Origin of the sequence: Candidatus Njordibacter sp. Uisw_002 (assembly GCF_047730155.1) — a bacterium.
Taxonomy (GTDB): Bacteria; Pseudomonadota; Gammaproteobacteria; order Pseudomonadales; family Balneatricaceae; genus Njordibacter.
Map to the genome: position 1 here is coordinate 2,214,118 of NZ_CP159832.1, position 57,671 is coordinate 2,271,788.

57 protein-coding genes, 1 tRNA gene and 1 other RNA gene (2 of these 59 only partly in view) are annotated in these 57,671 nt (G+C 44.1%); 14 read left to right on the forward strand and 45 right to left on the reverse strand.

Annotation, left to right across the window (positions count from 1 at the left end):
- The 14 genes from ABXT42_RS10620 to rlmE all read right to left on the reverse strand — a co-directional run.
- Positions 1-244 carry the 5' portion of a DUF1330 domain-containing protein gene (locus tag ABXT42_RS10620; protein WP_443628114.1) on the reverse strand. The gene continues 56 nt to the left of window position 1, outside the view, so the window shows 244 of its 300 coding nt (coding positions 1-244); it begins with the start codon at positions 242-244; its stop codon lies beyond the left edge, outside the window.
- Between the two features lie 367 nt (positions 245-611).
- On the reverse strand, positions 612-1,427 hold the full coding sequence (locus ABXT42_RS10625) for a Brp/Blh family beta-carotene 15,15'-dioxygenase (RefSeq protein WP_443628115.1): 816 nt from the start codon (positions 1,425-1,427) through the stop codon (positions 612-614).
- Positions 1,420-2,541 (reverse strand): lycopene cyclase family protein, encoded by a 1,122-nt coding sequence (locus tag ABXT42_RS10630; protein WP_443628116.1) that lies wholly within the window; start codon positions 2,539-2,541, stop codon positions 1,420-1,422. Before ABXT42_RS10630 ends, ABXT42_RS10625 begins: the two co-directional genes overlap by 8 nt.
- Positions 2,525-3,439, reverse strand: a complete 915-nt coding sequence (locus ABXT42_RS10635; RefSeq protein WP_443628117.1) for a phytoene/squalene synthase family protein — start codon at positions 3,437-3,439, stop codon at positions 2,525-2,527. The genes ABXT42_RS10630 and ABXT42_RS10635 overlap by 17 nt, the downstream gene beginning before the upstream one ends.
- 3 nt (positions 3,440-3,442) lie before the next feature.
- Positions 3,443-4,942, reverse strand: a complete 1,500-nt coding sequence (gene crtI, locus ABXT42_RS10640; RefSeq protein WP_443628118.1) for a phytoene desaturase family protein — start codon at positions 4,940-4,942, stop codon at positions 3,443-3,445.
- The gene (locus ABXT42_RS10645; protein WP_443628119.1) at positions 4,939-5,901 is read right to left on the reverse strand and encodes a polyprenyl synthetase family protein; all 963 of its coding nucleotides are present in this window, start codon (positions 5,899-5,901) and stop codon (positions 4,939-4,941) included. The genes crtI and ABXT42_RS10645 overlap by 4 nt, the downstream gene beginning before the upstream one ends.
- Before the next feature lie 95 nt (positions 5,902-5,996).
- Positions 5,997-6,635: a bacteriorhodopsin gene (locus ABXT42_RS10650; protein ID WP_443628120.1), complete on the reverse strand. Its 639-nt coding sequence runs from the start codon at positions 6,633-6,635 to the stop codon at positions 5,997-5,999.
- Positions 6,636-7,833: 1,198 nt separating this feature from the next.
- Positions 7,834-7,919: transfer RNA gene (locus ABXT42_RS10655), tRNA-Leu, on the reverse strand.
- A gap of 8 nt (positions 7,920-7,927) precedes the next feature.
- Positions 7,928-8,275, reverse strand: a complete 348-nt coding sequence (gene secG / locus ABXT42_RS10660) for a preprotein translocase subunit SecG (RefSeq protein ID WP_443628121.1) — start codon at positions 8,273-8,275, stop codon at positions 7,928-7,930.
- A gap of 44 nt (positions 8,276-8,319) precedes the next feature.
- Positions 8,320-9,072 (reverse strand): triose-phosphate isomerase, encoded by a 753-nt coding sequence (tpiA, locus tag ABXT42_RS10665; RefSeq protein WP_443628122.1) that lies wholly within the window; start codon positions 9,070-9,072, stop codon positions 8,320-8,322.
- Between the two features lie 131 nt (positions 9,073-9,203).
- Positions 9,204-10,535, reverse strand: a complete 1,332-nt coding sequence (gene glmM, locus ABXT42_RS10670; RefSeq protein ID WP_443628123.1) for a phosphoglucosamine mutase — start codon at positions 10,533-10,535, stop codon at positions 9,204-9,206.
- A 65-nt stretch (positions 10,536-10,600) separates the two neighbouring features.
- Complete coding sequence (folP, locus tag ABXT42_RS10675; protein ID WP_443628124.1) at positions 10,601-11,455, reverse strand: dihydropteroate synthase; 855 nt, start codon at positions 11,453-11,455, stop codon at positions 10,601-10,603.
- Between the two features lies 1 nt (position 11,456).
- Positions 11,457-13,412, reverse strand: coding sequence for an ATP-dependent zinc metalloprotease FtsH (ftsH, locus tag ABXT42_RS10680; RefSeq protein WP_443629480.1), 1,956 nt, complete (start codon positions 13,410-13,412; stop codon positions 11,457-11,459).
- 67 nt (positions 13,413-13,479) lie between these two features.
- Positions 13,480-14,103, reverse strand: a complete 624-nt coding sequence (gene rlmE, locus ABXT42_RS10685) for a 23S rRNA (uridine(2552)-2'-O)-methyltransferase RlmE (protein ID WP_443628125.1) — start codon at positions 14,101-14,103, stop codon at positions 13,480-13,482.
- Between the two features lie 153 nt (positions 14,104-14,256).
- On the opposite strand from rlmE, the gene ABXT42_RS10690 reads away from it, so the two are divergent.
- Positions 14,257-14,559 (forward strand): YhbY family RNA-binding protein, encoded by a 303-nt coding sequence (locus ABXT42_RS10690; RefSeq protein ID WP_443628126.1) that lies wholly within the window; start codon positions 14,257-14,259, stop codon positions 14,557-14,559.
- Positions 14,560-14,641: 82 nt separating this feature from the next.
- On the opposite strand, the gene greA is transcribed toward ABXT42_RS10690, so the two are convergent.
- The 7 genes from greA to grpE form a co-directional block, all read right to left on the reverse strand.
- Entirely contained in the window at positions 14,642-15,121 is a 480-nt protein-coding gene (gene greA / locus ABXT42_RS10695) for a transcription elongation factor GreA (protein WP_443629481.1), read from the reverse strand.
- Between the two features lie 18 nt (positions 15,122-15,139).
- A complete protein-coding gene (gene carB / locus ABXT42_RS10700; protein WP_443628127.1) occupies positions 15,140-18,361 on the reverse strand; it encodes a carbamoyl-phosphate synthase large subunit in 3,222 nt (1,073 codons plus the stop codon).
- 28 nt (positions 18,362-18,389) lie between these two features.
- On the reverse strand, positions 18,390-19,523 hold the full coding sequence (gene carA, locus ABXT42_RS10705; protein WP_443628128.1) for a glutamine-hydrolyzing carbamoyl-phosphate synthase small subunit: 1,134 nt from the start codon (positions 19,521-19,523) through the stop codon (positions 18,390-18,392).
- Positions 19,524-19,744: 221 nt separating this feature from the next.
- Positions 19,745-20,551 carry a 4-hydroxy-tetrahydrodipicolinate reductase gene (dapB, locus tag ABXT42_RS10710; RefSeq protein ID WP_443628129.1) on the reverse strand — a complete coding sequence of 269 codons (807 nt, stop codon included), beginning with the start codon at positions 20,549-20,551 and terminating at the stop codon, positions 19,745-19,747.
- Positions 20,552-20,602: 51 nt separating this feature from the next.
- Positions 20,603-21,724 (reverse strand): molecular chaperone DnaJ, encoded by a 1,122-nt coding sequence (dnaJ, locus tag ABXT42_RS10715; RefSeq protein ID WP_443628130.1) that lies wholly within the window; start codon positions 21,722-21,724, stop codon positions 20,603-20,605.
- A gap of 115 nt (positions 21,725-21,839) precedes the next feature.
- Entirely contained in the window at positions 21,840-23,768 is a 1,929-nt protein-coding gene (gene dnaK / locus ABXT42_RS10720; RefSeq protein ID WP_443628132.1) for a molecular chaperone DnaK, read from the reverse strand.
- Positions 23,769-23,932: 164 nt separating this feature from the next.
- Positions 23,933-24,502 carry a nucleotide exchange factor GrpE gene (gene grpE, locus ABXT42_RS10725; protein WP_443628133.1) on the reverse strand — a complete coding sequence of 190 codons (570 nt, stop codon included), beginning with the start codon at positions 24,500-24,502 and terminating at the stop codon, positions 23,933-23,935.
- 207 nt (positions 24,503-24,709) lie between these two features.
- On the opposite strand from grpE, the gene recN reads away from it, so the two are divergent.
- On the forward strand, positions 24,710-26,392 hold the full coding sequence (recN, locus tag ABXT42_RS10730) for a DNA repair protein RecN (RefSeq protein WP_443628134.1): 1,683 nt from the start codon (positions 24,710-24,712) through the stop codon (positions 26,390-26,392).
- 39 nt (positions 26,393-26,431) lie between these two features.
- On the opposite strand, the gene fur is transcribed toward recN, so the two are convergent.
- Positions 26,432-26,842 (reverse strand): ferric iron uptake transcriptional regulator, encoded by a 411-nt coding sequence (gene fur, locus ABXT42_RS10735; protein ID WP_443628135.1) that lies wholly within the window; start codon positions 26,840-26,842, stop codon positions 26,432-26,434.
- A gap of 78 nt (positions 26,843-26,920) precedes the next feature.
- On the opposite strand from fur, the gene ABXT42_RS10740 reads away from it, so the two are divergent.
- Positions 26,921-27,244 (forward strand): outer membrane protein assembly factor BamE, encoded by a 324-nt coding sequence (locus ABXT42_RS10740; RefSeq protein ID WP_443628136.1) that lies wholly within the window; start codon positions 26,921-26,923, stop codon positions 27,242-27,244.
- A 34-nt stretch (positions 27,245-27,278) separates the two neighbouring features.
- Here ABXT42_RS10740 and ABXT42_RS10745 read toward each other — a convergent pair whose 3' ends face one another.
- The gene (locus ABXT42_RS10745) at positions 27,279-27,593 is read right to left on the reverse strand and encodes an RnfH family protein (protein ID WP_443628137.1); all 315 of its coding nucleotides are present in this window, start codon (positions 27,591-27,593) and stop codon (positions 27,279-27,281) included.
- Between the two features lie 7 nt (positions 27,594-27,600).
- Positions 27,601-28,029: a type II toxin-antitoxin system RatA family toxin gene (locus ABXT42_RS10750; RefSeq protein WP_443628138.1), complete on the reverse strand. Its 429-nt coding sequence runs from the start codon at positions 28,027-28,029 to the stop codon at positions 27,601-27,603.
- A 119-nt stretch (positions 28,030-28,148) separates the two neighbouring features.
- On the opposite strand from ABXT42_RS10750, the gene smpB reads away from it, so the two are divergent.
- The 3 genes from smpB to ABXT42_RS10765 all read left to right on the forward strand — a co-directional run bounded on the left by smpB (position 28,149) and on the right by ABXT42_RS10765 (position 29,560).
- The gene (gene smpB, locus ABXT42_RS10755; protein ID WP_443628139.1) at positions 28,149-28,628 is read left to right on the forward strand and encodes an SsrA-binding protein SmpB; all 480 of its coding nucleotides are present in this window, start codon (positions 28,149-28,151) and stop codon (positions 28,626-28,628) included.
- 135 nt (positions 28,629-28,763) lie between these two features.
- Positions 28,764-29,118, forward strand: a transfer-messenger RNA (tmRNA) gene (ssrA, locus tag ABXT42_RS10760).
- 142 nt (positions 29,119-29,260) lie between these two features.
- Positions 29,261-29,560, forward strand: a complete 300-nt coding sequence (locus ABXT42_RS10765) for an integrase arm-type DNA-binding domain-containing protein (RefSeq protein WP_443628140.1) — start codon at positions 29,261-29,263, stop codon at positions 29,558-29,560.
- 11 nt (positions 29,561-29,571) lie between these two features.
- Here ABXT42_RS10765 and ureG read toward each other — a convergent pair whose 3' ends face one another.
- The 14 genes from ureG to ABXT42_RS10835 form a co-directional block, all read right to left on the reverse strand.
- Complete coding sequence (gene ureG, locus ABXT42_RS10770; RefSeq protein ID WP_443629482.1) at positions 29,572-30,171, reverse strand: urease accessory protein UreG; 600 nt, start codon at positions 30,169-30,171, stop codon at positions 29,572-29,574.
- 17 nt (positions 30,172-30,188) lie between these two features.
- Positions 30,189-30,851, reverse strand: coding sequence for an urease accessory protein UreF (locus ABXT42_RS10775; protein WP_443628141.1), 663 nt, complete (start codon positions 30,849-30,851; stop codon positions 30,189-30,191).
- A 21-nt stretch (positions 30,852-30,872) separates the two neighbouring features.
- Complete coding sequence (gene ureE, locus ABXT42_RS10780) at positions 30,873-31,310, reverse strand: urease accessory protein UreE (RefSeq protein ID WP_443628142.1); 438 nt, start codon at positions 31,308-31,310, stop codon at positions 30,873-30,875.
- A gap of 8 nt (positions 31,311-31,318) precedes the next feature.
- Entirely contained in the window at positions 31,319-33,022 is a 1,704-nt protein-coding gene (ureC, locus tag ABXT42_RS10785) for an urease subunit alpha (protein ID WP_443628143.1), read from the reverse strand.
- A gap of 10 nt (positions 33,023-33,032) precedes the next feature.
- A complete protein-coding gene (locus tag ABXT42_RS10790; RefSeq protein ID WP_443628144.1) occupies positions 33,033-33,341 on the reverse strand; it encodes an urease subunit beta in 309 nt (102 codons plus the stop codon).
- A 10-nt stretch (positions 33,342-33,351) separates the two neighbouring features.
- Positions 33,352-33,654: an urease subunit gamma gene (gene ureA / locus ABXT42_RS10795; protein ID WP_443628145.1), complete on the reverse strand. Its 303-nt coding sequence runs from the start codon at positions 33,652-33,654 to the stop codon at positions 33,352-33,354.
- Positions 33,655-33,705: 51 nt separating this feature from the next.
- Complete coding sequence (locus ABXT42_RS10800; protein ID WP_443628146.1) at positions 33,706-34,539, reverse strand: urease accessory protein UreD; 834 nt, start codon at positions 34,537-34,539, stop codon at positions 33,706-33,708.
- Positions 34,540-34,548: 9 nt separating this feature from the next.
- Positions 34,549-35,244, reverse strand: a complete 696-nt coding sequence (gene urtE, locus ABXT42_RS10805; protein ID WP_443628147.1) for an urea ABC transporter ATP-binding subunit UrtE — start codon at positions 35,242-35,244, stop codon at positions 34,549-34,551.
- Between the two features lie 3 nt (positions 35,245-35,247).
- Entirely contained in the window at positions 35,248-36,096 is an 849-nt protein-coding gene (gene urtD, locus ABXT42_RS10810; protein ID WP_443628148.1) for an urea ABC transporter ATP-binding protein UrtD, read from the reverse strand.
- A complete protein-coding gene (gene urtC, locus ABXT42_RS10815) occupies positions 36,093-37,169 on the reverse strand; it encodes an urea ABC transporter permease subunit UrtC (RefSeq protein WP_443628149.1) in 1,077 nt (358 codons plus the stop codon). Before urtC ends, urtD begins: the two co-directional genes overlap by 4 nt.
- A 6-nt stretch (positions 37,170-37,175) precedes the next feature.
- The gene (urtB, locus tag ABXT42_RS10820) at positions 37,176-38,792 is read right to left on the reverse strand and encodes an urea ABC transporter permease subunit UrtB (RefSeq protein WP_443628150.1); all 1,617 of its coding nucleotides are present in this window, start codon (positions 38,790-38,792) and stop codon (positions 37,176-37,178) included.
- Positions 38,793-38,872: 80 nt separating this feature from the next.
- Positions 38,873-40,156, reverse strand: coding sequence for an urea ABC transporter substrate-binding protein (gene urtA, locus ABXT42_RS10825; RefSeq protein WP_443628151.1), 1,284 nt, complete (start codon positions 40,154-40,156; stop codon positions 38,873-38,875).
- A 630-nt stretch (positions 40,157-40,786) separates the two neighbouring features.
- Positions 40,787-41,245 carry a hypothetical protein gene (locus ABXT42_RS10830; protein WP_443628152.1) on the reverse strand — a complete coding sequence of 153 codons (459 nt, stop codon included), beginning with the start codon at positions 41,243-41,245 and terminating at the stop codon, positions 40,787-40,789.
- Positions 41,246-41,356: 111 nt separating this feature from the next.
- Positions 41,357-41,794 (reverse strand): Lrp/AsnC family transcriptional regulator, encoded by a 438-nt coding sequence (locus tag ABXT42_RS10835; RefSeq protein WP_443628154.1) that lies wholly within the window; start codon positions 41,792-41,794, stop codon positions 41,357-41,359.
- A gap of 198 nt (positions 41,795-41,992) precedes the next feature.
- On the opposite strand from ABXT42_RS10835, the gene ABXT42_RS10840 reads away from it, so the two are divergent.
- Entirely contained in the window at positions 41,993-42,265 is a 273-nt protein-coding gene (locus ABXT42_RS10840) for a hypothetical protein (protein WP_443628155.1), read from the forward strand.
- Positions 42,266-42,393: 128 nt separating this feature from the next.
- Here ABXT42_RS10840 and ABXT42_RS10845 read toward each other — a convergent pair whose 3' ends face one another.
- Complete coding sequence (locus ABXT42_RS10845; RefSeq protein WP_443628156.1) at positions 42,394-42,741, reverse strand: DoxX family protein; 348 nt, start codon at positions 42,739-42,741, stop codon at positions 42,394-42,396.
- Positions 42,742-42,791: 50 nt separating this feature from the next.
- Entirely contained in the window at positions 42,792-43,355 is a 564-nt protein-coding gene (locus ABXT42_RS10850) for an NADPH-dependent FMN reductase (protein WP_443628157.1), read from the reverse strand.
- A gap of 126 nt (positions 43,356-43,481) precedes the next feature.
- Here ABXT42_RS10850 and ABXT42_RS10855 point away from each other — a divergent pair, with 126 nt between their 5' ends.
- Both ABXT42_RS10855 and ABXT42_RS10860 read left to right on the forward strand, forming a co-directional pair.
- Entirely contained in the window at positions 43,482-44,354 is an 873-nt protein-coding gene (locus ABXT42_RS10855) for a LysR family transcriptional regulator (protein WP_443628158.1), read from the forward strand.
- A 242-nt stretch (positions 44,355-44,596) separates the two neighbouring features.
- The gene (locus ABXT42_RS10860) at positions 44,597-45,577 is read left to right on the forward strand and encodes a GlxA family transcriptional regulator (protein WP_443628159.1); all 981 of its coding nucleotides are present in this window, start codon (positions 44,597-44,599) and stop codon (positions 45,575-45,577) included.
- Positions 45,578-45,656: 79 nt separating this feature from the next.
- Here the strand turns inward: ABXT42_RS10860 and ABXT42_RS10865 are convergent, their stop codons facing one another.
- The 5 genes from ABXT42_RS10865 to ABXT42_RS10885 all read right to left on the reverse strand — a co-directional run bounded on the left by ABXT42_RS10865 (position 45,657) and on the right by ABXT42_RS10885 (position 50,751).
- Positions 45,657-46,046, reverse strand: coding sequence for a hypothetical protein (locus ABXT42_RS10865; protein ID WP_443628160.1), 390 nt, complete (start codon positions 46,044-46,046; stop codon positions 45,657-45,659).
- Between the two features lie 6 nt (positions 46,047-46,052).
- The gene (locus tag ABXT42_RS10870) at positions 46,053-47,390 is read right to left on the reverse strand and encodes an FMN-binding glutamate synthase family protein (RefSeq protein WP_443628161.1); all 1,338 of its coding nucleotides are present in this window, start codon (positions 47,388-47,390) and stop codon (positions 46,053-46,055) included.
- 20 nt (positions 47,391-47,410) lie between these two features.
- Entirely contained in the window at positions 47,411-48,256 is an 846-nt protein-coding gene (locus ABXT42_RS10875; RefSeq protein WP_443628162.1) for a hypothetical protein, read from the reverse strand.
- Positions 48,244-49,179, reverse strand: a complete 936-nt coding sequence (locus ABXT42_RS10880; protein WP_443628163.1) for a hypothetical protein — start codon at positions 49,177-49,179, stop codon at positions 48,244-48,246. Before ABXT42_RS10880 ends, ABXT42_RS10875 begins: the two co-directional genes overlap by 13 nt.
- A gap of 96 nt (positions 49,180-49,275) precedes the next feature.
- Positions 49,276-50,751 (reverse strand): glutamine synthetase family protein, encoded by a 1,476-nt coding sequence (locus ABXT42_RS10885; RefSeq protein WP_443628164.1) that lies wholly within the window; start codon positions 50,749-50,751, stop codon positions 49,276-49,278.
- Positions 50,752-51,093: 342 nt separating this feature from the next.
- Here ABXT42_RS10885 and ABXT42_RS10890 point away from each other — a divergent pair, with 342 nt between their 5' ends.
- The 5 genes from ABXT42_RS10890 to ABXT42_RS10910 form a co-directional block, all read left to right on the forward strand.
- Entirely contained in the window at positions 51,094-51,807 is a 714-nt protein-coding gene (locus ABXT42_RS10890) for a FadR/GntR family transcriptional regulator (protein WP_443628165.1), read from the forward strand.
- A gap of 196 nt (positions 51,808-52,003) precedes the next feature.
- On the forward strand, positions 52,004-54,259 hold the full coding sequence (locus ABXT42_RS10895; RefSeq protein WP_443628166.1) for a DUF1989 domain-containing protein: 2,256 nt from the start codon (positions 52,004-52,006) through the stop codon (positions 54,257-54,259).
- 100 nt (positions 54,260-54,359) lie between these two features.
- Positions 54,360-55,298: an ABC transporter substrate-binding protein gene (locus ABXT42_RS10900; RefSeq protein WP_443628167.1), complete on the forward strand. Its 939-nt coding sequence runs from the start codon at positions 54,360-54,362 to the stop codon at positions 55,296-55,298.
- Positions 55,299-55,437: 139 nt separating this feature from the next.
- Positions 55,438-56,514: a quaternary amine ABC transporter ATP-binding protein gene (locus ABXT42_RS10905; protein ID WP_443628168.1), complete on the forward strand. Its 1,077-nt coding sequence runs from the start codon at positions 55,438-55,440 to the stop codon at positions 56,512-56,514.
- Positions 56,511-57,671: the 5' portion of an ABC transporter permease gene (locus ABXT42_RS10910; protein ID WP_443628169.1), read on the forward strand. 900 nt of this gene lie beyond the right edge of the window; 1,161 of the gene's 2,061 nt are visible here — the first part of the coding sequence; its start codon is at positions 56,511-56,513; the stop codon falls past the right edge of the window. The genes ABXT42_RS10905 and ABXT42_RS10910 overlap by 4 nt, the downstream gene beginning before the upstream one ends.

Below are 57,671 nucleotides of genomic sequence, written 5' to 3' on the forward strand. Positions count from 1 at the left end.
TATGGCATTTGATCTCTTGATACTCTTTACTATCTACAGCTAATACTGCTTTTTCTAAACTTGGAAATTCAACAACAACATGGCGGTCAAAGTCACGACCCTCGTGATGGCTTGCAACACTAGTTTGAACGAGAAACTTACCCTCATACTTTTCAAAGACGCCAACGACTTTTGAACTATAGCGGGCCTTAAATTCTTGCCCATTAGTGACTTTAACAAACCCAATGAGATAGCCTTTAGGCATATTAACACCTCCTTTTTAAACAGCGGATTATTATATTGTGTTACGCGATCACTATTGCGCAGATAAATATGCTTGGTGAAGCGCCCGCTAGCCCTCTTACCACGCAGCTTAAAGCGCCTTGATTACTCATCCGCTTTAAGCCACATTAACACAAATTACAAATTACAAATAAAAAGCAACCGCAGTCTTATATATGTAACTACATTCTCAATCCTAACTAATTTATTTGCAAGCCTAGAGGGTAAAGCGGGTCTAAATTACTATAAGGGCTAAGTCTTAATTCGCCTTGGCTGTGCAAAAGCTAATTTTTAGCCGCCAATGTAGCCAATCTATTAGAAGTTTTGCACTTTGTATATGTAACTTAAAGTCATTTATTGAGCTTATTAGCTAGGTCAACCAGCAACATATGAGGCACCGTTAGTGCCGCAAGGCCGATAAATGTTATTTGCACTAGGGCTGTAGTGAGGGTGTTTGGAACAATGAAAAGGAATACCAAGACGCTAGCCCAAGCTAATACACTATAGACCATAGCTTCAATAAAACTTCTTCGGCGCTCTCTTTTTTTATTAATACTAAACCATACACGCAATAAGTGATTGCGACTGTGGTACAAACAAAAATACACAGCAAAACTGATCAGCGGTGGCAACCACCAAGCTAGTATTAACAGTAAGACGAGACTCAGCAGTGGTTTGCGCCATACTGGATATATAAAAGCATAACCTAAATAAGCGGTCACACACAGTAGCCAAGGTAACAAGAATAAAGATAAGGTATTGATAAGCATAGCCGCACCCGTATTGCCTACCAAAAGAGTAAACAATGACTGCACTGACGAGGCCTGAAAGTTAGGAATGGCAATAGATACCAAACCACCGTGGGATATCAGTGGTAGCCACCGTAAGAAAGACTTCTCCATGATTGATGGTCTAGTATTGGCGATATCACTGGCGCCAAAGTGTAATGCTGAGATGATGAGGAAACCTGACAAACCCAATAATGGCCATTGTAACCAGGCCCAAGCCACCAAAGCTGCCAGAAAAACATAGCTAAGATTAAACCCAATCCACGCCATCATGCCGTTAGGCCAGCCAATCCTGCGCGCTACTGCACCATCCAGACCCCCATGTGGCACACCAATAAATATTATTGCTCCAATAGCGGCTAGATCCCAACTAGTCATGACTAAATAATTGCCTTAAAGCTGATTTGATAAACGCCCACTTAGGCATTGCTAATATTACTCTAGCCCATGCCACTAGGCCTGCCTTGCCTAACATAAACTGGGAGAATTGATCGGCATTAAGGGCTTTCGCAGTAGCCATAAACAAGCTTACACCTTGATCGACTTGGGCACTCAGTGCACGATTAAATACCTTATCCAAAAACATCAAACCTTTAGAGAAGGGCCTTTCAACTTCCCGATCACCTTGAGTTATAGAAGCTGCTAGTAAACTCATCTGCGCTTGAATCGTACTAAAGGCATAACCAGAAGACAATCTTACTGCCCCACCCGCAGCGCCAATATTATTAACCTTGGAATTTTGTGGTTCAACAGTATCCATAGGAATAACACCATATTCTTCACTTAACTGAGATTCAACCTCAAGCTTGCGATCAGTAAGCCATTTTTTGATAGCATCACGATACCAGTCTTTATCTTCTAACTGAGCTGATATCATGGTTGATTCAATCAATAAGTGTCGATCTGAATAAGGGAGGACATAGATAAAGTGTAGCCCTCTAGACTGATCTACACGAAAATCCATTAAAGTGACTACGCTAGCATCGTCTATGGGTTCTTTGAGCATAACCTCCCACCCCATAAAATGCTGGCGCAAGCTATCAGATTTAGAGACCGGTGGCCTACTATCATAAATGGTTTGGGCACAGTAGTTTTGTCCATTGGCGCTAAATCGTGCACCACCTCCCTCAAAGAAGATATTCTTAACCGAGGCCCTTACCATCATGTCTGGCTTTTTGAGCATGGTTTCACAGTGCTGTAAGTACTTTGCTGCGCTGAGACTCGTATAACGATAGGCATGACTATGGTGAAAAACTTCACTGTCATAATCTATTAACCGCCATTGATCCCAACTACCTCGTATTGCAGGCCTTAGCTCGTTTAGCTGGGATGGATGTGCCCAAAGGGCCCAGCTGCAATCACGTTCAGCGACAGTTTTGGGTTCGAATATTTTCGTTGATACACCATCAATTTTGGTTGCCAAAGCCATACCAGCACTGCCTCCACCAATGATGGCAATGTCTATATCAATAATTTCATCTGGGCTGGACACCGGCTAACCCCTTTAAATGTTGGTGCAGTTGGGCATGGTGTGGTGGCACTTTTTTGGGCCACAGGTCCGCTATACTGCGAAAGCTAAGCCATAGTTTTTCACTACCTTTGACAATGACTCGACCATTCCACCATACCATTTTACGCCGCTTGAGTACCCAACCTATCTGTCGATATACGCGCAACGCAATAGCGATAGATAGCCTTGATCGAAACGGCAATAGACGTATGCCAAGCTGTGCACTGGCATAATAATGCTCTGACAAATCTAGCAACGCAGTGATGGCTTGCGCCACTTGTTGCTGGCAAGCCACATCAGCATCAGCAATCTGTTCTGGAGGAATATTGACCCAGCTTGCCGGTAAGTAACGTCGATTCATCTTGGCGTCTTCAAGCACATCACGGGAAATATTAGTGAGTTGCATGGCAATACCTAGGTCAATCGCAAAGCTATCAGCGCGGGGCTCATCGCAATTTAACACTCGACACATCATCAGACCCACGGTACCTGCAACTGCATGACAATATCTTAACAGCTCGGCTTCATTAGCTAGCGCCGTAGGTTTTTGATCGCTTAACATGCCGTCAAGCAGCTCTATGGCCGCACTAAGCGGTATATTATGGTCGTTAGCTAGGTTAATAAAAGCCTCAACTTCTAGCCCAGCAGCTATATCTTTTCCCTCTAAGCGCTCGCGAATATCTTTCAATGATTCCTGCCGATCAGGCAGGTCACCATCTGCTAAATCATCTACAAAGCGACAAAACAAATACAAACTAGCAGCTCGATCAGCTAGCTCAGCACCCAAAAACTTACTCGCCCAGTAAAATGATTTACCATGGTGGGCTAATACCTGTTGGGGCTGCATCAAATTGTCACGATTAGGTGATAAAGAGGTCATAGCTTAACCACCTGAACCTACTTCAACCCCAGTAAGTAATTCTTCAACCACTTTAGCAGAGCTAATAACTCCTGGTAATCCAGCCCCTGGATGGGTACCAGCTCCAACAAAGTAAAGATTATTTAGTGCTTGATCGCGATTATGAAAGCGAAACCAAGCAGATTGGGTAAGTCTTGGCTCTATAGAGAAACCAGCACCGTGCATGGAACGGTAGTCCTTTTCAAAATCTTCTGGGGTCATCCAAAAGACTTCTTCGATCACAGAAGACAAGTCTGGCAATATAGTCGCCTCTAGTGCATTGACTATGCGATCTCGCAGCACCTCAGCTTCAGTCTCCCAATTAACCTTGCCCTGTAAGTTTGGAACTGGGCAAAGCACATAAAAGGACTCACATCCAGGAGGTGCAAAACTCTTATCTGTAGCTGTAGGCCGATGAACATAAAGTGAAAAGTCTTCGCTCATGTGCTTGGCGTCAAAAATTTCTGCCAGTAACTCTTTAAATCTAGGCCCCATCCAAATACTATGATGGGCGATGTCTGGGTATAACTTTTTAGTACCAAAATAGAGTACGTAGAGGCCCATACTATAGTGCTTTTTTACCTTGGGAAGTCGTGACTTCTTCTTAGGCAACAAATGCTGATAACAGGTTTCAGGATCACCTCCAAACACCACAATATCAGCACCAACTATTTTGCCATTACTTAAGCGCACTCCAGTAGCTTGATTGTTATCCACAATAATTTCGTCCACATCAGCATTGAGTTCAATATTGATACCATGGCGGTCCATAAGTGCCGCCAACTCTTCCACCAGTTTGCCAGTACCTCCCATGCAGAAAAATACTCCCCAACGCCTTTCAAGATAATGGATGAGTGTGTAAATAGCGGTAGTTTTAAAGGGATTACCACCCACCAACAAAGGGTGAATCGAAAAAGCTTGGCGAATAAGGGGGTGTTTAAGATGGCTATTAACCATCTGTGAAACCGTTTTATAACATTTGAGGATCAATAGGGCTGGCACCTGTTTGGCCATATCCCAGATACGCGTGAAAGGCCTGTGGGCAAGCTGCTTAAAGCCAACATCATAAACTTTTTTAGACTTATCAAGTAGCTTCAAATAACCATCTGCATCATCGGGATTAAAACGTCTAATCTCAGCTAAGGTGTCTTCTATACTGGCACGATAATCAAATTGACTGCCATCAGCAAAGTGAAAACGATAAAAAGGATCCAACGGCACAAAATCCAGATGATCGCTGAGTGTTTCGTCGAACAGCTCAAATAGTTCATCAAACAAAAATGGCGCGGTAATCACAGTAGGGCCTGCATCATGACGATAACCCCCACGCTCAAACACCTGTGCACGACCCCCAAGGCTGCCTAAACGCTCCATTAATGTGGTGTCATACCCCAAGGCTTTAAGCCTTAACGCAGTTGCTATGCCTGCAAAACCTCCGCCAACAATGACCGCCTTTTTACCTAGTCCAATTTTTTTTACTGTCAAGCGATCTGCCCTTGATTTTTTATGTGCGTTTTCTGCTTCACATTAGCGACTAAGCTTTGGGCCACAGTGCGCAATTGAGTGGGAAGCAGGGTCACTAGATGCTCTGCTTCTAGGAGCCAACAATCTACTAACTCGCTGGCTTGTAAAATGGCACCACTAGAAGCGATACGACGCTGCCAATGGCCTAATTGATTATTATCATCGGTGTGATACCACTGCAAAAAATCTTCTCGCCCCACTTCAGTCTTGGCGAATAGGCTAATCACTAAGTTAGGCTTTCGCCCATCAAGGTCACTTGAACGATGGCTTGATGGAATAATGTCATCGATATCATTACAGCCTTGATATGCTAGGCCACATAAGCCTATCAGCTGGTCCAGCCCTATTATTTTGGGACCCATACCAGCGGCTATTGCTGCACCTTTGATTGGAGCCACCAGAAGTGGAGCAGTCTTACTTTTGGCAATTCGCTGCCATTGCTCTATGTCCGAACATTGACGCTGAGTAATATCTGAAATTTGACCACTACAAGTTTCCTGCATTGCCTGAGCTAATAAGGCCACTAAAACACCACTATGTTGGGCATTTCTAGCTCCTAGTTCAAAGGCCTTGGCAACCATCCAGTCACCCAAGCATAGGGCCATATCAGATCCAAAATGTTGGTGAATACTTTCTTGACCACGCCTATGAATACTGGCATCGCTGATATCATCATGAATAAGGGAAGCGTTGTGCAACAGCTCACATGCAGCTGCCCAATGTAAATTATCTAAAATATTTAAACCTAGGGCAGAACCACTGGCTAAAGCAAATTGAGCTCTAAACGCTTTCCCTGGATTTTTGAAGTGATACTCGGCAGCGGCTGCCAAGCTACTTTGACCTTGCGGCATTTCACGCTTGTACAGAAGGTTTAGTTCTGTGAGCAAAGTCTTTTTATGGGTAAGGTGTGTACGGGGCATAACTGGTACCCTTATCGCTGTTTAATTGCTATTTTATTAGGTTAAAAAGGAAGAGCCAGCACCGCTGGCTCTTCCTACAGCTTAAACAGATTGATTTACTTTGAGTCTGAATCTGCTACTGCAGCAGCCCAGATAATCACACCAAATCCGATCTTGTTTATAAAGTCAGCTAGGTTATAAACAATGTTCAGTGTTGCTGAATCAGCACCGCCGCCCATGTAACCGAAGAAGTAACCAATTGGGTAAATAGACCAACCAATAGTTACACAAATTAGCATCCACTTATAAGCCTTCTGAACGTTGGCATTTGAAAGACCAGCATTAATCTGACTAGCTTCGCCCTTGAAAATCTCCCAAACAATGAATGCCCAACCAGCCATTGCTAGAATGAAGGCTAAAGTAACGCCCATTAAGCCTGTTTCACCGGCAAAGCCGAAGACCAACATAGCAACAGAACCAAGTAGCAACTTCCAAAATACTCGAGTCGGTACTTTAGTTACTGCACCAAGAACTAAGTAGAATTCAACCATTAACAGTGGCACAGTCAATAGCCAGTCAATATATCGTAATTCTGTTGGAGAAGTTCCAGTAGCTACCCACACGTCACGCATGTAGAAGTAGTGAACTGCAGCAATCAACGTAACTAAGCCTGACACTGTCAACGATGTCTTCCACTTTCCATCAACACGATCACGCTCTATAAAGAAAAAAGCTGTAGCCGCAACAAGCGCCATGGAAATTAACCAAAAAGACATCCCAACCGGATCGGCGGAGGATAAGTTATAAGTCATTTGTAACCCCTAATTTTTATAACGTTATTATTAATGTCTGAATGCTCAGCCAAAGGTCAAGCGTTCGGACTGGCCCACAACTCACCCAAAGTTTTCAACTAAGAGGTTACGGGTAAATTAATTTATCCTTATTTGAATAGCACTGCAAACTAAGACTTTAGTATTAAACTAAACCTTGATTAAAATTGATCAATCTTAATCCTGACAAAAAATGTCACCGATAATGGGGATTATTCAGCACTAAATTTTTAGTATTTTTTGACTACACTTTATTATTGGTAGAATCTAACGTGCTTGGGCTTTGATTATGACCTAACTACTTAGATACATTAAATTGGATGTTTTACTGAGAATGAATGTTAGATAAATTGATTTTATGACCTGCTTTAAAATCTAGACTGTGTGTTCTTCTAATATTATATTTTTTGATCAAAACCCTGATTTCAGTGTACTCAAGGGCCCTTTATAGGGCATAAAAAAAATGATCTTAAGACTTAAATAGAATAACTTCGTTCTAGCGCAGCCCAAAAATCCATTTTTTAAAATAGGCCACCAACGATTGATTAGCTTTATATAAGAAGTTAAGCCTAACAACAATGGCACCATATCTTATTGAATAAAACAGCTTTCTAAACCTATCTTGAAAAGGGTCTACTTAAAATATTATTTAGAATTTATTTTTGGCTTTATTAGTTTATTTTTTAACAGCTTTACGAATTTGCTTACAAAAAATATACGTTTTTTTACAAAATAAATATTGTTTATTTACGATTTATTTACATAGGTAGAGTCCGATAAAACCTTTAGGTAATTCAACCAAGGTGGGATATCGCCTTACCAAAATTCATATTTCTAAGGCAGCAAATTAAAGACGGCGCTTTAACTAATAACCACTAAACTTAGATATTACCTACCAGCACACACAAAAAGCCTTGATGACAGAATCTGTGCGTAAAAATCACTACTTTGCCTGTAATATAGTGATGTACAAGGTCTCTAAAAACTTACTTAGAGTAATAACATACACCTAACGTGGTGTAAGTATACGAAGGATATTGTGTTACTGTCATGACTACTGCTCCTGTCTATTAAACAAAAGCTTATCTAAATCAGCAACTTATCTCCCTCACAGGACTTTTGTTGGTACCGGCGGCCGGAGTTGAACCGGCACGAGCAAAGCTCACCACCCCCTCAAGGTGGCGTGTCTACCAATTCCACCACGTCGGCATTACTTTTTACTGCGTTACAGGAACATCGCTATCTAGAGGCGTTAGAACTTCTTCAAATACTGGAAGAGTTTGCTCTACTGACTCAACAACGGGGATACCCACATCAGAAATACTGCTAGCTTGTTGCTTGGCATACATAGCCAATGCAAAACTGGTCACAAATAAACCAGCTGCTAAAATAGCTGTAGTACGACTCAGAAAGTTACCTGAGCCACTACTACCAAATACAGTTTGGGAAGCACCACCGCCACCAAAAGAAGCACCTGCATCGGCGCCTTTACCTTGCTGAATCATTATAAAGCCTATTAAGGCTACAGCTAACAATACATGTACGACTAAGATTGCAACTTCCATCAAATTTCTCGCTTTACACTAATTATGCTTAAATAAGCACTAATCTATTTCGCCGCCTGACCAATGGCCAAAAATGAATCGGCTTGTAATGATGCGCCACCTACTAGGCCGCCATCAATGTCTGCTTGAGTAAATAACTCTTCAGCACTGGTTGCAGTCACACTGCCTCCATATAAAATCTTCAAACCTACTGCATGCTCTGGAGCTACATCGGCTACATGAGCACGTATAGCCTGATGCACTTCTTGCGCTTGAGCTGGACTTGCTGTTAATCCAGTTCCAATCGCCCAAACTGGCTCATAAGCCACTACTGCATTGTCAAAACTATTAGCACCTGCTGCATCAATGACTGCCTGAATTTGACCAGTAACAACACTTATCGTCAAACCTTGCTCACGCTGCTTTAAGGTTTCACCCACACATAAAATAGGCGTAAGCTGCATAGCTTGAGTAGCAATAAACTTGGCCGCCACTTGCGCATCGTCTTCTGCATAAAGTGCGCGACGTTCAGAGTGGCCCACCAAAACGTAGCTAACACCAAACTCTTTAGCCATTGCTAGAGACACTTCCCCAGTATAAGCACCCTTGCTTGCCGCACAAATATTTTGTACGCCAATAGCGATACTTGTACCAGATAACTCTGCCTGAGCTTGAGCTAAGTATGGAAACGGAGGAAACACTACAAGTTGAGCATTTGTAACCGATACCGCACCCTGCTTTAGCTCACTTAATAAAGCTGTTACAGCTTCTTTACTGGCATTCATTTTCCAGTTGCCTGCAACTATCATTTTCGCCATCACTGTAACCTTTCGTCAAAAAAACCAAGGTATTCATTTTAAGCGCGCAATAATACTTAAATTAAGGCGCCTAAACAAGGGACTTGCCCTTATTACTGCATAAATAGCCGACAATACAAGTTTGATTGAGCTTACTTAATGAGCTCATTCACATCATGGGCCAGCTCTTGAGCGTATTGGTTAACTAGGTCAACATCTTCACCTTCTACCATTACACGCACTACAGGCTCTGTACCTGAAGACCGCAACAAAACACGTCCTCGGCTACCCATACGCTTTTCAATGGCATCAACTGCAGTATCTATAGCTGGAAAATCTACCAAATTAACTCGGTTAGCAAAGCGTAAATTAATCAATTTTTGTGGCATTTTTTGCATTTCGTTTTTTAATTCATGTAACGTTTTACCACTAGATTGCATAGCTTGAAGCACCTGCAAAGCAGCAACAATGCCATCACCAGTGGTGGTAAGGTCCCTACAAATTAGGTGCCCTGATGATTCACCACCTAACTTCCAACCTTTCTCTCTAAGCTGTTGCATGACATAGCGATCACCTACTTTAGCCCGCACAAAGTCGATACCTAAGTCTTTGAGTCCAAGCTCCATACCCAAATTACTCATTTGCGTACCTACCACACCACCTTCTAGCTGGCCGTTACGCTTCAGACTAGCAGCAATAATAAACATCAGCTCATCGCCATCTACTTCATCACCCGTGTGGTCTACCATGATGACACGATCTCCATCGCCATCTAAGGCGATACCTAAATCGGCCTCTTGTAAGCGCACTACTTTGCGCAACATGGCAATAGATGTAGACCCGCACTCTTGGTTAATATTCAAGCCATCTGGGTCTATGCCAATACTCGTAACGTCGGCACCTAACTCATGCAGTACATTGGGCGCAATGTGGTAGGTAGCACCATGAGCACAGTCAAGAACGATTTTCATACCCTTTAAACTAGTATGATGACTGACCGTACCTTTACAAAATTCAATATATCGTCCAGCAGCATCTGCAATCCGCTTAGCACGACCTAACTCCTCTGGTGCCACACACTCCATTACCTCTTGAAGCTTATCTTCAATAGCTGCCTCCACAGAATCTGCTAGCTTGGTGCCCTGTGCAGAAAAAAACTTAATACCATTATCTTTATAACCATTATGCGACGCACTGATCACTATGCCTGCTTCTGCATGAAAGGTACGAGTTAAATAAGCTACGGCAGGCGTTGGCATAGGGCCTAACAACCGCACATCTACACCGGCTGCAGATAAACCCGCTTGAAGAGCTGATTCGAACATATAGCCAGAAATTCGTGTGTCCTTACCAATCAAAACAGTGCTGCGGCCATGCTCTGAGAATACTTTTCCCATAGCCCAACCAAGCTTTAACATGAAATCGGGGGTAATGGGGTATTCTCCACAACAACCTCGTATGCCATCTGTTCCAAAATATTTCATGCTGAATTCCTATTTAAACTATCCATTGTTGAGGTTTGGGCTTGATTATAGATTTTGTCTAACCATTACTGGCTTACTGTTACATCACTGTTTATTATGGCATGAGTCATACGCAGCGCATCTACAGTAGGGGCAACATCATGTACCCGAACTATCCTAGCGCCACGCTCATAAGCCATCACAGCAGTCGCTAGACCACCATGCAGTCGCTGGTCTACCGGACGATTCAATACATTTCCAATCATACTTTTACGCGACATTCCTACTAATATTGGCAAGCCTTTGTTGGCTAATACACTTAGATGTTTAAGCAATTGTAGATTATGGACCAAGGTTTTACCAAAACCAAAACCAGGGTCAATAATGATACGTTCTGTGGGAATACCAACTAGGTTGCATTGCTCAATACGCTCATCAAAATAATGACCAATATCTGACACCACAGAATTATAGGAAGGATTAATTTGCATAGTTTTAGGGTCACCCTGCATGTGCATAAGGCACACAGGCAGCTTAGTGTCTGCCGCAGCTTGCAGGGCACCTTTGCGCCCTAGCGCACGCACATCATTGATTAGGCCTGCACCAGCTTCAGCAGCAAGGGTCATCACTTCAGGGGTGCTGGTGTCGATGGACACAACAATATCTAATGAAGCTTTAATCGCTTCAATAACGGGAATGACACGGTCTATTTCTGCTTGCACTGATACAGGATCTGCACCTGGTCGTGTGGACTCACCACCAATATCAAGAAAACTTGCACCCTGCGCCACCATGGCGCGGGCACGAACCATAGCTGCATCTAGACACAATGTCTGACTGGCAAAAAAATCTCCACCGTCAGAAAAAGAATCGGGAGTGACATTGATCACTCCCATAACGTGGGGCTGAGTTAAATCCAGCCGTTGATCAGCAAAAAGCATCTTAGCTTGGCGCTTCGTCAGCACCTGGCACGTCACTGCTGCCTGCGTCTAGATCTGCTTCAGAAACTGTCGATTGCTCTTCTGGGGCATCAGGACTAGAGCCTCCATCAGTTTTTGAACCATTATTGTCATTGTCATCCCAGCCAGCTGGAGGTGAAACTTCTTGACGAGCCAATAACTGATCTAGCTGACCAGAGTCTATAGTTTCATACTTCATCAATGCGTTAGCCATAGAGTCAAGAATATCTCTATTGTCATGTAAAATAGTATTGGCGCGCGCATAACAACTATCAATAATATCTTTTATTTCACCATCAATTATTGATGTGGTTTCATCTGAAAAGCCTTTAGCTCCTTGGCCTTGTGCACCACTAAACGGATCAGAATCTTCTGCTTCGTATAGTAGCGGACCTAATTTTTCTGACAAGCCCCACTTAGTCACCATATTACGTGCTAGTTGAGTGGCGCGTTGTATATCATTAGATGCACCTGTAGTGACACCGTCTTTACCTAAGGTCATTTCTTCAGCAATACGGCCACCATAAAGGCTGCATATTTGACTCAAGATACCTTGGCGGGACAAGCTATAACGATCTTCTTCAGGTAAAAACATGGTCACACCTAAAGCACGACCACGGGGAATAATAGTCACCTTATATACTGGATCATGATCTGGCACTAAGCGGCCAACAATAGCATGGCCTGCCTCATGATAAGCCGTGTTAAGCTTTTCTTTAGGCTGCATCACCATAGATTTACGCTCTGCACCCATCATAATTTTGTCTTTAGCTTTTTCTAGCTCGTCCATGCCTACAGTGCGTTTGTTTAAACGTGCAGTAAATAACGCCGCTTCATTCACAAGGTTAGCTAAGTCTGCACCTGAAAAACCCGGTGTGCCACGAGCAATAAGCTTAGCTTTTACATCATCACCCAAAGGTACTTTTTTGAGATGTACGTTAAGAATTTGTTCGCGACCCAGGATATCTGGCAAGGATACATGCACCTGACGGTCAAAACGACCAGGACGCAACAATGCAGAATCTAGTACATCTGGACGGTTAGTCGCTGCAATAACAATGATACCTTCGTTACCTTCAAAACCATCCATCTCTACTAACAACTGGTTTAGTGTTTGCTCTCGCTCATCATTGCCTCCACCCATGCCGGTGCCGCGCTGACGGCCTACAGCATCTATTTCATCGATAAAGATAATACATGGAGCCTGTTTTTTAGCTTGTTCGAACATATCACGCACACGTGATGCACCTACACCCACAAACATTTCAACAAAGTCAGAGCCTGAAATACTAAAGAAAGGCACCTTAGCTTCACCTGCAATAGCCTTAGCTAACAAGGTTTTACCTGTACCTGGAGCGCCAGACATGAGTATGCCACGAGGGATATGCCCACCTAAACGTTGGAATTTTCCAGGATCACGCAAAAACTCTACTAATTCTTCTACATCTTCTTTAGCTTCTTCTACGCCTGCAACATCTGCAAAGGTCGTCTTAATTTGATCTTCACTTATTAGTCTAGCCTTGCTCTTGCCAAACGACATAGGGCCACCCTTGCCGCCTGCACCGCCTTGCATCTGGCGCATAAAGAACATAAATACCACAATAATAATTAAAATTGGGGCACTAGCCACTAAGAGCTGCATCCAAATGCTCTGTTGCTCTGGCTGCTTGCCTACTATTTCAACTTCATGAGTCAATAAATCATCTACTAACTTAGGATCTGACAAAGCAGGGCGAACTACTTCGAAACTAGAGCCATCGCCAAAGTTACCCGTAATAATGATGCCATCGACTTCAATATTTCTAACTTGATCACGCTGAACTGACTGCACAAACTCTGAATAACTCACACGATTGGGCGCAGATTCTTGAGTAAAGTTGTTAAATACCGTCAACAGCACTGCTGCGATGATAAGCCATAAAACCAAATTTTTTGTCATGTTGTTCAAGTATAGACTCCTAATCCTCTGTGCGAGGGGGTTCGGTAGTAAGAAAAATAAACTAGGTTTATTGCCCTTTAAAGCCGGTTGCCAATTGATAAACTTCTCTAGATCGTCCACGAGAAGCATCGGGTTTACGTGATCGTACATTAGTAAAGCTTGTACGCGTGTCTTTTAATAAGTCATCAAACCCTTCGCCATGAAACACCTTAGTGACAAATGCGCCACCAGGTTTCAATACACTACGAGCCATATCCAAAGCCAGCTCAACCAAATACATAGAGCCTGGCTGATCAATCGCTGGGTTACCACTCATATTGGGGGCCATATCAGAAATTACAAGGTCTGCTTTTTCACCACCCAGCGCTGCTACAATCTGATCATAAACAGCTTGCTCGGTAAAATCACCTTGCACGAAGGTCACATCGGCAATGGAATCCATAGCTAATATATCTGAAGCGACCACTGTGCCTTCTTCGCCCACTAACTGCACCGCAACTTGTGTCCAACCTCCAGGGGCTGCACCTAAATCCACTACGGTCATTCCTGGGCGAATTAAGCGGTCTTTTTTACTTATTTCAAGCAGTTTATAGCTGGCCCGTGAACGGTATCCATCCTTTTGCGCCTGTTTAACATAGGGGTCGTCAAAGTGCTCTTTTAGCCAATTACTACTGGTTTTTGATCTAGCCAAGGGAATCTCTACTAATTGTACGAAAGTAAATGGGTAAATCTAGCTGCTAACAAGCGTAAACGCCAGACATGCGGTATAATGATTTTAAGTTTAACACAGCCATAGGGCCTATCCATAGACCTATGACGCCCAACAATTTATCTTTGGACAATCATGAATTTAGCTCAATCACAGAAAAAACAATTCCGCTCTATTGGCCATGACTTGCATCCGCTGGTTACTGTGGCTGCAAAGGGGCTTTCCGAAACAGTAATGACAGAAATTAATCGCGCTTTGTTTGATCACGAATTGATTAAGGTGAAATTTTCTGTTGGTGATCGAGAGGTTAAAAACACCCTCATTGCCGACATGTGCAAGCAGACAGGTGCCACACTAGTTCAGGCTGTTGGCAATGTAGCGCTTGTGTATTTGAACAACCCAAATGCAGACCCTAAAAAATCTAACATAGAAGGCTAGATTTTTACCTATATTTACAACACCTAAGTTAAACAAAGGTGTTGTAAATAGCTTGCTCCAGCCACTAGGGCAACTAAAGCAGTCAGGCGATATGCTCAACTTTAGCAATTTCGTAATGAATCACGCCGCCAGGTGTGGTTACCTTCACCTCATCGCCTTCGCTTTTTGCGATTAATGCTCGTGCAATAGGTGAACCGATAGAAATTTTCCCAGCTTTAATATCAGCTTCATCTTGGCCCACAATACAGTAGGTTTTTTCTTCATCATCATCTAAGTTAATGATGGTCACTGTGGCCCCAAAAATAACCTTACCCGTATATGGGATTTGGCTAACATCGATCACCTGCACCAATGAAAGCTTAGCTTCAACTTCCTGAATGCGGCCCTCACAAAAGCTTTGCTGTTCACGAGCCGCATGATATTCAGCATTCTCTTTTAAATCACCATGTTCTCGCGCTGTAGCGATGTCTTGAATAATTCGTGGGCGAGTCACACTTTTTAACTCTGTTAGCTCAGCACGTAGCATTTTTTCGCCACGCACTGTCATGGGGACTTTAGTAATCGCCATAATTCGTTTTCCTTACGCTGTTAACGTTGCGTGCATATCTTGCAAACGACGTACTTCTTGTTCTTCGCCAAATACCAATGCTTCTATGATGGCAAGGCCACCTGTTAAAGTCGTAGAGTAAGGCACTTTATGTTGTAAAGCAGAGCGACGAATCAGTGATGAATCATTAATAGCTTGGCGACCTTCAGTAGTGTTGACTACAAAGGTAATCTCATCGTTTTTGATTTTATCAACAATATTAGGGCGCCCTTCCATTACTTTATTGACTAACTCACACTCAAAGCCAGCTTCAGACAATGTTTTTTGTGTGCCACTAGTAGCAACCAAAGTAAAGCCAAGGTCTAACAAACCCGACGCCAATTTAAGGCTTGCTACCTTGTCTGCCTCACGCACGGACACAAACACCTTGCCAGTTATGGGCATGGCTTGGCCTGTACCAATGTGAGCCTTTGCAAAAGCTTCAGCGAAGCTTTGCCCTATACCCATGACCTCACCTGTTGATTTCATTTCCGGGCTCAGAATTGGGTCAACACCTGGGAACTTATCAAACGGAAACACTGCTTCTTTAACACTAAAATACCCTGGGATAATCTCTTGGGTAAAACCGATGTCTGCAAGACTTTTACCAGCCATTACCTGTGCGCCGATATCGGCCAAAGACACACCAATACATTTAGAAACAAAAGGCACAGTGCGAGATGCGCGAGGGTTCACTTCGATGACATAGATTTCGCCATCTTGCCATGCCAACTGGGTGTTCATTAGGCCAATAACGCCTAGCTCTAAAGCCATACGCTTCACTTGATCACGCATCGCATCTTGTACATCTTTGGGTAGGTCATAAGGCGGCAATGAACAAGCAGAGTCGCCAGAATGAATTCCAGCTTGCTCAATGTGCTGCATAATGGCACCAATTACTACCTGCTCACCGTCACACACAGCATCAATATCTACTTCTACAGCATTACTTAAAAAGCGATCTAATAATACTGGTGAGTCGTGAGATACCTGAACAGCTTCGTTCATATACCGCTTAAGCTCAGTTTCTTTGTGAACAATCTCCATAGCACGACCACCTAATACATAGGACGGGCGAACCACTAGAGGGTATCCGATTTTTTCTGCTGCACGCACGGCTTCTTCTTGAGTACGAACCGTGGCATTTTCTGGCTGTAATAAACCTAAACGCTGAATCATTTGTTGAAAGCGTTCACGGTCTTCAGCACGGTCTATCGCTTCTGGGCTAGTACCAAGTATAGGCACTCCAGCATTTTCAAGATCTACCGCAAGCTTAAGTGGTGTTTGGCCACCATACTGCACTATTACACCTTCAGGCTGTTCAAGATGTACGATCTCAAGCACATCTTCTAGCGTGACAGATTCAAAATACAAACGGTCAGATGTGTCGTAGTCTGTGGACACAGTTTCTGGGTTACAGTTCACCATGATGGTTTCATAACCTTGTCTGCGCATCGTTAAAGCTGCATGCACACAACAATAGTCAAACTCAATACCTTGACCAATACGGTTAGGGCCACCACCTAAAATCATGATTTTTTTACGATCACTAGGACGCGACTCACACTCTTCTTCATAGGTAGAGTACATATAGGCTGTATCAGTTGAAAACTCAGCTGCACAGGTGTCTACACGCTTGTATACAGGACGAATTCCTAACTTTTGACGATGCTGACGGAAACCCTTTTCAGTAAGACCTAACAATTTAGCCAACCGAATGTCAGAAAAGCCCTTACGCTTAAGGTTGTATACACGGCCATAATCAAGATCTGCAAGGCCCAATGTACCAAGGTTTGCTTCTTCTTTAATTAAGTCTTGTAGCTGTACTAAAAACCAAGGATCAATGCCAGAGTATGCATACACTTCTGGAATATCCATACCCATACGCAAAGCATCACCAACGTATTGAATACGATCAGCGCGAGGAATTTTTAACTCAGCAACGATTCTGCTACGGGCATCTTCTTGGGTAATATCAAGGATAGGATCCAAGCCATGAATACCTGTTTCTAAGCCGCGTAGCGCTTTTTGTAATGACTCTTGAAAGGTGCGGCCTATGGCCATCACTTCACCAACAGATTTCATTTGTGTTGTTAAACGGTCATCTGCCTGAGGGAATTTTTCAAAGGTAAAACGAGGTATTTTAGTAACGACATAATCAATCGAAGGCTCAAACGAGGCTGGTGTGGCGCCGCCTGTGATTTCGTTTTGTAGCTCGTCTAAGGTATAACCTACAGCCAGCTTAGCTGCCACTCGAGCAATAGGAAAACCGGTCGCTTTAGAAGCCAATGCTGATGAGCGAGACACACGAGGGTTCATTTCGATCACCACCATGCGACCATCTTCTGGATTCACACCAAACTGAACGTTAGATCCACCAGTTTCTACTCCGATTTCACGCAGCACTGCCAATGAGGCATTGCGCATAATCTGGTATTCTTTGTCGGTAAGAGTTTGAGCTGGAGCAACAGTGATGGAGTCACCTGTGTGCACACCCATGGCATCAAAGTTTTCAATGGCACAAATAATAATGCAGTTGTCATTGGTGTCGCGCACCACTTCCATTTCGTATTCTTTCCAGCCAATCAAAGATTCATCGATTAGCAGTTCACTTGTAGGTGAAAGATCTAGTCCACGAACACAAATCTCTTCAAACTCTTCACGGTTGTATGCGATACCGCCACCTGAACCACCCATCGTAAAGGACGGGCGAATGATGGCCGGAAAACCAATGCGGGTTTGCACATCAAACGCTTCTTCTAGAGTGTGGGCAATTTCTGCCCGAGGACATTCAAGGCCAATGTTTTTCATAGCCTTGTCAAAGCGATTACGGTCTTCTGCTTTATCTATAGTGTCTGCATCAGCACCGATCATTTCTACATTGTATTTTTCCAGCACTCCCATGCGGTTCAGGTCTAACGCGCAGTTAAGCGCAGTTTGGCCACCCATGGTAGGTAAAATGGCGCTAGGGCGCTCTTTTTCAATGATTTTTTCTACTGTTTCCCAGCGAATAGGCTCAATGTAGGTAGCGTCAGCCATAGATGGGTCGGTCATGATAGTGGCTGGATTTGAGTTCACCAAAATAACACGGTAGCCTTCTTCACGAAGGGCTTTACAAGCTTGCGCACCAGAATAGTCAAATTCACAAGCTTGACCAATAATGATAGGGCCGGCGCCAAGGATTAATATACTTTTAAGGTCGGAACGTTTAGGCATGTCAGTTATCCAATAATCTGTGGCAGTGTTATTTAGCTTTGCGAGCGGTCATGATGTCGATAAATCGATTAAACAAAGGTGCTACATCATGTGGACCGGGGCTTGCTTCTGGGTGACCTTGAAAACTAAAGGCCTGCTTATCGGTACGTTCAATACCTTGCAAAGAACCATCAAACAAAGATTTGTGTGTGGCTCGCAAGTTGCTTGGCATAGCGTCTTCTGACACTGCAAACCCGTGGTTTTGACTAGTTATCATAACCACCTTAGAGTCAAGATTTTGCACGGGGTGGTTAGCACCATGATGACCAAACTTCATTTTTTCTGTCTTAGCACCAGAAGCTAGTGCCAATAGTTGGTGACCTAAACAAATACCAAATACAGGAGTATCTGTTTCTAAAATCTCTTTAATGGCAGCAATGGCATAGTCACATGGCTCTGGATCACCTGGGCCATTAGACAAAAATACACCGTCTGGCTTCATGGCCAACACGTCTTTAGCAGGTGTTTGTGCAGGCACTACAGTTAAGTTGCAGCCGCGCTCCACCAACATCCGTAAAATGTTGCGCTTCACACCGTAATCGTAAGCGACTACTTTAAATTGACCATCCGTTTTTTCACGGTTACCTTCTACTAAGTCCCACGTGGATCCTGTCCAGTCATAGGCTTCTTTTACGGTCACTTCTTTAGCAAGATCCATGCCCTTTAGTCCGGCAAAACCCTTGGCTGCAGCTAAAGCTGCAGCTTCATCAATATTATCACCTGCCATGATACAGCCGCTTTGTGCGCCCTTTTCGCGTAAAATACGGGTAAGGCGACGCGTGTCTATGTCAGCAATAGCAACAACATTATTAGATATTAGATATTCATCAAGAGGCTGTGTATTACGCCAGTTACTTGCCATTAATGGCAAGTCTCTAATCACTAAGCCAGCAGCCCAAACAAACTCAGACTCTTCATCTTCGCTGTTGGTGCCTGTGTTGCCTATATGAGGGTAGGTAAGGGTAACAATTTGATGAGCGTAAGAAGGATCTGTGAGAATCTCTTGATAGCCTGTCATAGAGGTATTAAACACTACCTCGCCTGTGCTTTGGCCAGTGGCGCCAATAGCAACCCCTCTAAATATGCTGCCGTCTTCTAAAGCCAGAATGGCGGGAGTAGTCAATGGGGGCCTCCTCAGGTATGGTGCGTGATACATGCTAATGATTTTTTAACAGCTATATTAAAATGCTGGCTCTAGTCGCAAAAAAGCGAGGTGTGTTAGACACACCCCGCTTTTTATAAATGCTATGACTGGCAGCTAAGTTATTGCGCCTGTTAACTGGTGAAATTATACAGAACAATGACGGCATTTGTCTAGAAGATTCTAATACTCTAGCTTATAAACTAGTCTTTTAAAGCCAATACATCTTGCATATCATACAATCCACTTGGCTGCCCTTGCAGCCATGAGCACGCTCGCACGGCCCCTTTTGCAAACGTCATTCGACTGCTTGCTTTGTGGGTAATTTCAATACGCTCGCCTTCGCTAGCAAACAACACAGTGTGATCGCCCACAACATCACCAGCACGTATGGTTTCAAAACCTATCTCATTAGCCGAGCGAGGCCCAGTAATGCCTTCACGCCCATAAACGGCGCACTTTGCTAAATCACGACCCATGGCATCTGCAACCACCTCACCTAAGCGCAAAGCAGTGCCTGATGGCGCATCAACCTTATGGCGATGATGGGTTTCAATGATTTCAACATCATACCCATCTTGAAGCACGCTAGCTGCACGATGAAGAATATCCAACAATAGGTTGATGCCCACACTCATATTAGGTGAAAAGACTACAGGTGTGTGTTGTGCAAACTCATGCAGCGCCTGCTTATCTGTACTACTTAAGCCGGTAGTACCGATCACCATGGCTTTGTTTAGCCTGACACATTCTTGCAGATTGATAAGGGTGAGTTTGGGATTAGTGAAGTCGATGAGGACATCAAAGTCATCGCTCGCATCGGCTAAAGACGGCTTAACAAACACACCCAATTTACCCACACCAGCAAGCTCACCAGCATCTGCTCCCACTAAACTGCTATTAGGTGAAACAATTGCTGCACCTAGGCTTAGCCCTGAAGCTTGCGTCACTGCCTCAATAAGCACTTTGCCCATACGCCCAGCGGCGCCCATTACTGCTATTCGTGCCATGCCCACCTCTACAAATGCCATACGTTATGTTGTTGGCAATAACAAACTGCTTTAACCATCTTCAAAGAAGCTCTTAACTCCTTCAAACCAAGATGATTTTTTAGGAGAGTGTTTACCTTTGGTAGCTTCCATAGTGTCATGGAATTTGCGCAATAGGTCTTTTTGCTCTTTATTAAGATGTACTGGCGTTTCTACTGCCACACGACACATTAGATCGCCCTGACTACCGCCACGTACTTGCGTTACACCTTTGCCACGCAAGCGGAACATTTTGCCACTTTGCGCACCTTCTGGAATTTTTAACTTAACACGACCATCCAAGGTTGGCACTTCAATTTCGCCCCCCAGTGCCGCATCCGTAAAGCTAATAGGCACATCACAGTATAAATGCTTACCGTCTCGGGTAAATATTTTATGCTCACGCACAGATACTTGCACATAAAGGTCACCACTTGGGCCACCATTGACGCCAGCTTCACCTTCTCCAGTTAAGCGAATACGATCACCAGTGTCCACCCCAGCTGGAATCTTCACTGACAAGGTTTTGTATTCTTGCACTCGGCCTTCACCATGGCATGAACGACAAGGGTCACTAATAACCTTGCCATTACCATGACAACTAGGGCAAGTTTGCTGCACCGAAAAGAAACCTTGCTGCATGCGCACTTGGCCTTGGCCATGGCACGTACCACAGGTTTTACTGCTAGTGCCAGGCTTAGCGCCAGAGCCATCACACGGCTGACACTCTACCTGTGTAGGGATACGAATTTCTTCTGTAGCACCACGAACAGCCTGCTCCAGGCTCAATTCCATGGTGTACTTTAAATCTGACCCACGCTGAACACTAGAGCGACCACCGCCACCAGCTCCACCGAAAATATCGCCAAACATATCACCAAATACATCACCAAAACCAGCGCCACCAGCACCGCCACCGCGCGCATTGGGGTCTACGCCCGCATGACCATGTCGGTCGTATGCTGCTCTTTTTTGGTCGTCTGATAATATTTCGTAAGCTTCATTCACTTCTTGAAAGCTTGCATCGGCGGATTTATCCCCCGGATTACGGTCTGGGTGATACTTCATCGCCATACGGCGAAAAGCCTTTTTAATATCTTTTTTATCGGTGTCTTTGGCCACGCCAAGAACTTCATAAAAATCGCGTTTAGACATAGTTATTCCATTTAGCTCCTGTTTTTACCACTAGAAGCAGATACAAGAACGCAGGGCTATGCCCCGCGTTGTATAAATGCGCTAGTTTTAACTAGCACTAGCAAGCATATCGCGCTTACTTTTTATCTTCGTCTTTGTCTTCATCTTTAACTTCTTCAAACTCAGCATCAACAGCATCGTCTGCGCCCGTATCATCTGAAGCTTCAGCATCACCCTGCGCACCAGCTTCTTCTGCATACATCTTTTGTGCAATCACACCAGATGCTTCAGTTAGCGTAGCTGTGGCAGTTTCAATCGCTTCTTTGTCGTCGCCTTTAAGGGCTTCTTCAAGAGCTTCAATCGCTGTTTGCACTGTGGCTTTTTCTTCATCAGAAGCTTTATCACCAGCTTCTTCGATCATCTTCTTAGATGAGTGAACCATGCCATCGGCAGTGTTGCGAGCTTTAACCATTTCCTCAAACTTTTCGTCTTCAGCAGCGTTAATCTCTGCATCTTGTACCATTTGTTCGATTTCTTCGTCGCTCAAACCAGATGACGCTTTAATGATGATCGACTGCTCTTTACCCGTGCCTTTATCTTTAGCAGACACGTTCAAGATACCGTTGGAATCAATATCAAAGCTCACTTCAATTTGTGGCATGCCACGTGGTGCTGGTGGAATGTCGCTAAGATCAAAACGTCCTAAAGACTTATTTTGTGTCGCTTGCTTACGCTCGCCCTGACATACATGAATGGTCACAGCAGATTGATTGTCATCTGCGGTAGAGAACACCTGTGATTTCTTGGTTGGTATCGTTGTGTTTTTGTCGATCACCGAAGTCATCACACCACCCATAGTTTCAATACCAAGTGTTAATGGCGTAACGTCTAGCAACAATACGTCTGTTACGTCACCAGCCAATACACCACCTTGAATCGCTGCGCCAATGGCGACAGCTTCATCTGGGTTTACATCTTTACGCGGCTCTTTACCAAAGAAGTTAGTCACTTCACTTTGTACCAAAGGCATACGGCTTTGGCCACCTACCATGATCACTTCGTCAATTTCACTGCCTTCAAGGCCTGCGTCTTTAAGCGCTTGAATACATGGCTTCAAAGTTCTTGATACTAGATCTTCCACCAAAGACTCTAACTTAGCGCGAGAGATTTTTACGTTAAGGTGCTTAGGACCAGAAGCGTCTGCAGTAATGTAGGGTAGGTTTACATCTGTTTGGCTTGAGCTGGACAATTCAACCTTAGCTTTTTCTGCAGCTTCTTTTAAACGCTGCAGTGCTAGCGGGTCATTATGCAAATCGATGCCAGAATCTTTCTTAAACTCAGCCGCCAAAAACTCGATCAATCGCAGGTCGAAATCTTCACCACCTAGGAATGTGTCACCGTTAGTGGCCAGTACTTCAAACTGGGTTTCGCCATCTACATCAGCGATTTCGATGATAGAGATGTCAAATGTGCCGCCGCCCAAGTCATATACTGCAATAGTAGAATCACCACGGCTCTTATCAAGACCATAGGCCAGCGCTGCTGCGGTAGGCTCATTGATGATACGCTTCACTTCAAGACCAGCAATACGTCCAGCATCCTTAGTTGCCTGGCGCTGAGAGTCATTAAAGTAGGCTGGCACAGTAATAACTGCCTCTGTTACCTTTTCGCCTAGATAGTCTTCAGCTGTTTTTTTCATCTTCTTCAAGATTTCAGCAGCAATCTGTGGTGGTGCTTTGCTGTCGCCGTTTACATTAACCCAAGCATCACCATTGTCGGCTGCTTCAATTTTGTATGGCACCATTTTAATGTCTTTTTGTACAACATCGTCTTTAAATTTGCGACCGATCAAACGCTTAATAGCAAATAGGGTATTGATAGGGTTAGTTACCGCTTGGCGCTTAGCCGATTGGCCCACTAAAATTTCGCCATCAGCAGCAAAAGCAATAATAGACGGCGTGGTGCGATCACCCTCTGCATTCTCAATTACCTTAGCGCTGCCGCCATCTAAAACAGACACACACGAGTTAGTTGTGCCTAAGTCAATACCAATGATCTTTCCCATCATAAACTCCAATTCTTAATTCACCCTTATAGGGCTTTTGTTTCAATTCTGCTTCAGTAGCACTAGTGCCTTTAAGCCCTCTTTAAGCTCAAGGTTAACGCTAATTGCTTGCATTCTTATATAAGGCCTTATGTCACTCTTTCAAGGACAAAAGGTTAATTATTCTATTTAGAAACGACTACCATGGCCGGACGAACAAGACGTCCATTGAGGGTATATCCTTTTTGAAAAACCTCCATCACAGTATTAGGCTCTAAATCTGGGTTAGGCACTGCCGTCATGGCTTCATGTAACTCTGGATTAAACGGTTCACCATGGGGATCAAGCTGATCCACATTGAACTTCTTTAACCCATCTAGCAGCATTTTTTGGCTCATTTCCACGCCTTCAAGCAAGCTCTTCAAGCTAGCTCCTTCAGCACTTCCTGCTTCGATAGCACGGCCTAAGTTGTCTAATAAAGAAACCACTTCTGCCATCAATTTTTCTTGGCCAAACTTGTGTGCTTTAGCCACATCCTGCTCACTTCTGCGGCGAATATTTTGAGCATCAGCTTGAGCTCGCAATACGTCAACTTGTTGCTCATCTATTTTAGCTAAAGCGACTTCTAGCTGCGCCTGCACTGACTCAACCGTTATTTCTTCCAGCACCGACTCAGCCGCGGTTTCCACAGCGTCTTCTGGCGTATTAATATCCAGCTCAACTTCAGTTGCAGATGGCTGCTCTTGCTCACTCATAGACTTCTCCCTTACATAACTTTCGCAACCTTGACTATAAGGTCGCTTGACTGGAAATCTATATGGGGACATCACCGCGTGATTCAAGCAATTACTGCCCACTTTTATTAGGTTTTTAATAAAAATATAACACTACAGATAAAAAATACTGGACATGCAACCACTACTGGATATAATCACAGTATAATAATTCACTGGAGCAGCTCTATGTTGCAACAACTAATTGTTCACCATTACGCCTTGGTCGATTTTTTACACTTAGATTTCAGCCACAGAATGACGGCTATCAGTGGCGAAACAGGCGCTGGTAAATCCATACTTCTTGGTGCTTTGGGCTTAGCTCTAGGCGATAGGGCCGAGTCTGGCTGCGTAAGACAAGGCGCTGAACGGGCCGATATTCATGCTGTTTTTGACCTAAGCCACCTACCCCAAATAAAAGATTATTTATCTGCTAAACATTTAGCCACAGCGCAAGACCCAGATACCTGCATACTGCGTCGCATGGTTAACCAAGATGGCCGCTCCAGAGGCTATATAAATGGTAATCCAGTAAATATAACAGCCTTAAAAGAGCTAGGCCGCCAACTAATTAACATCCACGGCCAGCACGAACATCAGCATTTATTGGGCCGTGACAGCCATCAAACCCTTTTAGACGCCTTTGGAAATTACCCCACACATCAAGAAGCAGTAGCACATATCAGCCATGAATGGCTTGAGCTTGATCGACAAATTAAAGCGCTCACAGGTGGCCAGCAGCTATCTGAAGCAGAGCAACAGCTTTTGCAATATCAAGTAGATGAGCTAGAACAACTAAGCCTTTTACCTGATGAATTACTCGCCCTAGAGCAAGAGCACAAACAAAGAGCTAACGCAGACCAACTATTACAAGCCGTGCGTTGCGCCCTACCAGATAACCCTCTGGGCGAAGACCCGACAGCTTGCATACAGCGCTGGCAACAGCAGCTACAAAACTTTAGCCAACATAGCCCACACTTAAGTGCGGCAGTAGATATGCTAGCTAATGCGGCGATACAAATAGAGGAGAGCCAAATAGAGCTGCAAAGCTTCCTACAAGGTTTTGATGAAGACCCCGCACGTTTGCAAAACTTAGAGCATCGCCTAGATCAAATTTACAGCATGGCCAGAAAACATAAAATTCAAGCAGCGGACTTACCTGAACACTTAGACGCATTGCAACAACAACTGCAACAAAACCAAGATCAAGAAGGACAACTTGAATCCATCCATCAGCAACAACAAGAGCTTGCAGGCGCTTATGATATCGCCGCAGCCAAACTCACCAAAGCAAGGCAAGCGGCTGCTAAAAAACTTGAAAAAGCCGTGGGAGAGCAGCTTGTATTATTAGGCATGCCTAACTGTCGATTAGAACTAAGCATGCAAACTAAACCCGACACACGTTTACACGTTAATGGACGCGATGATACAGAAATTTTAATTAGCACTAACCCAGGCCAAAGCGCTAAACCTTTAGCTAAAATCGCATCCGGTGGTGAGCTATCTCGCATCAGCTTAGCCATACAGGTGGTTATCGCTACTACCAGCATTACACCAAGCTTGATATTTGACGAAGTGGATGTAGGAATTGGTGGCGCTACGGCTGAAATTGTAGGTCGCTTATTGTCTCAACTAGGGCAACATTGCCAATTGTTGTGTATTACCCACCTACCTCAGGTAGCTAGTCAAGCACAACACCATTTACAAGTGAGTAAATCTAGCCAAGGCCAAACAACACATACACAAGTAGCAGCACTGGATGATAATCAAAGAATTCAAGAGATAGCGCGAATGCTTGGTGGGGTTAAGCTAACACAACAAACCTTAGCTCACGCCAAAGAAATGCTAGGCACTGGGGCCTTATTGCATTAACTTAACAATAACTACACAGACGAATAAAGGCTAATAAAGTTAGCCTTTATTTACTCCATATAAATATACGGTGCGACTAGTAAGCTCATAGCCTAACTCAGCGGCAATTTCTTTTAGGCGTTCATTGAGTACTGGATCATTAAACTCTTTTATACGACCAGACTTAATACATACAATGTGGTCATGGCTACTTTCTGTTGCCAGCTCAAACACTGAATTACCACCCTCAAAGTGATGCCGCACTACCAAACCTGCGGCCTCAAACTGCGTAAGCACACGATAAACTGTGGCTAAACCCACATCCTCGCCTTGCTCCATGAGCAGCTTGTAGATGTCTTCCGCACTCCAATGATCGCCTTCAGTAGCTTGCTCAAGCATTTGGTAGATCTTCACACGTGGCAGGGTGACTTTTAACCCCGCTTTACGTAATTCTTGGCTTTCTGATGCCATAGTATTGCTTACACTCTTTAGACTGTTGGATGATTAAGGTATGATTCTGGCTACAGACTCAATACATAGATTTGGCTAATGCAACGTTATCTTATCACGTCTCTTTTTATCGCGCTTATTAGTGGGTGCTCTACTATCGGTAATAACATCGATTTTTTAAGCGTACACAAAATTGATGTACAGCAAGGAAATATCATTACCGATGATATGATAGAGCTACTTCGCCCAGGATTAACCGAAGATCAAGTGCAGTATGTAATGGGTACACCACTATTAATAGACACCTTCAACCCTAACCATTGGGACTATGTTTACCGATATCTCCAAGGTGATGGTCAGGTTGAAGAACGAAGAGTAAGGGTGGTTTTCAAACAAGGCAGAGTGAGCTCGATTGAGCAATAGTTCGAAACTACATCCATTGAACCTAGGCTTATAATTATACCTTAGCTTTAAGCGCTGCTTTTGCAGCGCGGTTGGCTCTGGCTACTTTAGGATCTATGGTAAGTGGACGGTATATTTCTACCCTTTGCCCCTGTGTTATTTTCTCTGCTTGGGGGTTTTTCACGGCTTTACCAAAAATACCCATAGGCGTGCCCGCAAGCTGCAAACCCTCAAAGTGATCAACAATACCTGACATCACTGCCGCATCATAAACTGTGGTACCTACAGGCACTTTTATTGCCACAATTTTTTGCTGATCTGGTAGCGCAAACGCTACCTCTACATTAACCATGTTTTGTGTATCAGTCACATTATTCTCATTTATAGACATTGTCAGCACGCTTACAAAAAGCGTCAACCATATTAGCAGCTATGGGGCTAAACAACCCACCTAAAGCCTTACCTTTAAGCCCAGTTACACCAAACTCTAGGGCCATTTCTACTTTACACGCATCATGTCGTAGCGGCGTAAATATCCAGCTACCTCTCAAGTAGTCAAAAGGGCCATCTTGCAGCTCTAATACTATTTTTTCATCCGCGGTTAAAGTGTTTTGAGTCACAAACTGGTAACTAAGGCCTGCTTTAGCTAAATGCAGTCGAGCCGTCATACTGGTTTTGGATGACTCAATTAAGTCTACCTTAGAGCAGCCATCCAAAAATTCTGGATAGCTTTCCACATCATTCACCAAAGCATACATACTAGCCGCAGAATGCATCACCAACGCAGAACGATTTATAGAAGCCACAGCCTTGTACTCTTGATAAAAGGCTATATTAAAGTTAAAAGAGCTACCAATAAAGCAATATCACTATTTATTAAGAAAATGTCACTGCAGCCGATACAGGCTTGAGGTAGAATGCGTCCATGGCAAAGAAATCAAAAACTCAAAAGAGCTCAACCGGCACCATTGCCCTGAATAAACGGGCAAAGTTTGAATATCATTTAGATCAGCGTATAGAAGCTGGCATGGTATTAACCGGATGGGAAATAAAAAGCATACGTGATGGTCGTGCAAACCTGACAGATTCCTACGTGGTAATAAAAGACCAAGAGGCTTTTCTTGTAGGCGCACATTTTTCACCGCTAATGACCGCCTGCACTCATGTGGTAGCAGAGCCTCGTCGTGAGCGTAAACTTTTGTTAAACAAAAAAGAAATATCACGCTTATTTGCAGCATCCTCTCAAACGGGCCAAACCATAGTAGCCACAGCCATGTATTGGAAAGGCCATCGTGTTAAATGTGAAATTTGCCTAGCCAAAGGCAAACAACAGCATGACAAACGCGCTACAGAAAAAGACCGCGACTGGAGCAAACAAAAACACAGGATATTAATGAAAGCCTAACCCGCTTTTATAACTCCGGCTATTGCCTGCGCGCTTACCATTGCCCATTCCTTTTCACGTCACAAAATTTGCACACTCCAAACACGCAATTAATCACACTATTAATTTAATGCTGTTATAATCATCCTCTCTAAAGGGGATGACTGGATTCGACGTTGGTTACAAACCCTGAGGTGCATGTCGAGAATGTAAGGTTTCTCGTAAATCCCACCTTGCAAAAGTTATAGTCGCAAACGACGAAAACTACGCACTAGCGGCTTAAATCCCGCTTACACTGATCACCGGATGCCTGTAAACGGTTGTGAAGTGGCTCGCAGAACAGGATCGTGTGGACTCCTCGCTCGTGGAGAAAACCCTAAAACTAATCGAGATCGCCTTATGCTCCCTGACACTTGGGCCGCGGTAGGTTAAAACAATAAAGTGATCTAAGCATGTAGAGCTGATGGCAGAGGACTGGCGGACGGGGGTTCGACTCCCCCCATCTCCACCACACAAAGGTTTTAGAAGGTTCTAAAACACTCTAAAAAGCCCGTTAATCCTAGTGATTGCGGGCTTTTTTATGCCCAACTGATTCTAACCAGTGTTATAACATCCAGTTGAGTTAGTAGTACACCCTATCTGACGGGGGAGGATTGCAACTAAGAGTTAAACCCAATGGCTCAAAGTTATGGTTACTGGATTATCAGCGCCCATATACAAAGAAGCGCACAAGCTTAAGCTTGGGTAGTTATCCCATAGTCACATTAGCTCTAGCTCGAAGCAAGAAAGATGAGGCGAAAAAGTTACTTTTTAACAACATTGACGCTATTAAGCCCATTGCTGCAAAAGGAAGCCTTGAAAAAGTCAAACGCCTATGCCATCGGTTAAACGAAATAATGCTATATGCTGTTAATGTGGGGCTAATCAATGCAAACCCCCACTGGAATGAGTAAAGCGCCCTAGGTCAAGTTAACATCCCATAATGACGAATGAATTCAATAATATCGCCCAAACCGTTTAGCGTTTTCAAGTTAGTGAAAACCCATGGCTTTTCCGGGCGCATGCGATTGGTATCAGCTTCCATGATGCCTAAGTCAGCGCCAACATAAGGGGCTAGGTCGGTTTTATTGATGACCAGTAAATCGGACTTAGTAATGCCTGGGCCACCTTTGCGAGGAATCTTTTCTCCTTCTCCTACGTCGATAACAAAGATGGTAAGGTCTGCTAACTCAGGGCTAAAAGTGGCACTTAAATTGTCGCCTCCACTTTCCACAAATACGATGTCTAAATTTTTGTGGCGCCGGGCAAGTGTATCAATGGCAGCCAAATTCATAGACGCATCCTCTCGAATGGCTGTATGTGGGCATCCCCCGGTCTCCACCCCAATAATGCGATCTTCACTTAAAGCCTCAGCCCGAGTTAAAATTTTAGCATCCTCTTGGGTATAAATATCATTGGTGACCACTGCTAAGTTATAGTCATCTCGCATGGCTTTACAGACAGCTTCAAGCAATGCAGTTTTGCCAGAACCTACGGGGCCACCAACCCCTATGCGTAAGGGCATTTTATATTCATTCACAATTAACTCCTAAATAAACGTGTATATTGAATTTCGTGATTGCTACTAGCAATGGCTAATGCTGGAGCGCTGCTGCCAGCATCTTCATAGGCAATTGCTGCAGCCGATTGAACTGCTTGTTCGAGTGCAGAGGACATCCCATGCAATATCTGCTGGCCTTGTGTCTGCCCTAAAGGGATTAATTTCACTCCTGTTATGACGGCATTTTCTAACCAACTCCAGACATAACCGCGGCATAAATCCTTAGTTTGAATATGCCATTGAGCCCCCGCTATGGCTAATCCCACCACCTGGCTACGCTGCGCGGCTGAGCGAATGATATCTGGCACAATAACCCCTAGATTAGGTAACAATCGCATTAATGCCTCGCCTCGCAATTGCTCTTCTTGCCTTAGTTCTTTAGTTTCTCTCCAAGCCATCAGAGTTCGACTAATATCCTGCAGTCGCTGCCAATCCTGCCTCTCTATAGCTGCACAAGCAGCATTTAGCATGGGTAATTCAAGCTGGGTTAGGCACTCAGTGAGTTGGGACCTCAACCAGCCATCAAAGCTTGCCTGATCATGAATCCAGCCCGATTCTACGGCCCACTCCAGTCCCTGAGAGTAGGCAAAAGCCCCCACGGGCAGTGACGGGCTAATGAGCTGAAACAATCTAAATGTTGGCACCACTATAAAGACACCTTAGCCTTAATGATCATTACTATGACCACCGTAGGCCCCCGTTTCTGGTTCAAATGGGAGTTCTTCAAGGGTCACCGCGCCCCCTAAACCCATCACCATTTTGTCCAGTACATGATCATGCTGGTAACTGACGAAATGGGGTTTGATTTCTATAGGTGTATGACGATTGCCTAAGTGATAACACACACGAGCCCGCAACAGATCATCATCAGTGCGCACCACAGACAGGGTTTCTGCGGCAGCCACAATTCTTACGCGGTCTCCATGTTCACTAGATAGTATGTCCCCATGCCTTAATGTAATGCCTCGAGGTAGGTCTAAACCCGCTTCTTGACCATCACTTAAAGTCACTCGTAACCGACTTTTTATCCGCTGCTCAATACTGAGGCTAAGTTGAAGATTGGGTATTGATTCACCTTCCACCTTGTTAATAAATTTGATCATGACTGGCCTCAGAATAAAAAATAACGTTGCGCCATAGGCAGTTCGCTAGCAGGTTCGCAAGTTAATGCAACTCCATCAGCCTGTACCACATAGGTCTGCGGGTCCACGTCAATGTCGGGCAGCCAATCGTTGTGAATCATGCTGGCTTTGGACAAATCACGACAGCCGCGAACATAACCAATTAACGAGCGCAATCCCAGTGTTTTTGCCAACCCGTTTTCAGCTGCCACGGTGGGCAAAAAAATCATGCTTGTGCTTTGGGATGCGGCGCCAAAACTACCAAACATAGGACGGTAGTGCACTGGCTGTGGAGTAGGGATTGAGGCATTGGGATCTCCCATAGGCGCCATTGCAATCATGCCACCCTTGATAATCAGGCTGGGCTTGGTGCCAAAAAAAGCGGGTTTCCATAGCACTAAATCTGCCAACTTTCCTACTTCAATAGACCCCACTTCGTGGGCAATGCCATGGGTTAGGGCTGGATTAATCGTATATTTAGCGATATACCGTTTAATCCGGTAGTTATCATTTTCGGCAGAATCTTCTGCTAATGGGCCTCTTTGCACCTTCATCTTGTGGGCTGTTTGCCAAGTGCGGGTAATTACCTCACCAACCCGACCCATGGCTTGAGAATCAGAGGAAATCATAGAAAAAGCCCCCAAATCGTGCAAGATATCTTCTGCGGCAATCGTCTCACGGCGAATGCGCGATTCGGCAAACGCCACATCTTCAGGAATACTAGGGTCCAAGTGATGACATACCATGAGCATATCCAAATGCTCATCCACAGTATTGACCGTATACGGACGAGTTGGATTAGTAGACGACGGTAGAACATTAATTAGCCCGGCCGCTTTAATAATATCTGGCGCATGGCCACCACCAGCACCTTCGGTGTGATAGGTATGAATGACCCGATCACCAATGGCCGCCAATGTGGATTCAACAAAGCCACCTTCGTTCAGTGTGTCTGTATGAATCGCCACCTGCACATCATATTCCTCAGCCACTGATAAGCAGTTATCAATAGCCGCAGGTGTGGAACCCCAATCCTCATGTAATTTTAAACCCATAGCACCCGCTTCAACCTGCTCCCGCAGGGGCTCTGGAAGGCTCGCATTACCCTTGCCAAGAAACCCAAGATTCATCGGCAACACATCAGCAGCTTCCAGCATACGCGCAATGTTCCATGGCCCTGGAGTGCAGGTGGTGGCCTTAGTGCCTGTTGCCGGCCCAGTGCCGCCACCTAGCATGGTAGTGACACCAGAGCATAGTGCTTCTTCTACTTGTTGTGGACAGATAAAATGGATATGGGCATCAACACCCCCCGCTGTTAACAATTGCCCCTCCCCTGCCACCACTTCTGTACCTGGCCCAATCTCAATACTCACCCCAGGTTGAATGTCTGGGTTACCCGCTTTACCTATGGCCTGAATACGCCCATCTTTAATCGCAATGTCAGCCTTGATGATGCCCCAATGGTCGATGACCAAGGCATTGGTAATGACTAAGTCTGGCACCTGAGCGCTGCAGGCCTGGCTCTGTCCCATGCCGTCACGAATAACCTTACCGCCACCAAACTTCACCTCTTCCCCATAATGCGTCAAGTCGTCTTCCACCTGAAGCCACAATTCTGTGTCTGCTAAACGCACCTTGTCACCCGTAGTTGGGCCGAACATCTCTGCGTAAGCACCGCGTGATATTGCTACCATCTTTCATTCCTCAATCTAATGCACCCATCACTTTACCCTGAAAGCCGTACACCTGACGCTTACCGGCTAAAGCCACTAATTCAACCCGCCTAGTTTGCCCTGGCTCAAAGCGCACGGCAGTGCCCGCTGCAATATTTAACCGAAAGCCACGACTGGCTTGGCGATCAAAATGGAGTTCTTCATTCACTTCAAAGAAATGATAATGAGAGCCAATTTGCACTGGGCGATCGCCTTTGTTGGCTACCTCAACCTCTATCGTTTCACGACCAGCATTTAATACAATACTGCCCTTAGCAACGCGATATTCACCTGGTATCATCTACTTTTCCTTAAACAATTGGCTCATGAACTGTGACTAGTTTGGTGCCATCGACAAAGGTAGCCTCTACTTGAACATCCTGAATCATTTCAGGGATGCCATCCATTACATCGTCTCGGGTCAGCAGGGTACTGCCATAATCCATTAACTCTGCCACACTGCGACCATCGCGAGCGCCTTCCAGAAGTGCAGCACTTATGTAAGCCACAGATTCTGGATAGTTAAGCTTTAGACCCCGGTTTTTGCGTCGCTCAGCCAACAAACCTGCCGTAAATAGCATTAATTTGTCTTTTTCGCGCGGTGTTAATTCCATACATTCACTCCTATAGCGCCTAAAAAGGCGCTAATCTATAAACTCTATATTTTAAGTTGCCCAAATACGGGGTGGCTCAGCTTGGCGTTCCATGATTACTGGTCGCAGCAAGCGCCATACTGCAACGAGCAGGAGCAGCATATCCTGACTCTGGTTTGCCAATACACGCACCACTAACAAACCATCAACACAGCTAGCTCCCGCCCAAATTTTGGGTGCATAACCAGCAAGCATGGTTTGCACCTGTCGAATTAATGATTCATCAGACACGGTTGCTACTAACATCGATTGCGCGCTAAATCCTCGCATACCCACAGGCGAATTCATCATTGATTCGCCCTGCGTCGCAAACCGATCTAACAACACGATCTCGCCATCGCGATAACATGCAAAATCACTATTGATAGTGCCCATAGCAAAGCCTTCACCATTGGCTGGTCGACCCAAACAGTTCATTTCCCAACCAATAAACTTAGCATTAGCTGTCAAATGGACTTCTGTTTTAATGGCCACATTGGTCGCAGGAAAGAAAATGCTTTCTAATGGCATCCACTCCAATGTTGCACCATCAGCAATGTGTAAGCTTTGCTCTACCAGGGCTTGCGGCCCTGCTGAACGATAAAACTTGGTGGCGCCGGGTGTTGTCAAAAGCACCTGACCTCCCACCTGCACATTAATGTTGATATTCAATTCATCACCCCCAACTACGCCACCGGGCGGGTGGAGTAAGTAGGTATGATTAACATTTCCTTCTGGGTAAAAAGCCCTCTGCACTGTTAATGGGCCCCGCCGTTGGGAAGCAATCAGGCGGGTCTTTCCAGCCCTAGGTGCAAAGTCTAAAGACAGGTCAGCTTGCCAATTGGTATTTTTAGCTACCACTTCCATAGATTATGCCTATACTGTTAGATATTGTTTGATGAGACTGTCATCTAAATCTTTGACACTACCCTGTGCAATAGCACAGCCACGATCAAGGATACAAAACTGATGACCCACCTTTCTAGCAAAGGGTAATTTCTGCTCAACCAACAACACAGTTAAACCCAACTGTTGATTCAACTGCACAATAATGTCACCTATTTCCTGCACAATATTAGGCTGAATCCCTTCTGTGGGTTCATCCAGTATTAGTAATTTAGGCCGCACTACCAAAGCCCTAGCAATGGCTAATTGCTGTTGCTGACCGCCACTCAAATCACCCCCACGGCGACCCAACATATCCTTAAGCACAGGAAATAAATCAAAAATATACTCAGCTATGCAGCGCTCCCCACGCGGTAATACTGGCAAACCAATTTGCAAATTCTCTTCCACGGTTAACAAAGGAAAGATCTGCCTACCTTGAGGCACATAACCAATACCCATTCTGGGACGTGACTCAGTATTGCTTAGAGTGATGTCTTCACCTTGAAACATAATAGAGCCTGAACTCAGGCCCAACTGACCCATGATGCATTTCAACAAGGTGGTTTTCCCCACCCCATTGCGCCCCATAAGCACTGTGCATTGCCCTGGCTCAACGTGGAGATCTAAGTTCCACAGGATATGACTTTGACCATAAAACTGATTAATTTTCTCTACCCTCAGCACTGACTATTCTCCTAAATAAACTTGTTTCACACGGTCATCATTCTGCACTTCAGTCATTGTCCCTTCCGCTAGAATCGAGCCTTGATGAAGGACACTTACCGTTTTAGCGCCATCAGATAGATTCCGCACAAATTCCATGTCATGTTCGACCACAATGACAGAGTGTTTGCCTGCAAGAGAGCGCAATAATTCGGCGGTTTTATCCATTTCTTGGTGGGTCATACCCGCAACGGGTTCGTCCACCAACAACAAACGCGGCCGTTGCATGAGTAAAGCGCCGATTTCAAGCCATTGCTTTTGACCATGAGAAAGTGTGCCTGCTAGTTTTCTCTCCTGATCTTTTAGGCCAATCAGCACTAATACCTCATCAATGTTAGCGCGTTGCTCTTGGGTCATTTTCGCGTGCAATAAACTCCAAAAATTACGCTTTTGTGCCATAGCCAACTCAAGATTATGCCAGACACTCAAATGTTCGAATACCGTGGGCTTTTGGAATTTTCGACCCACACCTGCTTGAGCTATAGCGGGCTCATCCAGCTGTAATAAATCAATGGATTGACCAAAATACACAACCCCAGAATCAGGTGCTGTTTTGCCCGTTATAATATCCATCATGGTTGTTTTACCAGCCCCATTAGGGCCAATAATGCACCTCAACTCACCATCTGTAATGTATAGGTTGAGGTCGTTGATGGCTTGAAAACCATCAAATGCAACTGATAGAGATTCCACATAGAGCAATATCGAATGATCAACATTCACAGTAGGGTTTTTGTCGGGAGCTAAAAAATCCAACCCTTTGAGAGCCATTGGATGCGGCTTCAGGTCAGTGCTACGATGTAATTTGTTCATTCAGTCCCCTTTCGTTTCAGTAACCCAGCCACGCCCTGGGGTAACACTAGGGTTACAAATACAAACAAGCCGCCCAAAACAAATAACCAGACCTCAGGTAATTCAACTGTTAAATAAGACTTGGCATAATTAATCATGATGGCACCCATGGCCGCACCATAAAGCGTTGCACGCCCCCCTACAGCCACCCATACCAAGACTTCTATTGAGTTAAGTGGCGAGAACTCATTGGGATTAATAATGCCCACCTGCGGCACATACAAGGCCCCAGCCACCCCTGCCAGCATGGCCGAAAAGACAAACACCCACAGCTTTATATTTTCTACTCGATAACCCATAAACCGAGTTCGTTCTTCCGCATCTCTTATAGCCACCACCAATTTACCCGCTCGACTATTGGTAATAAAACGACACAATAAATACCCTATAATTAAAGCGAAAGCACTGGCAATAAATAACGCCATTTTTGTTTGATCACTTTGTAGGCTATAACCTAAGATATCTTTAAAGTCAGTTAAGCCATTATTACCACCTAGTCCCATTTCATTGCGGTAGAAGGCCAGCATAAGGGCATAGGTCATGGCCTGGGTAATAATCGACAAATAAACCCCCGAAACGCGAGAGCGAAAGGCCAAATACCCAAACACAAAAGCCAACACCGATGGCACCAGCATGACCATCAAAATCGCCACCCAAAAGTGATCAAACCCCTGCCAAAACCAAGGTAATTCCTGCCAATCTAAAAACACCATAAAATCAGATAATTCGGCATTGGCATAAACCCCTCGGTCACCAATCTGGCGCATCAAATACATGCCCATGGCGTAAGCACCCAATGCAAAGAATGCAGCATGGCCTAAAGTGAGAATACCCAAATAGCCCCACACTAGATCAACTGATAAAGCCAGCAAAGCCAAAGTAAGATATTTGCCTAATAGGGTGACAGAATAGGTGGGGAAATACAGACTTGAACTGGTGGGAAGAGAATTAAGCACTGGTATCAGAACGATCGCCACCAGCAAACTGCCAATTAACCAACGGCCACCCGTATCATTATTTAATAAACGGATCATTTTTACCTATCCTTTGGCATCACGTCCCCGTTGTGGAAACAATCCACGAGGTCGTTTTTGTATAAATAAAATAATAAAAATCAAGACCAATACCTTGGACAATACTGCACCAGCCCAAGGCTCAAGAAATTTATTAGCCACGCCCAAACTTAAACCGGCCACTAGGGTGCCCCAAAGATTTCCTACCCCGCCAAACACCACCACCATAAAGGAGTCAATGATATAAGCTTGGCCCATATTAGGACCCACGTTGGTTAACTGGGATAAGGCCACGCCAGCAACCCCTGCGACACCAGATCCCAAACCAAATGTGAGCGCATCTATCCATTCAGACCTTACCCCCATGGACTTGGCCATATCACGGTTTTGTGAGACTGCTCTGACTTGCAAGCCGAGTCGTGTCCGTTTCATGACAGCCAACAAAAGTAAAAACATGGTTAGACAAAATACAATAATGTACATCCGACTTTGGGTTAACGACAGGAGAGGGTTAATGTCAATGACTCCAGTCATCCAAAGAGGGGTTTCCACACTGCGATTAAGTGGCGAGAAAATACTGCGCACGGCCTGTTGTAAAATCAGTGAAATACCAAATGTTGCCAAAAGCGTTTCCAGCGGTCGTCCATATAAAAAACGGATCACACTGCGCTCAATTAATATACCCACAAAACCTGACACTAAAAATGCAGCTGGCACAGCCACTAATAAAGATAGACCAATATGATTAGGCATCAGCTGTTGGACCAGATAAGTGGTATAGGCGCCAATCATGATTAGCTCCCCATGAGCCATGTTAATGACCCCCATCACACCAAAAGTAATCGCTAAGCCAATACCCGCTAACACCAGGACCGAGCCTAGGCTCAGACCAAAGTACATGGTTTCAAGACTGCCATAAAAATCTACTTTTTTGTTGATTTGCTCAACATATTTGCCGACCATTGGTATTAAGGGCGATTGGGGATAAGTCAGCGCAAACCCATTGAGTGCATTAAGGCTGGCGGGGTGCAAACTTTCCCCTAGAAGCCTAATTGAATGCCTTTGCTGATCCTCATTACTGGAATGCAAGGTTGCTACAGCAAGCACTAAGTCAAGTGCTGCCAACACCGAGGCATCTGTTTCTCGTAGCCGTAACCGGGCGATGGTCACCATCAGTTCAGGGGTCGTATCGCCAATGATCGCTTCTGCTGCGGCTAGACGATCCTGAGGCTTTGCAGCTGATAACTGCGTCTCAGTCACGCGTTGGCGAAAAACGCTGCGCAGCCGATTATTAATAGAAACTCGCTTAACGTCTCGCTTTTTTTTGAGCGTGATTAAACCCCCGTCATGAATACGCTGAGCAATGGCTCCGCTGCTTGCATCTTCAACCTGATATAAACGTTTATCTTGCTTAAGATAGTACAACTGACTGTCCAACATTAATTGCATTAAATGCACAGCTTGGGCCTGATCTGCTTCGTACCAAGACGCCATAACCTGCGCTTTTTGATCGAACTTGGCCTTAATTAAAGCCTGCTCATGCTCAACTATTTCAAAAGTTCCAGCTTGGCTTAGGTTGGCTAAAACTAACAGCAAGCAACCCATCCCCCACGAAAGGCAATTCACAAGCCACTGATTGATCATACTTTTATCCTTACATAAAAATAGAGAGCCATGTGCGCTCTCTATGTCACTTGAAAATCAGGATTTAAATAGTCTGATGATTAGTAGTTTTGGCCAGAACACTTGGCTGTTTTAACGTTGTAGGCCCCACAAGACAAAGGTGAACGCCAGTCTGAAATTAGGTCTTTAGAACCCTCTAAGTAATCTGACCAAGCATCACCAACCACTAAACCACTGGTTGAAGAGACGACTTCGAATTGACCATCATCTTGAATCTCACCGATTAACACTGGCTTAGAAATGTGATGGTTAGGCATCATGGACGATAAGCCCCCAGTCAAGTTAGGAACAGATACGCCAATGATTGCATCTTGTACGGCTTGCGAATCTGTAGTTCCAGCCTTTTCAACGGCTTTAACCCACATGTTAAAACCAATATAGTGCGCTTCCATGGGATCATTAGTGACGCGGTCCTCATCCTTAATAAAGGCATGCCAGCTTTCAATAAATGATTCATTAGCTTCGCTATCAACACTCATAAAGTAGTTCCAAGCGGCTAGGTGACCGACCAGTGGAGCCGTATCGATACCAGAAAGTTCTTCTTCGCCGACCGAGAATGCAATTACTGGAATGTCTGCAGAGCTGATACCTTGTGCTCCTAACTCTTTATAGAAAGGCACATTAGCATCGCCATTAATAGTGGAAACGACACCCGTCTTCTTACCTTTTGACCCAAACTTAGAAATATCAGAAACGATAGACTGCCAATCAGAATGACCAAAAGGTGTGTAGTTAACCATGATGTCTTCTGGTGCTACGCCCTTGGCTTTTAAATACGCTTCTAATATTTTGTTAGTGGTTCGTGGATACACATAGTCAGTGCCAGCTAACACCCAACGCTCTATACCCAAGTCATTAATTAAGTAATCTACCGCTGGAATAGCTTGCTGATTCGGTGCTGCACCCGTATAAAACACATTTTTAGATGATTCTTCTCCTTCATATTGCACAGGATAAAAGAATACGCTGTTTAACTCTTCAATAACTGGCAAAACAGACTTTCTAGATACCGATGTCCAAGACCCAAAAATAGCGGCCACCTTGTCTTTTTCAATCAACTCACGCGCTTTCTCGGCATACAGTGGCCAGTTAGAGGCTGGATCAACCACCACAGGTTCTAGTTGCATGCCCAATAAACCACCCTTTTTATTCTGCTCATCAATCAGCATCAGCATGGTGTCTTTGAGTGTGGTTTCACTGATGGCCATCGTACCCGACAAGGAGTGCAACACACCTACTTTAATGGTGTCAGCAGCCAGCGCAATATTTGATATTGCCACTGCTCCTGTAAAAGCTGCATATTTCCAAAAACTATTTCTAAGCATTAGTTCTTCCTTATGTTTAATTGCGTTATTGATTGGTTCAAATAACTAGCACCAAATGATTTGGCTAATTAGTTAAAAGCAACCTTCATGCCAATTATTTAAAAACATAATGGTTTTTTGTTTTCTTTATATATTTCATATGGTTAGAGTTTTTATTAATAGCTTTAACAGGTTGTAAATTGCTACAGTGCACCTTAGTGAACCCAGCAGAACACCGGTTGCACCATGAATTACCACAGCAAAATAGTCATTTGAGAATGATAATTAAAGCAATTTTTTAATTATTCGAGAAACTATAATGGCGTCTAAGAGGGGTTTACACTTAAAAATGGCGCAAGTCCTTCAGCGCTGTAAAGCAGATAATGTATGTTCCCCTTACCCAATCTATTCAGTGCCCAGTAAGAGAACTCAGGCGGCAATGGACTAAGGCAACCATAGAACATAGATGACGCAAACTTATGTGAGCAAAGCACCTAAGAAGGTCAAATATTTCCTTATTTTTGAAAGTATAGACGGCTTTATTTTTAGGCCCCCTAATCAGATTATACAAAACAAAAGCGCCGTAGATAGTTTCTTTAATGGAGGAATTCGAGTCCCCCCATCTCCACTACATACCAAAAAGCCCTTACTTTAACCTATTGATTGATAAGTTAAAGTAAGGGCTTTTTTCGTTTTGGAGCACTTTTTCGGAGCATAACTAATACGTTTAAAGACGTTAAGCTTCAGGCAACCCGTCAAACACTCATTTAACAGAGGGTTAGCCACTTGTGGGAGTTTTTTAGAATTTACTGACTCAATTAAATTATGAGAAAACGCGAGTTTTTTGGCACAGACTAAAATTTTTTCATTCATCACATCTTTGAGAAATTGATCGTTTCCAGAATACACTTGTTCTGCTTTTCCATACTTACGTTCGTCTGATGCAACCGACTTCGCTAATTCAAAACCTGCCTTGGTAAGTTTTGAACGTTTCCAAAATGAACAACCACCTCTTACCTTCAGTAAGCAATGTGACATGATTTCCGCTCTAACACCTGACCTATGCAACGCTGCTTTTTTAGCCAAGTAACTCAAGCTATAGATGGCCATAATCCTAGGAATATTTCTGAAAATGATCAATAAATACGTCCATGGCAATATCTAGTTACCTTTTGAATGCCCAAAGCACAATAGATACATGCTCTTTAGCTACCTTGTAAATCAGTTTCCGATTCTCGAGCTGAGCAATAAATTAGTTTCTGTGCTTTCTATCCCATCCACTTGACGAATTTTAGTCAGTGCAGCATCAAAACTTTCTAGGTCTGCAGCCCGAATCGCAACGGCAAGATCCCAGCGGCCATTGGTAGTGTATATTCTAGAGACTTCAGGAATCATTTTCATAGCACTAATAGCTGCTTCCTCTAAATTGGGAATCGTATTGATCATCACCCATCCACGTATTTTTTTATCGAAAAAGTCTTTTCTAACTACCGCAGAATAGCCAGTAATGACGCCACTGGCCTCCAACCTTTCCATGCGCTTGGTCACTGTAGTTCTTGTTAGCCCCATCGCCTTAGCTATATCTTTCACTGACATACGGCCATCTTTTTGCAACAAGCTGATAATTGACTGGTCTTTACTATCTATAAAGTCTGACATGGCTGGTATTACTCCCTAGTTTTATAGCCTTTTAGCTTATATAAAATGAACCACGGCACATTAATACACTTTGTGCGCAATTTTATTAGCATATTAGTATATTTATCAATCATTATGCACATTATTTTAACTTATATTAGCGCAAAAAGATCAATATAATTATTACACTAGGCCTCATAAAGATAACAGAATATACCTATGAAAACTTTTAAAAGTGCAACCGTAAAACAAGCAGAAGTAAGTGCAAATAAGGGTGATCCGCTGGCTATGGAGTTTTTAGCAAGGCGTTTTTTTGAAGGTAGGGGTGTAACTCAAAGCTTTGAGAGGTGTTATTATTGGTCGACCATTGGTCTCAATGAAGGCATTAGCTATTTAAATAGTTTAAATCAGTTTTCTTTGAAAAAATTAAGCACACAAGAAAGAGAAAACACCGAAGAAAATCTTAAAGATTGGTTTGATGGTGCGTCTTAAGTAGTGCAATGCAATAGTGCAGCCCTAATAACCACCAATACAAACAGCAGCCATGGCCATTACAAAGCTTAAAATTGCCTGAGTTTGCGTGGCAGACAGCCTATACCACCACGCAGATTTAAGGTTGATTACTTAAAAAATAAGCTTTGTTCTTTATAATGATAAGCCACTGTAGCGCACAATATACCCAACACTAAGGCAGGCACTAGCGATGGCCCAAGTATGAATAAGTGAGCCAATACCGCACCTACCATCGTGGCCAGCAGCACTGCACTGGCAAGTAATTGACGACCAGGTGCCCATAGCAATATTGCTGCCCCCACTTCAAGGGCGCCGGTAAGGTAACGAAACCACTCCCCTAGGCCCAATGCTTGAAAAGTACCAACCATCATTTCAGCACCCGCTAGCTTTGCGCCACCTGCTGCTAAAAAAACCAATGCAAGCACTATTCTTAATCCTATAAATACATACTTCATGTCTTATTCCTCATTTTTAATAGTGTTTATTTGTGCCTAAAAAAGGCTGATTACCCTTTAATAGGCTTTAACTTAAATAGCTGGGCGTTAAGCTCTTGAGCCAGTACGGCATCCAAAATTTCACCTTTGTCCACATCGAAGTTTTTATAAAAGCTGGGTATGGTAATGCTTCCACGCACATCTGCACCAAAAGTAGCTGCCGATTCGATGGCGGCCTTTAACACACGAGCACCACCACCAGGCCCTGGTGAAGTAGCCATAATAACCATCGGTTTGTTTTGGAATATTTTCATATCAATGCGTGAGCACCAATCGAATATATTTTTAAACGCCGCACTATAGTGGCCATTATGTTCTGCATATGAGATCAACAAGCTATCGGCATCACCAATAGCTTTATAAAAAGCCTTTGCCTCTTTGGGTATACCACTGTCACGCTCCAGGTCTATCGAGTAGATTGGCATTACGTAGTCGTTAAGATCTATGGTGCTAAGTTCAGCATTAAGTAGCACCTTTTCCTTTAAGCGAGTTGACGCATGCAACACCAGGATTTTATTGATTGAATTACGGCTATTGCTTGCAGCAAACGCCAATACTTTATGTGGGCTATTCATCGGTTTCCTTTTATTAAAATTTAAGCAGGTTGCATTTATTGCTAACACCAGTAATATACAATGAATTGTTTTTATACAAAATACTAAAATATGCGCAATATATGCGCGTAAAGTGTACATATTATTATGGAAAAATGGGCAGAATTAAGAACAGCGTATCAAGTTGCTAAGCTTGGCACTGTAAGCGCAGCCGCTAAGACTTTAGGCTTTCATCGCGCCACGGTTAATAGACACATTGATGCTTTGGAAAGCGAGTTAGGCTCGCGGGTATTTATTCGCCATGCGCGAGGCTATGAGCTCACAGAGCTAGGCAAAGAGGTGCTGCGCACAGCGCAAAAAACTGAGCAACTATTAGATGATCTTGCAGGCATAGCCATGGTTAAGCAGGTTCAGATAGAAGGTGACATTAAGCTAACCACCATCGCCCTTTGCTCTCCACTGATCATGGCGCCCATTATGGATTTTCGCCACGACAACCCCCAGTGCAAGGTGCATATTTCAACGAGTGAAAGCTTAGCTCGACTAGATCATGGCGAAGCTCACATTGCCTTACGCGTGGGGCCTAAACCCACTCACCCTGATTATATTGTGCAGACTTTTGAAACGGTTCACTTCAATTTGTATGCTCATAATAGCTACATACAACAATATGGCATGCCCAACGGGGTTGATGACTTGGCCAACCACCAGTTTATTGTGCCACCATTTAATAGGGCCCCTAGGTTTTTTAAAGAATGGGTTAACTCCCATGTTAAAACGCAACAAGTGGCTTTATATGTGGATAACATATCCGTAGGTTATGACGCCTTAACCGCAGGCTTGGGTATCGGCCTTTTAAATCACCATGTTGCTGCAAAGCGCACTGACCTGCAGCCCATCTTGCCACCTAATAAAGCTTGGTGTGTCACCATATGGCTGGTAACACACGTAGACTTACATCGCACTGCAAAAGTGCAGGCCATGCTTAGCTATTTAAAATCTTCTAAAAAAACATCCTGATTTTTTATTATTACTCTATAATTTGAAACATAATTATATATTAAAATATTATGTGTCATTTTTAAACATTATGGCTTCGTTAAATATTTCTATTCATAAATAATATAAACATATATATAAAAATACCATAGAACAACAAAAAATAGATTATTAATATTGTAAATAAGATAATTTAAGCCTAATATATTTTAGACAATGCAGAAAAATAATTGCATGTATAACTATTTTAAAAGTATATATATATGTCACTAAATATTATAAAAAATAAAGATTGGCAACTAGGTGCGCTATTAGTGCCTGGTTATAATTTAGCGGAAATGGGCCATATTATTGAGCCTTTAAAAGTCGCTAATCTTCGCTTAGGCTACCCTCTCTATCAGTGGAAACTATTTTCACTAAATGGGGGTGCCGTAATGTCTTCATGTGGCATACATATTGACACCTTACCTCTTGCTTGTAATCTAGCTTTAGATCAACTTGATGCATTAGTCATTTGTGCAAGCCATGATGTTTACCAGCTGCCACTGAAAGATTTTACTGCACCTTTAATACGCCTAGCCAAAAATAACACTTTATTAGGTGGCGTGGGCACCGGCCCCTACTACCTTTATCGTGCGGGCTTGTTGGATGATTGTCGATGGACGATTGATCACCGCTATTTAAACGACTTACTCAAGCAAGGCGGCAGCCCTAATCGAGCCATCTTTAATGTAAACAATAACCGCTTTACGTGCCAAGGTGGTAGCACAAGCTTAGATATGATGTTGCATATACTTCACCTTCACCATGGTAAATCATTAGCTATTTGTGTAGCAGAAGAGATGAATTGTGGCATATTACGCACCCCAAAAGAGCACAGATTGGACAATAAAGTTAGCCCTTACAGCTGGCCTAATGCCTTGCAAGAGGTGACATCGTTAATGGAAAATAATATTGATGAGCCATTAACTCTTTCTGAAATAAGCGGGTATGCAGGTTTAGGTAAGAGACAAATCCAACGCTTATTTAAAATATATATTGGCATTTCTCCTAGTATTTATTATTTAGAAAAACGCCTAAATCATGCACATAAATTATTATTTGAATCTGAATTTACGGTAGATAAAATATCTATTAAATGTGGCTTTTCATCTTTACCTAGTTTTTATAAATGCTATAAAAATAGGTTTGGACTTCCACCATTAAAAGCACGGCATCAAAAAGCACTGATGTGGTCTGCTTAGTTTAATAACCACAAAAAAGCCCAGCAACCGCTGGGCTTTTAAATGCTAGTGTATTGGGCATTACCCCAACACATACCCGTTAGAACTTTGCGTAAGCTTCACGCAACTGAACCATAGGATGGTTTTCAGACATTTGAAACTTAACCAATAACTCACGTGCAATCATGTCACGGTCTTGTTGGTTGTTTGGCAGATCAATTGTATCGGGAATGGTTACCCAAGCATTGATATTTCTATCGAAAACAGCGGCACGGTCTTCTTCGTAGCCCATATGAACATCTTCCAGCCAATTAAGGTCGTCCCAGTTCATTTTGGTCATGTATTCCTTAAGATAAGGCGTACAGCGATCCATGTCAGGCACTAAGTTAACGTCGTAGCGGTAACCAATAGTCTGTCCAATCATTTTCTCACGATCCGAATCCAGACCGTCGCCAGTTAAATAATGATCTACTTCTTTTGACATTATCATATCCTCCTAGAATCGTGTCATGTCTGGACGGCCAACAGTGTGTTGGCTGCCGGCTAAGGGTACTTGAGCCATGGCAGACGCTTCCATTGTTAGAGCTGCAATGTCTTCTGGCTCTAAGGAATGAATATTTGTCTTGCCACAAGCACGCGCCAGTAACTGACATTCTATAGTGAGGGTATGTAAGAAGTTATACACACGCTCAGAAGCTTCATCCGGGTTTAAACGAGCACGTAGCTTAGGGTCTTGTGTTGCAATGCCTACTGGACAACGTCCTGTATGACAGTGATAACAAGAGCCTGCTTCTACGCCCATTTCATTAGGGAAGTCAGCTTCGTCGATGTCTCTGTTACAGTTTAATGCCATCAATGATGAATGGCCTATTGCAACTGCATCAGCGCCTAGTGCTAGAGCTTTAGCAACGTCACCACCGTTACGAATACCACCAGCGTATACAAGGCTGATTTCGCCGGTCTTGCCTACATCATCAAGAGCATTACGCGCTTGACGGATTGCGGCGATACCAGGCACACCCGTTTCTTCTGTGGCTACGTGAGGGCCTGCACCTGTGCCGCCTTCCATACCATCAATAAAGATAGAATCTGGCTCACATTTGGCAGCCATACGCACGTCATCATAAACACGAGCCGCACCCAGCTTAAGCTGAATAGGGATCTGCCAGTCGGTGGCTTCACGTATTTCTTTGATCTTCAAAGAAAGATCATCTGGGCCTAGCCAATCTGGGTGACGAGCTGGTGAGCGCTGGTCGATACCTGCGGGTAGCGAACGCATCTCAGCAACCTGGTCAGTTACTTTTTGACCCATTAAGTGCCCACCCAAACCCACTTTACAGCCTTGGCCGATAAAGAATTCACACGCATCTGCTAGACGCAAATGGTGCGGGTTAAAACCATAACGCGACTGGATACACTGATAAAACCACTTATCAGAGTAACGACGCTCATCAGGAATCATGCCACCTTCACCAGAACAGGTCGCTGTGCCTGCCATGGTTGCGCCACGCGCTAATGCTGTCTTGGCCTCGTAAGACAATGCACCAAAGCTCATGCCTGTAATATATACAGGAATGTCCAGCACCAAAGGCCTTTTGGCTCTAGGGCCGATCACAGTTTTGGTCAAACATTTTTCACGATAGCCTTCAATTACAAAGCGCGTTAACGTGCCCGGCATAAAGGTTAAATCGTCCCAACTAGGGATCTTTTTGAACAATGAAAAACCACGCATCCGGTAACGACCAAGGTCGGACTTGATGTGAATGTCATTCATGACTTCCGGCGGGAACATAAAGCTCTTGCCGATAATTTCTTTTTGATTAACAACTGCCATAATAAGTATCCTCGCTGCTCTTAAAGAACTAGCTTCTTCTCTGATGGTTCTAGGTTGTCGTAGTTCCACAACTGCTTACCAGCAACGATCTTTTGCATGTTATCGATGCCATTAGGGGCTTCCATACCATATAGATCTAGCTTGGACTTTAACCATTTACGGTCAAGGTCGTTTAAGTCAGCCGGCACAGCGTCTACACCCAAGCCTTCGATTTTTCCACCTACGTAAATGGTGCCATCGTACATAGAATCGCCAAGGTTAATGCCAGCATCGCCAAGAATAATCATACGACCACGTTGCATCATAAAGCCTGAAAAAGCGCCAGTCTTGCCACCCACGATAATGGTGCCGCCCTTTTGGTCGATACCCGTACGCGAGCCTACGTCGCCTCTGCACACCAAGTCACCACCACGAATAGCAGCGCCAAAGGTAGAGCCGGCATTTTTCTGCACTACAATGGTTCCAGCCATCATATTTTCACCACATGACCAGCCAACTCGACCAGAAATGTTGACATTAGGGCCATCGATCAAACCGCAGCCAAAGTAGCCTAAGCTACCTGTCACGTTGAGTTGTAAACGACTCAGGATACCCACACACAAACCGTGCATAGAGCCTGGATTACTCAGATTGATGGTGCCACAACCTTCACTCATCAATTGTCGAATACGAATGTTAATTGCAGTTGCATCCATGCCTTCACAGTCCAAAGTACCTACTTTGTTTGTGTCGACTTCTGGAGCCCATGCATAAGTAAGATTAGCCGATTCGCCAGCATCAAAAAAACGTTGCTGAGTTCGGTTTGTGAGCTTTTCTGTGTGCAATCCCATGTCATGAGATTGACCAGACGTGCTTACAGTTGCCATACGCGCACCTCGCCTTCATAGGGGTCAAATGTATCAATATCGTGATCAAAAATTTTACGGATTGAGACTTCTTCAGAAGCCAATGCAATAAAATCATCACTCTCATAGATCACCATAGGCTTAGCAGCCATGACGTCTTTAGCCATACCCAGCGAGTCAGAAGTAGCTACTAGGTAGGTAAATACACCGTCTAGATCTTCTACTGAACGGCGCATCGCTTTTTCTAAGTCATCGCCTTCGCTAATACGGTTGGCTATATAAACCGCAATGAGCTCTGAGTCACAGTTTGAATTGAACCGGTTGCCCAGACGCTCTAGTGCACGACGATTGGTCCAGTAGTTAGTTAACTGGCCGTTGTGTACTACAGAAACGTCTGCAAAGGGATAAGCCCAGTATGGGTGAGCTGAACGAATATCTACGTCAGACTCAGTAGCCATACGGGTGTGTCCGATTGCATGAGAACCTTGGAAAGAGTTGATGCCATACTGAGCCGAAACAACAGCTGCATCACCTAAGTCTTTGATCAACTCAAGACCGTTACCACACGACATTACTTCAACACCTTCGATGTCTTCAATGTAATCAATTAAGTTTTTAAGGTCACCATCAAAAGACACTTCATAACGTAATGCGTAAGAAGTTGAGTTCTCTTTTTTAGCCACTTGAGCGCCCAATTCAGCCATACGCGCATCGACTTGGTCGTTACGAGATTGAAGCTGAGTTGCAACGTCAAAACCTTTTTTTGTATCAGCTTGCTCAGCAAGGTTGATACGCATAATGTAGTTACTAATGGGGGCGCCATATAGCGCATAACCGGTAGAATCTGGCCCGCGATGCTTCAAAGCTTGAAGCATGTCAGTCATTTCTTGTCCGATGTTTGCGCCGCCCGCCTTCTTATGGATAAGGCCTGCAATACCACACATGGTCGCATCTCCTAATTATTTACTTCTAGAGTAGTTATAAAATTGGCTGGCAGGCTATTTAGCCTTACCAGCCGGGGTTTTCTGAAAGCTTGTCAGTTATGGCAAACAATCAAGATAGGTTTCTGTATCCCAATTTGTAACGGTCTGATTAAAGCGTTCCCACTCATCATTTTTGTGACCACTATAAACTGTGTACATTTCTCCAGGCATTGATGACTTAATCGTTGCATCGTTCTCAAGTTCGATCATGGCATCACCTAAAGACATAGGTAATTTCTTAACTTGCTTACCCGCTTCCATGGCCGCATAGATATTGCGTTCTTCCGGATCACCTGGGTCTAGATCGTTGTCCATACCATCATCAAAGGCTTTAAGTAGTGCTGCACCCATTAGGTATGGATTAACCATTGAGTCTACTGAACGGTACTCAAAGCGTCCCGGTGCAGATACTCGAAGCGCACATGTGCGGTTCTGGTAACCCCAATCTGCGAAGATGGGGGCCCAAAAGCCTGTATCCCATAAACGACGATATGAGTTCACAGTAGAAGAGCCAATCGAGGTTAATGCAGGCAAGTGAGCAATTACGCCTCCAATACACTGCAAACCAATAGGCCCAGGCTTTGAAGCATGGATCTCTGGCACTGGCATAAAGGTGTTATGCCCACCTTCACGATAAGTAAATGGTCCAGGCATGCCTGGAAGCGAGTCTGTGCCTGCTATTTCTGGATGGCATACGTTTTCACCGCCAGACCATAAAGACATATTATGGTGACAGCCCGAAGCCGAAACACCCATAAATGGCTTACTCATAAAGCATGCAATCAAGCCAAATTCACGAGCCACTTGGGCGCATATCTGGCGATAAGTCGTGAGACGGTCTGCATTTTGCAACACATCATCATACTGGGTGTTGAGTTCCAACTGGCCAGGCGCATCTTCGTGGTCGCCTTGAATAATATCAAGACCCATTTTTTCAGAATACTCAATCACGCGCATAAATACGGGGCGCAATTCTTCAAACTGGTCAATGTGATAACACGTAGGTTTAGTAACGCCACCATCTGGCTGGCCATCTTCACCCTTTTTTAACCACATCATTTCTGGTTCGGTACCACAGCGCATTTCTAGGCCATGTTTACCTTTAAATTCTTCGTGGATACGACGTAAGTTTCCACGGCAATCAGAGCTCAAAAATTGACCTGGGTTAACGCGTTCTTCACGGTTGCGAAAAAGTGTACAAAACACACGCGCTACACGCTTGTCCCAAGGTAACTGCACAAATGTATCTGGATCTGCAATGCCCACTAATTCAGAAGCTTCAGGGCCATAGCCAATGTATTCACCATGACGGTCAATTGCTAAGTTTGCGGTTGAGCCATAAACAAGCTGGAAACCTTTAGCGGCGGTGCGTTCCCAGTGACGTGCTGGTATACCTTTACCAACAATACGGCCTGTTACTGAAATAAACTGATAATACACATAGGTAATACCCAGCTCGTCGATTTTAGCGCGCACTTGCTTTACCAGATCATCTCGACCTGGTGCGTCAACGTATTGCTGTAAATCTGTCATCGATGCCTCCTTATATTATTATTTTTTGGGCTTGAGAACCTTGGCTTACTTAACCATAAACACACAATTGGTACACAAAAGGTTCTTATAAAGCACCGTAAAGGTATAACATTTATGAAATTGATGAGGCAAGCATTTTTTTGTAACATATTTAAACAAACCCCCTTATTTATGGTTAAACTGTTGTTTTAAATGTTTTTTTTAAACGTTAAATAAATATTAAAATTCCACAGAATTCATAAGCAAACCAAAATGCATATATATTTGTACCAATAGCTATACCAATAAGCAAACCATATGTGATAAACTAAAAGCTAATATGAACCAAACACTGTGGCCCCCATGTTTCCAAGCACTGCCCCTTTAAACTACCAAACCTTAGACAGACGCCAGTCTAAACCAAACGGTGCACGTGCATTAGCGGGGGCTATTTCTGAAGCTATACGCAAACAAGTTTATAAGGCCAATGAACGCCTTCCCGCTGAAAGAGCACTAGCTACGCATTACAATGTTTCTAGGGGCACACTAAGAAGCGCACTCACGTTATTAGAACAAGATGGCTTGTTAGAAAGAAAAGTGGGCAGCGGTACTTTTGTAAAAACACAGTTTGTTGAAGAAACTGCAAGCCAATTCGCTGATACCACAAGCCCCATGCAGCTTATGCAAGTGCGCAATATGTTAGAGCCTGCCATTGTAGATTTGGCTGTGCACCATGCTGCAGGACGAGACCTTGAGAAACTAGGCATGGCTCTAGAGCGTGTAGAGATGGCTCGCACAGCTGAGCAATTCTCCATTGCCGATGAAGCGTTTCATCAAGCTATAGCGCAAGCCTGTGATAACCCCTTAATGATGTGGATTTACGAGCAAGTGAATGAAGTACGCCGCCATGAACTATGGAGGGCAAGCCGTGGAAAGGTATTAAGCGCTGAGAACATGGCTGAATATAACCTCCACCACCGCACCATATTTGAGGCCATTAGCCACCGTGATGCACAAACAGCCAAAGCCACCATGGAGGAACACTTAAACAAAGCGCAAAAAGATTTAGTGCGATAACACCCAGCTGTACCAACGCTTTTGCCCATTTTGTTAAAGAAAGTAACAAAATACTACATTCCATTCACACTATAGACAAAGTCTGTTCACATCATGTTGGTACTCTGATTATCTGATAGTTGCTAGCCATTGCGACTGTATTGATAATTTGAGCCACTGGACTATGACCCCTCTTAGCTATTACAGCGCTAACCCCATGCCACCCCCTGTACTGGGCGACGATGGGACACAACGTTTTACAGTGCCTGCTCAGCATGTCATTGCTCTAAAACTATCTGCTGGCTCCACGCTTACCTTAAACGACCCGGAGGGTGGGCAAGAAGTGCAACTGGCAGCCTTTGACAACGAAGGTAACCCTGCTATTAATAGCTTGGGGGTAGCAGCGAACAGCGACATTGCATCACTACGACAATGGATGGACTCCAACAATCATATCAGCTGCCAAGGTATTTCAATTTTTGGCGCCCAGTCAAAGGCCCTTAGCAAACACAGCTACACCATTTCTAAAGATTGTGTATGTTTCATTGCTGCCCCTGGCGAAGACATGAGCGCAGAGCAACCCATGCCACCTACCGATATTATTGTTGGAGTCAGTGGCACTGGGGTGATTGTTAACGACCAATTACCAACACCTTTGGGGGTTGTAAGTCGTGACATTCGTATTCACAACAGCACCGCCGAAGCATATTTAGTAAAGGCAGGGGAGTACATCCAAATCATTGATGTATGTGGACGCCAATGTTCAGACTTTATTGCCATAGATGCATCACGCTTGGCACAAGGCATAGAAAAACCAATTTGCCCAGTGACCACCCGTACCCTAATGGCCTCGGCTTTTCCTGGCCCAGGCCTGCATGACAAGTTCTACACTGATGACCAGGTGAGTGTAATTAAAGTCATTCAAGACACTGTGGGGCGGCACGACACATTTAATTTGGCGTGTAATGCTAAATATTATGATGACTCTGGTTACCCAGGCCACACTAATTGCACAGAAAATTTAAATGCCGCTCTAGGGCCAATGGGTATTGCGCCTCGAAAGGGCTGGCCTGCGATCAATTTTTTCTTTAATACAGGCTATGATGATTACGATCAACACAGCTCATGCCAGCCTTGGACCCGGGCTGGTGACTATGTATTAATGCAAGCTCAGGTAGATCTTATTTGTGGCTCTACTGCTTGTCCAGATGATACTAGCCCAGCCAATGGATGGAATCCCACAGACATTCATGTGCGTATTTATGCCGCAGATAGTCACTTTGAGAAAGGCAAAGCCTTTCGTAAAAACGCCGTTGCAGACTCTACTATGACTAAGAAAACAGCATTTCATGACCGCTTCGCCACCCTGACCCAGCACTTTGTTGAATACAATGGCTACTGGTTAGCAAACCACTTCAGTAACTACGGCGCTATCGCCGAATATTGGGCATGCCGTGAAAAAGTGGTATTGATGGATTTAAGCCCATTACGTAAATGTGAAGTTTTAGGTTCAGACGCTGAAAACTTATTGAACTACGCGGTGACCCGTAATATCCGCAAGTTAGCTGTTGGGCAGGTAATCTATACAGCCATGTGCTACCCTAATGGCTGCATGGTTGACGACGGCACGGTATTTCGTCTTGGCCAAGACAACTTCCGCTGGGTAGGAGGATGTGACGGTGCCATAGAATGGCTGCGCAAAGTAGCCATCGAAAATAATTTTAAGGTAGTGATCAAAGACTCAAACGACCAATTGCACAATTTGCCTGTACAAGGCCCATTAAGTGGTGACACCTTAAAGAAGGTGATCTTTACACCAGATGACCAAACCAACATTGAAGACCTACGCCCATTCCGCATTACCCATGGCCGCATAGGCGGCCCACAAGGCGCTCCAGTCACTGTGTCACGCACAGGCTACACAGGTGAGCGTGGCTATGAAGTATGGTGCCACCCCAAAGATGGCTGTGAGGTGTGGGATGCCGTTTGGGAAGCTGGCCAAGAATTTGGTATCACGCCTTTAGGTTTGGAAGCACTGGACAACTTAAGAATTGAATCTGCATTGATTTTTGCTGATTACGAATTTAATGATCAAACTGATCCATTTGAAGCAGGTATCGGTTTCACAGTCCCATTGAACACCAAAGAAGAAGATTTTATTGGTCGTGACGCTCTGATTGAACGCAAAGCCAACCCTCAGCGCCAATTGGTTGGTTTAATTTTAGAAGGTGAAGAAATTGCAGGCCACGGCGAGTGTGTGCGAGTGGGCCGCCAACAAGTGGGCACTATCACTAGTGGAGTTCGCTCTCCTATATTGAATCAAAATATCGCACTATGCAGCATGTCAATCGACTACATCACTGCTGGCACGCAGGTAGAGGTGGGCAAGCTAGATGGTCATATTAAGCGCATTCCCGCAACGGTGGTGGGCATTTCTCACTACGATCCAACTAAGTCTCGCGTAAGGGCTTAGGTTGTTATTAAAAAGCTGACACTTGACAGCTGATGTTTTTATGAAGGTTTTTGTAATGACATCAATATCAAGCAATAAGAATAATATTGAGGAAGTAATTATGAAATTTAGAAATACACTTATAGCTGGCGCATCTGCCATCCTACTATCAGCCACTGGCGTAGCCAAAGCAGCAGATAGCACCAAGCCTATCGTTATTCCTATCCACAACTGGTCCAGCCAAGTGGTTATGGCCCACGTTATTGGTGGCATATTTGAAAGCATGGGCAACAACGTTGAATATGTTCCAGCAGATAGCCAAGCGGTATATGAATCTATTCGTAATGGCGACGTTACCATCTCACACGAAGTGTGGCAGTCAAGTTTTGGAGGCTCATTCTACAACGCAATGGCTAAAGGTGGCTTGATCGATGCGGGAACTCACTCTGCATTAACCCTAGAAGAAATGGGTGTGCCAACTTGGGTAATTGACCAAAATCTATGTCCTGGACTACCTAACTGGGAAGCACTTAAAAACTGTAAGGATGTATTTACTACAGTTGATTCAGATGGCAAAGGTCGTTGGTTAGAAGGTCCACAGAGCTGGCACGGTAACCTAATGCCAGAACGTATCGAAGCACTTGGTTTAGCTGATGACTACACAGTTAAGTTTGCCGGCGGCGCTTCTTCACTTTGGGCAGAGCTAGCCGCAGCGAAGAAGGAAGGTCGTCCTACTATTATCTTTAACTGGACACCAAACTTCACCGATGCTGAAGGCTTTACCTTCATCGAATTTCCAGAGTACACTGACGGTTGTCGTGTTGCAGACGGTGGTGACGGAAGTTGTGGTTCACCAAAAGGTTGGTTGAAGAAAGCGGCTAGCTATAAGTTCCCTAAGAGCCATCCTGCTGCGTACACAGCCTACAGCAAGGTTTCGTTCAATACAGGACAAATTGGTTCAATGGCGGCTTTGGTTGACGTAGATGGAATGAGCCACGAAGATGCTGCAGCTAAATGGCTTGCAGACAACGAAAGTGTGTGGACAGGTTGGACTCAGTAGTTAATCTATTGGTTTAAACTGATGCACCCAACCCCTTGGCTTGATCCCAAGCTAAGGGGTTATTTTTTTGACATTGTGGCCTGCCGTTATTGGCCATAGATGTCTGCCTTAGCAATCTACAATAAAAAAGAACTCGCCTATGTCTTTGCAAGATACAACACCATCGTCAAAAGAACCTGTCATTCGCTGCAACAGCGTTTACAAAATTTTTGGTGACAATGCCACGAGCATGTTAAAAAAAGCTAATGGTGTGGTTGAGGCTGCTAAATTTCAAGAAGCTGGATGTATTGTTGGCGTGAACAACGCTTCATTTGACATTCACTCTGGCGAGCTGCTAATTATTATGGGCCTATCTGGGTCTGGAAAATCAACACTACTTAGATGTATTTCTAGGTTGACCGACGCTACTGCTGGCGAAATATTCATTGACGGTGAAGATATCCTCAAAATGAATAATAAGCAGTTAATTGAACTACGACGTAACAAAATGGGCATGGTATTCCAAAATTTTGCCTTATTACCTCACAAAACTGTACTAGAAAACATTGCCTTTCCTCTGCAAGTAAAGGGCATGAACACAAATGACAGCATAGATCGCGCCATGGAAATGGTAAAGCTAGTGGATTTAACGGGTCGTGAAGACTATTATCCCCGCCAATTATCAGGCGGCCAACAACAACGGGTTGGTATTGCTCGCTCACTTGCGATTGAACCAGACATCTGGTTCCTTGATGAACCATTTTCTGCACTTGATCCTCTTATTCGAAAAGAAATGCAGGATGAATTTCTGCGTTTACAGTCTGTACTGCACAAAACCATTTTATTCGTCACCCATGATTTTGACGAAGCTCTGCGCTTGGCAGATCGTATCGCCATTATGAAAGATGGTGTTATAGAGCAGCTTGATACACCCGCCAACATCGTGCTCAATCCAGCCACTGAATACGTGCGTAAATTTACTGAAGACGTACCACGAGAAAAAGTGCTTAAAATTGAATCTGTCATGGATCCATATACGCCAAATGAAACGTTGAGCGACTTCACTGTATTAAAAAGTGCCATTATTGAAACGGTGGCTGAAATGATTTTAAACGCCACTCTGCCTATTGCCGTAGTGGATGATGCGGGTCTTACAGTGGGCACTATTAGCGCCCCCAAGATCGTTCATGTATTGTTTGGCCATAATGAAAAAAATCGAGGCGAAAATGCCTTATGATCACATTATTTAGGCAGTACAAATCTCTACAGTTTATTTTACTGTTAGTGATTTTTTACCTGTTAAACCATTTTATTGTACCTTCTGATAATAACCTTTTATGGCGTTTACCAGCCGCACTTTCATGGTTTCCATTGTACATTAATGACTCTATTAGTTACCTCATGTTTGAATGGTGGCCCATTGATGTGTATGACCCAGACATTGAAGAGTTTGAAGAAAAACCCGTGGTACGTGAAATTACGCGCGTGTTATCTGGTTTTATTTTGTTTTTGATCGAATTCATCCGTGAACTAATGCTTGGTGGTGTAAAAACCATCGTCACCTTTTCCAGCTGGGACTGGGCAACAGCAAATCCGTGGGCAAAATGGCCTGGATTGCCCTGGACAGTAGTTGCTGGTGGCGCCACCATCTTAGGCTATGCATTGGCTGGACGGGGACTTGCGCTTTTAGTAGGGCTTTCAATGTCCTACATTTCCTTGTTTGGCCAGTGGGAACCGGCCATGCAAACCTTGTCATTCGTATTGATTGCAGCCCCCACTTCAGTTTTTATTGGCTTAATGTTTGGCATATGGGCTTTTAAAAGTAAGACGGTTGAGACCATACTCAACCCATTGCTTAACATGGCACAGATCATTCCACATTTTTCCTACTTAATTCCAGTGATGGTGTTTTTTGGCATTGGTGACCACGCTGGCGCTATTGCAACAGTTATTTTTGCTACGCCTCCTATGGTTCGCCTCACCTTACTTGGCCTCAAAAAATTGGGGCCAGAAGTGGCCGAATCTGGCATGATGAGTGGGTGTACAAGCTTTCAGCTATTGACCAAAGTATTGGTTCCTACCGCGCGTCGGGACATATTGATTGGTGTAAACCAAGTCATCATGCAATGTTTGGCTATGGTAGTTTTAGCCTCGTTAATTGGTGCAAAAGGGTTAGGTATTGATTTATTAATCGCGCTTAACGGCCTTAAAATCGGTGCTGCTACCGAAATAGGTATTTGTATCGTCTTGATTGCCATTGTGCTTGACCGTTTATCACTGGCGTGGGCCAATACCCAAGTTGACTACTTTACCGACTTGTCCTTTGTGGAGAAACACAAACACTCTCTCATGTTTTTGGCTGTTTTCATTATTGGAATAGCCTTAGCTTATCTG

Coding starts and splice junctions, on each gene's coding strand:
- ABXT42_RS10625 (WP_443628115.1), bottom strand. CDS start 1,427: ATGACTAGTTGGGATCTAGCCGCTATTGGAGCAATAATATTTATTGGT.
- ABXT42_RS10635 (WP_443628117.1), bottom strand. CDS start 3,439: ATGACCTCTTTATCACCTAATCGTGACAATTTGATGCAGCCCCAACAG.
- ABXT42_RS10645 (WP_443628119.1), bottom strand. CDS start 5,901: ATGCCCCGTACACACCTTACCCATAAAAAGACTTTGCTCACAGAACTA.
- ABXT42_RS10650 (WP_443628120.1), bottom strand. CDS start 6,635: ATGGCGCTTGTTGCGGCTACAGCTTTTTTCTTTATAGAGCGTGATCGT.
- secG (WP_443628121.1), bottom strand. CDS start 8,275: ATGGAAGTTGCAATCTTAGTCGTACATGTATTGTTAGCTGTAGCCTTA.
- tpiA (WP_443628122.1), bottom strand. CDS start 9,072: ATGGCGAAAATGATAGTTGCAGGCAACTGGAAAATGAATGCCAGTAAA.
- glmM (WP_443628123.1), bottom strand. CDS start 10,535: ATGAAATATTTTGGAACAGATGGCATACGAGGTTGTTGTGGAGAATAC.
- folP (WP_443628124.1), bottom strand. CDS start 11,455: ATGCTTTTTGCTGATCAACGGCTGGATTTAACTCAGCCCCACGTTATG.
- ftsH (WP_443629480.1), bottom strand. CDS start 13,412: ATGACAAAAAATTTGGTTTTATGGCTTATCATCGCAGCAGTGCTGTTG.
- ABXT42_RS10690 (WP_443628126.1), top strand. CDS start 14,257: ATGAATTTAGCTCAATCACAGAAAAAACAATTCCGCTCTATTGGCCAT.
- carB (WP_443628127.1), bottom strand. CDS start 18,361: ATGCCTAAACGTTCCGACCTTAAAAGTATATTAATCCTTGGCGCCGGC.
- dapB (WP_443628129.1), bottom strand. CDS start 20,551: ATGGCACGAATAGCAGTAATGGGCGCCGCTGGGCGTATGGGCAAAGTG.
- dnaJ (WP_443628130.1), bottom strand. CDS start 21,724: ATGTCTAAACGCGATTTTTATGAAGTTCTTGGCGTGGCCAAAGACACC.
- dnaK (WP_443628132.1), bottom strand. CDS start 23,768: ATGGGAAAGATCATTGGTATTGACTTAGGCACAACTAACTCGTGTGTG.
- grpE (WP_443628133.1), bottom strand. CDS start 24,502: ATGAGTGAGCAAGAGCAGCCATCTGCAACTGAAGTTGAGCTGGATATT.
- recN (WP_443628134.1), top strand. CDS start 24,710: ATGTTGCAACAACTAATTGTTCACCATTACGCCTTGGTCGATTTTTTA.
- fur (WP_443628135.1), bottom strand. CDS start 26,842: ATGGCATCAGAAAGCCAAGAATTACGTAAAGCGGGGTTAAAAGTCACC.
- ABXT42_RS10740 (WP_443628136.1), top strand. CDS start 26,921: ATGCAACGTTATCTTATCACGTCTCTTTTTATCGCGCTTATTAGTGGG.
- smpB (WP_443628139.1), top strand. CDS start 28,149: ATGGCAAAGAAATCAAAAACTCAAAAGAGCTCAACCGGCACCATTGCC.
- ureG (WP_443629482.1), bottom strand. CDS start 30,171: ATGCCCTTACGCATAGGGGTTGGTGGCCCCGTAGGTTCTGGCAAAACT.
- ureE (WP_443628142.1), bottom strand. CDS start 31,310: ATGATCAAATTTATTAACAAGGTGGAAGGTGAATCAATACCCAATCTT.
- ureC (WP_443628143.1), bottom strand. CDS start 33,022: ATGGTAGCAATATCACGCGGTGCTTACGCAGAGATGTTCGGCCCAACT.
- ABXT42_RS10790 (WP_443628144.1), bottom strand. CDS start 33,341: ATGATACCAGGTGAATATCGCGTTGCTAAGGGCAGTATTGTATTAAAT.
- ureA (WP_443628145.1), bottom strand. CDS start 33,654: ATGGAATTAACACCGCGCGAAAAAGACAAATTAATGCTATTTACGGCA.
- ABXT42_RS10800 (WP_443628146.1), bottom strand. CDS start 34,539: ATGGAAGTGGTAGCTAAAAATACCAATTGGCAAGCTGACCTGTCTTTA.
- urtD (WP_443628148.1), bottom strand. CDS start 36,096: ATGAACAAATTACATCGTAGCACTGACCTGAAGCCGCATCCAATGGCT.
- urtC (WP_443628149.1), bottom strand. CDS start 37,169: ATGATCCGTTTATTAAATAATGATACGGGTGGCCGTTGGTTAATTGGC.
- urtB (WP_443628150.1), bottom strand. CDS start 38,792: ATGATCAATCAGTGGCTTGTGAATTGCCTTTCGTGGGGGATGGGTTGC.
- urtA (WP_443628151.1), bottom strand. CDS start 40,156: ATGCTTAGAAATAGTTTTTGGAAATATGCAGCTTTTACAGGAGCAGTG.
- ABXT42_RS10830 (WP_443628152.1), bottom strand. CDS start 41,245: ATGGCCATCTATAGCTTGAGTTACTTGGCTAAAAAAGCAGCGTTGCAT.
- ABXT42_RS10835 (WP_443628154.1), bottom strand. CDS start 41,794: ATGTCAGACTTTATAGATAGTAAAGACCAGTCAATTATCAGCTTGTTG.
- ABXT42_RS10840 (WP_443628155.1), top strand. CDS start 41,993: ATGAAAACTTTTAAAAGTGCAACCGTAAAACAAGCAGAAGTAAGTGCA.
- ABXT42_RS10845 (WP_443628156.1), bottom strand. CDS start 42,741: ATGAAGTATGTATTTATAGGATTAAGAATAGTGCTTGCATTGGTTTTT.
- ABXT42_RS10850 (WP_443628157.1), bottom strand. CDS start 43,355: ATGAATAGCCCACATAAAGTATTGGCGTTTGCTGCAAGCAATAGCCGT.
- ABXT42_RS10855 (WP_443628158.1), top strand. CDS start 43,482: ATGGAAAAATGGGCAGAATTAAGAACAGCGTATCAAGTTGCTAAGCTT.
- ABXT42_RS10860 (WP_443628159.1), top strand. CDS start 44,597: ATGTCACTAAATATTATAAAAAATAAAGATTGGCAACTAGGTGCGCTA.
- ABXT42_RS10865 (WP_443628160.1), bottom strand. CDS start 46,046: ATGATAATGTCAAAAGAAGTAGATCATTATTTAACTGGCGACGGTCTG.
- ABXT42_RS10870 (WP_443628161.1), bottom strand. CDS start 47,390: ATGGCAGTTGTTAATCAAAAAGAAATTATCGGCAAGAGCTTTATGTTC.
- ABXT42_RS10875 (WP_443628162.1), bottom strand. CDS start 48,256: ATGGCAACTGTAAGCACGTCTGGTCAATCTCATGACATGGGATTGCAC.
- ABXT42_RS10880 (WP_443628163.1), bottom strand. CDS start 49,179: ATGTGTGGTATTGCAGGCCTTATCCATAAGAAGGCGGGCGGCGCAAAC.
- ABXT42_RS10885 (WP_443628164.1), bottom strand. CDS start 50,751: ATGACAGATTTACAGCAATACGTTGACGCACCAGGTCGAGATGATCTG.
- ABXT42_RS10890 (WP_443628165.1), top strand. CDS start 51,094: ATGTTTCCAAGCACTGCCCCTTTAAACTACCAAACCTTAGACAGACGC.
- ABXT42_RS10895 (WP_443628166.1), top strand. CDS start 52,004: ATGCCACCCCCTGTACTGGGCGACGATGGGACACAACGTTTTACAGTG.
- ABXT42_RS10900 (WP_443628167.1), top strand. CDS start 54,360: ATGAAATTTAGAAATACACTTATAGCTGGCGCATCTGCCATCCTACTA.
- ABXT42_RS10905 (WP_443628168.1), top strand. CDS start 55,438: ATGTCTTTGCAAGATACAACACCATCGTCAAAAGAACCTGTCATTCGC.